The sequence below is a fragment of the Streptomyces sp. R33 genome, from assembly GCF_041200175.1.
In the GTDB taxonomy this organism is placed as follows: Bacteria; Actinomycetota; Actinomycetes; order Streptomycetales; family Streptomycetaceae; genus Streptomyces; species Streptomyces katrae_B.
Genome location: NZ_CP165727.1, coordinates 4,719,241 through 4,772,500, shown reverse-complemented (window position 1 = coordinate 4,772,500; position 53,260 = coordinate 4,719,241). Strand labels below are relative to the sequence as shown.

At 71.6% G+C, this 53,260-nt stretch carries 39 protein-coding genes, 1 tRNA gene, 3 rRNA genes and 1 pseudogene (2 of these 44 running past the window's edge); 23 read left to right on the top strand and 21 right to left on the bottom strand.

All coding sequences use genetic code 11. The features are described 5' to 3' along the window. Nucleotides 1–17, top strand: the 3' portion of a protein-coding gene (locus AB5J51_RS21870; RefSeq protein WP_136227703.1) for a TetR/AcrR family transcriptional regulator. The gene continues 577 nt to the left of window position 1, outside the view; the window shows 17 of its 594 coding nt (coding positions 578–594); the start codon falls outside the window, past its left edge; its stop codon occupies nt 15–17. Next, nucleotides 14–853, top strand: coding sequence for an alpha/beta fold hydrolase (locus AB5J51_RS21865; protein WP_369778425.1), 840 nt, complete (start codon nt 14–16; stop codon nt 851–853). The genes AB5J51_RS21870 and AB5J51_RS21865 overlap by 4 nt, the downstream gene beginning before the upstream one ends. A gap of 77 nt (nt 854–930) precedes the next feature. On the opposite strand, the gene AB5J51_RS21860 is transcribed toward AB5J51_RS21865, so the two are convergent. Beyond that, complete coding sequence (locus AB5J51_RS21860) at nt 931–1,200, bottom strand: hypothetical protein (RefSeq protein WP_136227701.1); 270 nt, start codon at nt 1,198–1,200, stop codon at nt 931–933. Between the two features lie 149 nt (nt 1,201–1,349). On the opposite strand from AB5J51_RS21860, the pseudogene AB5J51_RS21855 reads away from it, so the two are divergent. Next, a pseudogene (locus tag AB5J51_RS21855) lies at nt 1,350–2,098 on the top strand (transposase family protein). Nucleotides 2,099–2,164: 66 nt separating this feature from the next. Here the strand turns inward: AB5J51_RS21855 and AB5J51_RS21850 are convergent. The 6 genes from AB5J51_RS21850 to AB5J51_RS21825 form a co-directional block, all read right to left on the bottom strand. Then, a complete protein-coding gene (locus AB5J51_RS21850) occupies nt 2,165–2,734 on the bottom strand; it encodes an SMI1/KNR4 family protein (protein ID WP_369778424.1) in 570 nt (189 codons plus the stop codon). Between the two features lie 288 nt (nt 2,735–3,022). Next, nucleotides 3,023–3,379 carry a DUF6247 family protein gene (locus AB5J51_RS21845; protein WP_369778423.1) on the bottom strand — a complete coding sequence of 119 codons (357 nt, stop codon included), beginning with the start codon at nt 3,377–3,379 and terminating at the stop codon, nt 3,023–3,025. A gap of 107 nt (nt 3,380–3,486) precedes the next feature. Then, nucleotides 3,487–3,603: ribosomal RNA gene (gene rrf, locus AB5J51_RS21840) — 5S ribosomal RNA — on the bottom strand. Between the two features lie 76 nt (nt 3,604–3,679). Beyond that, nucleotides 3,680–6,803 (bottom strand): 23S ribosomal RNA (locus AB5J51_RS21835). A 284-nt stretch (nt 6,804–7,087) separates the two neighbouring features. After that, a 16S ribosomal RNA gene (locus AB5J51_RS21830) occupies nt 7,088–8,612 on the bottom strand. The 16S, 23S and 5S rRNA genes sit together here, the layout of an rRNA operon. A 566-nt stretch (nt 8,613–9,178) precedes the next feature. Then, on the bottom strand, nt 9,179–9,715 hold the full coding sequence (locus AB5J51_RS21825) for a MarR family winged helix-turn-helix transcriptional regulator (protein ID WP_030292304.1): 537 nt from the start codon (nt 9,713–9,715) through the stop codon (nt 9,179–9,181). A gap of 114 nt (nt 9,716–9,829) precedes the next feature. On the opposite strand from AB5J51_RS21825, the gene AB5J51_RS21820 reads away from it, so the two are divergent. Continuing rightward, a complete protein-coding gene (locus AB5J51_RS21820; protein ID WP_369778422.1) occupies nt 9,830–11,125 on the top strand; it encodes an MFS transporter in 1,296 nt (431 codons plus the stop codon). A 68-nt stretch (nt 11,126–11,193) separates the two neighbouring features. Here the strand turns inward: AB5J51_RS21820 and AB5J51_RS21815 are convergent, their stop codons facing one another. Both AB5J51_RS21815 and AB5J51_RS21810 read right to left on the bottom strand, forming a co-directional pair. Then, nucleotides 11,194–12,969 carry a SpoIIE family protein phosphatase gene (locus AB5J51_RS21815; RefSeq protein WP_369780290.1) on the bottom strand — a complete coding sequence of 592 codons (1,776 nt, stop codon included), beginning with the start codon at nt 12,967–12,969 and terminating at the stop codon, nt 11,194–11,196. Nucleotides 12,970–13,126: 157 nt separating this feature from the next. Continuing rightward, nucleotides 13,127–14,545, bottom strand: coding sequence for an NAD(P)/FAD-dependent oxidoreductase (locus tag AB5J51_RS21810; protein ID WP_133897597.1), 1,419 nt, complete (start codon nt 14,543–14,545; stop codon nt 13,127–13,129). A 342-nt stretch (nt 14,546–14,887) separates the two neighbouring features. Between AB5J51_RS21810 and AB5J51_RS21805 the strand changes: the two genes are divergently transcribed. Further along, the gene (locus AB5J51_RS21805; RefSeq protein WP_030292309.1) at nt 14,888–15,664 is read left to right on the top strand and encodes a TetR/AcrR family transcriptional regulator; all 777 of its coding nucleotides are present in this window, start codon (nt 14,888–14,890) and stop codon (nt 15,662–15,664) included. A gap of 261 nt (nt 15,665–15,925) precedes the next feature. Continuing rightward, nucleotides 15,926–17,947, top strand: a complete 2,022-nt coding sequence (locus tag AB5J51_RS21800) for a sigma-70 family RNA polymerase sigma factor (RefSeq protein ID WP_369778420.1) — start codon at nt 15,926–15,928, stop codon at nt 17,945–17,947. Here the strand turns inward: AB5J51_RS21800 and AB5J51_RS21795 are convergent. Both AB5J51_RS21795 and AB5J51_RS21790 read right to left on the bottom strand, forming a co-directional pair. After that, complete coding sequence (locus AB5J51_RS21795; protein ID WP_369778418.1) at nt 17,934–21,719, bottom strand: BTAD domain-containing putative transcriptional regulator; 3,786 nt, start codon at nt 21,717–21,719, stop codon at nt 17,934–17,936. The genes AB5J51_RS21800 and AB5J51_RS21795 overlap by 14 nt on opposite strands. A 959-nt stretch (nt 21,720–22,678) precedes the next feature. Continuing rightward, complete coding sequence (locus tag AB5J51_RS21790) at nt 22,679–24,877, bottom strand: asparagine synthase-related protein (protein WP_369778416.1); 2,199 nt, start codon at nt 24,875–24,877, stop codon at nt 22,679–22,681. A gap of 650 nt (nt 24,878–25,527) precedes the next feature. On the opposite strand from AB5J51_RS21790, the gene AB5J51_RS21785 reads away from it, so the two are divergent. From AB5J51_RS21785 to AB5J51_RS21770, 4 genes are all read left to right on the top strand, one after another. Further along, nucleotides 25,528–27,147, top strand: coding sequence for a sporulation protein (locus tag AB5J51_RS21785; protein WP_133897593.1), 1,620 nt, complete (start codon nt 25,528–25,530; stop codon nt 27,145–27,147). 49 nt (nt 27,148–27,196) lie between these two features. After that, the gene (lhgO, locus tag AB5J51_RS21780) at nt 27,197–28,417 is read left to right on the top strand and encodes an L-2-hydroxyglutarate oxidase (RefSeq protein ID WP_053788257.1); all 1,221 of its coding nucleotides are present in this window, start codon (nt 27,197–27,199) and stop codon (nt 28,415–28,417) included. Between the two features lie 122 nt (nt 28,418–28,539). Continuing rightward, complete coding sequence (gene trmB, locus AB5J51_RS21775; protein WP_234382432.1) at nt 28,540–29,301, top strand: tRNA (guanosine(46)-N7)-methyltransferase TrmB; 762 nt, start codon at nt 28,540–28,542, stop codon at nt 29,299–29,301. Between the two features lie 51 nt (nt 29,302–29,352). After that, nucleotides 29,353–30,663 (top strand): PrsW family intramembrane metalloprotease, encoded by a 1,311-nt coding sequence (locus AB5J51_RS21770; protein WP_053788259.1) that lies wholly within the window; start codon nt 29,353–29,355, stop codon nt 30,661–30,663. Here AB5J51_RS21770 and AB5J51_RS21765 read toward each other — a convergent pair. The 9 genes from AB5J51_RS21765 to AB5J51_RS21725 all read right to left on the bottom strand — a co-directional run bounded on the left by AB5J51_RS21765 (nt 30,572) and on the right by AB5J51_RS21725 (nt 37,871). Then, on the bottom strand, nt 30,572–31,579 hold the full coding sequence (locus AB5J51_RS21765) for a M23 family metallopeptidase (RefSeq protein WP_136227202.1): 1,008 nt from the start codon (nt 31,577–31,579) through the stop codon (nt 30,572–30,574). The two genes, AB5J51_RS21770 and AB5J51_RS21765, sit on opposite strands and share 92 nt — an antisense overlap. 294 nt (nt 31,580–31,873) lie before the next feature. After that, nucleotides 31,874–33,031 (bottom strand): PP2C family protein-serine/threonine phosphatase, encoded by a 1,158-nt coding sequence (locus AB5J51_RS21760; RefSeq protein ID WP_369780289.1) that lies wholly within the window; start codon nt 33,029–33,031, stop codon nt 31,874–31,876. Nucleotides 33,032–33,212: 181 nt separating this feature from the next. After that, nucleotides 33,213–33,286, bottom strand: a tRNA-Met gene (locus AB5J51_RS21755). Nucleotides 33,287–33,406: 120 nt separating this feature from the next. Continuing rightward, complete coding sequence (locus AB5J51_RS21750; protein ID WP_053788261.1) at nt 33,407–33,733, bottom strand: AzlD domain-containing protein; 327 nt, start codon at nt 33,731–33,733, stop codon at nt 33,407–33,409. Beyond that, on the bottom strand, nt 33,730–34,641 hold the full coding sequence (locus AB5J51_RS21745) for an AzlC family ABC transporter permease (RefSeq protein ID WP_369778414.1): 912 nt from the start codon (nt 34,639–34,641) through the stop codon (nt 33,730–33,732). Before AB5J51_RS21745 ends, AB5J51_RS21750 begins: the two co-directional genes overlap by 4 nt. Continuing rightward, the gene (locus tag AB5J51_RS21740) at nt 34,629–35,126 is read right to left on the bottom strand and encodes a GNAT family N-acetyltransferase (RefSeq protein ID WP_053788263.1); all 498 of its coding nucleotides are present in this window, start codon (nt 35,124–35,126) and stop codon (nt 34,629–34,631) included. The genes AB5J51_RS21745 and AB5J51_RS21740 overlap by 13 nt, the downstream gene beginning before the upstream one ends. Continuing rightward, nucleotides 35,126–35,902: a 2OG-Fe dioxygenase family protein gene (locus AB5J51_RS21735; RefSeq protein ID WP_053788264.1), complete on the bottom strand. Its 777-nt coding sequence runs from the start codon at nt 35,900–35,902 to the stop codon at nt 35,126–35,128. Before AB5J51_RS21735 ends, AB5J51_RS21740 begins: the two co-directional genes overlap by 1 nt. Before the next feature lie 51 nt (nt 35,903–35,953). After that, nucleotides 35,954–36,562: a DinB family protein gene (locus AB5J51_RS21730; protein ID WP_369778412.1), complete on the bottom strand. Its 609-nt coding sequence runs from the start codon at nt 36,560–36,562 to the stop codon at nt 35,954–35,956. A gap of 61 nt (nt 36,563–36,623) precedes the next feature. Further along, entirely contained in the window at nt 36,624–37,871 is a 1,248-nt protein-coding gene (locus tag AB5J51_RS21725; RefSeq protein ID WP_369778411.1) for an MDR family MFS transporter, read from the bottom strand. Between the two features lie 246 nt (nt 37,872–38,117). Between AB5J51_RS21725 and AB5J51_RS21720 the strand changes: the two genes are divergently transcribed. From AB5J51_RS21720 to AB5J51_RS21665, 12 genes are all read left to right on the top strand, one after another. Further along, nucleotides 38,118–39,392 carry an ATP-grasp domain-containing protein gene (locus AB5J51_RS21720; protein ID WP_053788267.1) on the top strand — a complete coding sequence of 425 codons (1,275 nt, stop codon included), beginning with the start codon at nt 38,118–38,120 and terminating at the stop codon, nt 39,390–39,392. Further along, nucleotides 39,389–40,666, top strand: coding sequence for an acetyl-CoA carboxylase biotin carboxylase subunit family protein (locus AB5J51_RS21715; RefSeq protein ID WP_369778409.1), 1,278 nt, complete (start codon nt 39,389–39,391; stop codon nt 40,664–40,666). The genes AB5J51_RS21720 and AB5J51_RS21715 overlap by 4 nt, the downstream gene beginning before the upstream one ends. 134 nt (nt 40,667–40,800) lie before the next feature. Further along, nucleotides 40,801–42,321 (top strand): ABC transporter substrate-binding protein, encoded by a 1,521-nt coding sequence (locus AB5J51_RS21710; protein WP_369778408.1) that lies wholly within the window; start codon nt 40,801–40,803, stop codon nt 42,319–42,321. Then, nucleotides 42,318–43,658, top strand: a complete 1,341-nt coding sequence (locus tag AB5J51_RS21705) for a lysine N(6)-hydroxylase/L-ornithine N(5)-oxygenase family protein (RefSeq protein WP_133897586.1) — start codon at nt 42,318–42,320, stop codon at nt 43,656–43,658. The genes AB5J51_RS21710 and AB5J51_RS21705 overlap by 4 nt, the downstream gene beginning before the upstream one ends. Before the next feature lie 22 nt (nt 43,659–43,680). Then, a complete protein-coding gene (locus tag AB5J51_RS21700) occupies nt 43,681–45,093 on the top strand; it encodes a diaminobutyrate--2-oxoglutarate transaminase family protein (RefSeq protein WP_369778406.1) in 1,413 nt (470 codons plus the stop codon). Then, nucleotides 45,090–46,418 carry a SidA/IucD/PvdA family monooxygenase gene (locus AB5J51_RS21695; RefSeq protein ID WP_053788272.1) on the top strand — a complete coding sequence of 443 codons (1,329 nt, stop codon included), beginning with the start codon at nt 45,090–45,092 and terminating at the stop codon, nt 46,416–46,418. The genes AB5J51_RS21700 and AB5J51_RS21695 overlap by 4 nt, the downstream gene beginning before the upstream one ends. Before the next feature lie 15 nt (nt 46,419–46,433). After that, nucleotides 46,434–46,892, top strand: a complete 459-nt coding sequence (locus AB5J51_RS21690; protein ID WP_133897584.1) for a cupin domain-containing protein — start codon at nt 46,434–46,436, stop codon at nt 46,890–46,892. After that, on the top strand, nt 46,889–48,097 hold the full coding sequence (locus AB5J51_RS21685) for an FAD-binding oxidoreductase (protein WP_053788274.1): 1,209 nt from the start codon (nt 46,889–46,891) through the stop codon (nt 48,095–48,097). The genes AB5J51_RS21690 and AB5J51_RS21685 overlap by 4 nt, the downstream gene beginning before the upstream one ends. Further along, on the top strand, nt 48,084–48,722 hold the full coding sequence (epsC, locus tag AB5J51_RS21680) for a serine O-acetyltransferase EpsC (RefSeq protein ID WP_133897582.1): 639 nt from the start codon (nt 48,084–48,086) through the stop codon (nt 48,720–48,722). The genes AB5J51_RS21685 and epsC overlap by 14 nt, the downstream gene beginning before the upstream one ends. Beyond that, nucleotides 48,719–50,362 (top strand): methionine--tRNA ligase, encoded by a 1,644-nt coding sequence (locus tag AB5J51_RS21675; RefSeq protein WP_136227193.1) that lies wholly within the window; start codon nt 48,719–48,721, stop codon nt 50,360–50,362. Before epsC ends, AB5J51_RS21675 begins: the two co-directional genes overlap by 4 nt. Further along, on the top strand, nt 50,359–51,405 hold the full coding sequence (locus tag AB5J51_RS21670) for a hypothetical protein (RefSeq protein ID WP_369778404.1): 1,047 nt from the start codon (nt 50,359–50,361) through the stop codon (nt 51,403–51,405). The genes AB5J51_RS21675 and AB5J51_RS21670 overlap by 4 nt, the downstream gene beginning before the upstream one ends. Then, a complete protein-coding gene (locus AB5J51_RS21665; RefSeq protein WP_053788278.1) occupies nt 51,350–51,835 on the top strand; it encodes a rhodanese-like domain-containing protein in 486 nt (161 codons plus the stop codon). The genes AB5J51_RS21670 and AB5J51_RS21665 overlap by 56 nt, the downstream gene beginning before the upstream one ends. Before the next feature lie 63 nt (nt 51,836–51,898). On the opposite strand, the gene AB5J51_RS21660 is transcribed toward AB5J51_RS21665, so the two are convergent. Next, entirely contained in the window at nt 51,899–52,882 is a 984-nt protein-coding gene (locus tag AB5J51_RS21660; RefSeq protein ID WP_136227192.1) for a DUF6879 family protein, read from the bottom strand. A gap of 336 nt (nt 52,883–53,218) precedes the next feature. On the opposite strand from AB5J51_RS21660, the gene AB5J51_RS21655 reads away from it, so the two are divergent. Next, nucleotides 53,219–53,260, top strand: partial view of a hypothetical protein gene (locus AB5J51_RS21655; protein WP_159047251.1) — the beginning only. 126 nt of this gene lie beyond the right edge of the window; only the first 42 of its 168 coding nucleotides appear in the window; the start codon lies at nt 53,219–53,221; the stop codon falls past the right edge of the window.

Here is a 53,260-nt window from a genome sequence, read left to right as displayed (position 1 = left end):
AAGGAGACTCCTCATGACCGCTCCGACCACCGGTAGCCTGCGCGTGAACGGCGCGACCCTGCACTACGAAGTACGCGGGCAGGGCCCGCTACTGCTGCTGATACCCGGCGGATCCGGCGGCGCGGCCTCCTTCGACGGGATCGCGGACGACCTGGCCGCCGAATACACCGTCGCGACCTACGACCCGCGCGGCATGTCCCGAAGCACACTGGACGACGCCGAGACCGTGCAGCGAGTGTCCGACCACGGCGAGGACGCGCTGCGGATACTGGACCTGCTGTCGCCGGGAGAACCCGCCCGCGTGTTCGGCACCAGCTCCGGCGCGATTGCCGCCGTACACCTGCTCACCACCTTTCCCGAACGCGTCGAGCGACTCGTGGCGCACGAACCGCCGCTGGTGGAGATCCTTCCGGACGCCCCCGAGCACCGTGCGCTCCTCGCACGCGTACAGGAGACACTGCGCACCCAGGGACTCATGCCGGCGATGGCCGTGTTCGCCGCCGGCCTGAAGAAGGACGGCGAGGCCGCAGAGCCGAAGGCCGCCGTCACCCTTCCGCCCCAGGCTGCAGCCCGGGCCGAACAGACCATGGCCAACCTGCCGTACTTCATCGGACGCATCGTCCCCGGCTTCATGTCCTACGTCCCGGACATCACCCGACTGGGGACGGTGACGGACCGGCTCGTGCTCGCCGGCGGCCAGGACTCACGCGACGAACTGCCGTACCGTCCGGCCGCGCTCCTGGCCGAGCATCTCGGCACGCCACTCGTGCACTTCCCCGGCGGACACACCGGCCTGACGACACATCCCGCCGAATTCGGCGAACGCCTTGGGAAGGTCCTCCGAAACGGGTAGGCGGCGCGAGGTACGCGGCTGCACCGCCCCTGGTCGTCGCCCTTGACCTCGATTCGGCACCGGATGGACCACGGCGGTCAGAGGTTGACGCGCTTCAGGTAGACGCGGCTGCGGTGGGGGATCGTCTGGTACCAGAGCATCACGTGCTCGTCCTCGTACGTACGAAGCCGCAGGGGGCTGGGGTCTTCGTAGAGGCTGCCGTCCTTGGGGTCGATCCCCCTCGAGGCCAGATCCACCAGGCCGTCCATCACGGCGCCGACCGTTCTCTGGTCCTCGGCGGCCATGCCACCGAGGACCCACTCGCGGCTGGGGTCGCATTCCCATGCCCAGCCGCCGTCGTTCGCCATCCCTTCGCCCCGCGGACTCACTGAGCTCTTTCAGAGTGGCCCCTGGTCGAGTGACCCTGGCCGAGTCAGGATGAGGACCGCAACGCACAGGGCTCCCGCGCCGTTGAGGGAGGTGTTCGAAGTCTCAACCCATCGGCACAGGAGCCCTGTTGGATCCCCATCGTGCCGCGCTCGACCTGCCTCAGGCTCTGGTCGAGTGGGTATCCATGCTCATCGTCACCCGTGAGGGGACCGACGCTGCAAGCTGCCGCCCCACCAGCGCGCCCTAGTCGGCCTGGTCTACCTTCGTCGGCACGACACGCTCTCACAGATCGCCGCCGGCTTCGGCATATCCGTCGGCACCGTCCACGCCTACGGCAAGGCCGTCGTCGAGCACCTGTCCGGTCGGGCACCCGGCCTGCTGCGTGTCCTGCGGGAAGCCGATCCTGATCACGTCCTGCTTGACGGGACGCTCGCCGAGTGCGACCGGGTCGGCGACAGCCGGGCCGACTTCTCCCAAAAGCACCGCCGTCACGGCGTGAACGTGCAGGTCGTGGCCGATCCCACCGGCAAGCTGCTGTGGATCTCACCCGCGCTGCCCGGCCGCACCCATGACCTGACCGCGGCCCGCACACACCGCATCATCCGGATCTGCGAACGCCAGGGCGTTCCCGTCCTAGCCGACCGCGCCTACATCGGCGCCGGCCCCTGGGTGACCACACCGATCAGACGGCTTCCGAACCGGGACCTCACCACAATCCAGCGGACGATTAACCGAGCCCTGTCAGCGGCACGAGCACCGGTCGAGCGAAGCATCGCGCGACTCAAGTCCTGGCAGATCCTCCGCCGGGCCCGCTGTAGCCCCAACCGCATGACCGTCATCGTTGCAGCCATCCTCACCCTGGAACGTCAACACTGATGAATCTCAGTGCCGTACCAGGGCGAGGACGGATTGGGAATGGCCGTCATCCAGTTGGAAACCGCCTCACGACCAGACAAGTCGACCTTCGGTGAACCGACAGACCGGGGAGCTTCCATCGGCGATCCTCGTCAGCGTCTCCGCTACGGAGTCGAAATACTGGGCCATCGATTCGTACTCGCCCGTGACCGTGGGTTCACCCACGAACCAGCTGCCGACGCGCCCGTCCCGCACATCGATGAACTTTCCCATCCAGCCGTCCTGGTCCGACAGGAACGGGATCCACTCGTTACGCCAGAACGGGTAGTCCGGCTGGTCCGGAGGGTCGAATCCGCAGGACGTGGAGCGGTTCGCGTAGAGCCTCTCCATCGCCCGGATGCCCAGAAAGAAGCTTCCCTCGTCTGGAAACCCGTCGAAGCCGCAGCACATCACGTCGTCGTCAAAATCTTCCTCCGGCAGATCCAGATTGTTCTGCAACAGCCACGTCCGCAGGTCCCCATGAAGGGAGATCCCCATCCGTTCCTCGGCTGCCGCGAGCATCTGCTCCGTAGCGGGCCCCGGCAGATCCGCGTGATCGGCCGGCGCGTGCTCCCGAAGAAGACTCATCACACGCGACCAACTCTCAGCCACACTCATCGCCCTCTGCCCTCTGCCCTCTCTACAGGGATGTCTCCGTCCGACTACACCACTGCGGAGGTTGGGAAGTACCGGCCGGAGAAGCTTGCAGGGATGGTACTTCGAGCATGCGTTCCATCCCTCCCCACGATCATCTTCCGCCCCGAATCGCAGGGCCGGCCCCTCAGCGAAGTGACCGCCCGCGACTTTTCACAGACAACCCACCGTGCCCGGCGGGCCCAGCCTCGGAGCTTCCAGGACTCAAGCGAGGGCCACGGCGTCACCCTGGAGTGGCGAAGCTGAAAACGCTCACTGACCGATCTCGCGCTGCGCCTCGGCGAGGATGCGACTGCTCGTCTCCATGGCCGCCCGGAACTCCGCTTCCGTGACGGCCGGGTCGCCGGCGATGCGTTCGGCCTCGAGCAGCGCTGCCGAGCGCGCGGGCCAGCGGTGGAGGGCCACGTGCGTCGCCCACTTGATCAGGAAGAAGCGGAGCGGGTTGATGGCGCCCGTCTCCGCTGCGCGGTCGAACGCCGCGTGGCACTCCCTGTCGAACTCGGCGAGGTACGGCATGTCGATCCGGCGCACAGCGTCCCGCAGGGCTTCGCGCGTCATGGCCGGCTGGGGGATGAGCGGACCGTCGTCTTCGAGGTGCTGGGCTGTCATCGTGCCTCCAGGGGAACGTTGGCCACGATACCGAGCAGCTCTGTCAGAAGCCCCCTGAACGCAGAAAAGCCCCGCACCATAAGGTGCGGGGCTTTCCCACAATGATTGTTCGGCGGCGTCCTACTCTCCCACAGGGTCCCCCCTGCAGTACCATCGGCGCTGAAAGGCTTAGCTTCCGGGTTCGGAATGTAACCGGGCGTTTCCCTAACGCTATGACCACCGAAACACTATGAAATTTGAACGCTGGCATGAACACAGCTGTTCGTTATTTCAGAACTAACACAGTGGACGCGAGCAACTGAGGACAAGCCCTCGGCCTATTAGTACCAGTCAGCTCCACCCGTTACCGGGCTTCCACATCTGGCCTATCAACCCAGTCGTCTACTGGGAGCCTTACCCTCTCAAGGAGGTGGGAATACTCATCTTGAAGCAGGCTTCCCGCTTAGATGCTTTCAGCGGTTATCCCTCCCGAACGTAGCCAACCAGCCATGCCCTTGGCAGGACAACTGGCACACCAGAGGTTCGTCCGTCCCGGTCCTCTCGTACTAGGGACAGCCCTTCTCAATATTCCTACGCGCACAGCGGATAGGGACCGAACTGTCTCACGACGTTCTAAACCCAGCTCGCGTACCGCTTTAATGGGCGAACAGCCCAACCCTTGGGACCGACTCCAGCCCCAGGATGCGACGAGCCGACATCGAGGTGCCAAACCATCCCGTCGATATGGACTCTTGGGGAAGATCAGCCTGTTATCCCCGGGGTACCTTTTATCCGTTGAGCGACGGCGCTTCCACAAGCCACCGCCGGATCACTAGTCCCGACTTTCGTCCCTGCTCGACCCGTCGGTCTCACAGTCAAGCTCCCTTGTGCACTTACACTCAACACCTGATTGCCAACCAGGCTGAGGGAACCTTTGGGCGCCTCCGTTACCCTTTGGGAGGCAACCGCCCCAGTTAAACTACCCATCAGACACTGTCCCTGATCCGGATCACGGACCGAGGTTAGACATCCAGCACGACCAGAGTGGTATTTCAACGGCGACTCCACCCCAACTGGCGTTGGGGTTTCAAAGTCTCCCACCTATCCTACACAAGCCGAACCGAACACCAATATCAAACTGTAGTAAAGGTCCCGGGGTCTTTCCGTCCTGCTGCGCGAAACGAGCATCTTTACTCGTAGTGCAATTTCACCGGGCCTATGGTTGAGACAGTCGAGAAGTCGTTACGCCATTCGTGCAGGTCGGAACTTACCCGACAAGGAATTTCGCTACCTTAGGATGGTTATAGTTACCACCGCCGTTTACTGGCGCTTAAGTTCTCAGCTTCGCACGCCCGAAAGCGCACTAACCGGTCCCCTTAACGTTCCAGCACCGGGCAGGCGTCAGTCCGTATACATCGCCTTACGGCTTCGCACGGACCTGTGTTTTTAGTAAACAGTCGCTTCTCGCTGGTCTCTGCGGCCACCCCCAGCTCACGGAGCAAGTCCGATCACCAGTGATGGCCCCCCTTCTCCCGAAGTTACGGGGGCATTTTGCCGAGTTCCTTAACCATAGTTCACCCGAACGCCTCGGTATTCTCTACCTGACCACCTGAGTCGGTTTAGGGTACGGGCCGCCATGAAACTCGCTAGAGGCTTTTCTCGACAGCATAGGATCATCCACTTCACCACAATCGGCTCGGCATCAGGTCTCAGCCTTATATGAGGGACGGATTTGCCTACCCCTCGGCCTACACCCTTACCCCGGGACAACCACCGCCCGGGCTGGACTACCTTCCTGCGTCACCCCATCGCTTACCTACTACAAGTCTGGTTCGTCGGCTCCACCACTTTCCTTTCCCCGAAGGGTCCGGAACGGCTTCACGGACTTAGCATCGCCTGATTCGATATTGGGCGTTTCAAAGCGGGTACCGGAATATCAACCGGTTGTCCATCGACTACGCCTGTCGGCCTCGCCTTAGGTCCCGACTTACCCTGGGCAGATCAGCTTGACCCAGGAACCCTTAGTCAATCGGCGCACACGTTTCTCACGTGTGTATCGCTACTCATGCCTGCATTCTCACTCGTGAACCGTCCACAACTAGCTTCCGCTGCTGCTTCACCCGGCACACGACGCTCCCCTACCCATCACAGCGGGCGTTGGCCCTATTGCTGCAATGACACGACTTCGGCGGTACGCTTGAGCCCCGCTACATTGTCGGCGCGGAATCACTTGACCAGTGAGCTATTACGCACTCTTTCAAGGGTGGCTGCTTCTAAGCCAACCTCCTGGTTGTCTCTGCGACTCCACATCCTTTCCCACTTAGCGTACGCTTAGGGGCCTTAGTCGATGCTCTGGGCTGTTTCCCTCTCGACCATGGAGCTTATCCCCCACAGTCTCACTGCCGTGCTCTCACTTACCGGCATTCGGAGTTTGGCTAAGGTCAGTAACCCGGTAGGGCCCATCGCCTATCCAGTGCTCTACCTCCGGCAAGAAACACACGACGCTGCACCTAAATGCATTTCGGGGAGAACCAGCTATCACGGAGTTTGATTGGCCTTTCACCCCTAACCACAGGTCATCCCCCAGGTTTTCAACCCTGGTGGGTTCGGTCCTCCACGAAGTCTTACCTCCGCTTCAACCTGCCCATGGCTAGATCACTCCGCTTCGGGTCTAGAGCGTGCAACTCAATCGCCCTATTCGGACTCGCTTTCGCTACGGCTTCCCCACACGGGTTAACCTCGCTACACACCGCTAACTCGCAGGCTCATTCTTCAAAAGGCACGCAGTCACGACTGTATGTGCAAGCACATACAGCGACGCTCCCACGGCTTGTAGGCACACGGTTTCAGGTACTATTTCACTCCGCTCCCGCGGTACTTTTCACCATTCCCTCACGGTACTATCCGCTATCGGTCACCAGGGAATATTTAGGCTTAGCGGGTGGTCCCGCCAGATTCACACGGGATTTCTCGGGCCCCGTGCTACTTGGGAGATGAGCAAGCAAGCCGCTGATGTTTCGTCTACGGGGGTCTTACCCTCTACGCCGGACCTTTCGCATGTCCTTCGACTACATCAACGGTTTCTGACTCGCCGACCGGCCGGCAGACCGATCAAGCTCATTCCCACAACCCCGCATGCGCAACCCCTGCCGGGTATCACACGCATACGGTTTGGCCTCATCCGGTTTCGCTCGCCACTACTCCCGGAATCACGGTTGTTTTCTCTTCCTGAGGGTACTGAGATGTTTCACTTCCCCTCGTTCCCTCCACACTGCCTATGTGTTCAGCAGCGGGTGACAGCCCATGACGACTGCCGGGTTTCCCCATTCGGACACCCCCGGATCAAAGCTCAGTTGGCAGCTCCCCGGGGCCTATCGCGGCCTCTCACGTCCTTCATCGGTTCCTGGTGCCAAGGCATCCACCGTGCGCCCTTAAAAACTTGGCCACAGATGCTCGCGTCCACTGTGTAGTTCTCAAACAACGACCAGCCACCCATCACCCCACCAGACAAGCTGGCGAGTTCACTGGGGCCGGCACTGAAGACAAGACCATACGGCCGTACCTTCAGGACCCAACAACGTGCCAAGCACCAGTCAGTCTTCCGTCTCCTCTTTCCACGCCGAAGCAGTACTCGAGAACCATCAGACCGTCTGGTGCCAACTAATCAACGTTCCACCCATGAGCTGACCGTGCAGAACGTTTGTCTGCAATCGGTACTGTGCTCCTTAGAAAGGAGGTGATCCAGCCGCACCTTCCGGTACGGCTACCTTGTTACGACTTCGTCCCAATCGCCAGTCCCACCTTCGACAGCTCCCTCCCTTACGGGTTGGGCCACCGGCTTCGGGTGTTACCGACTTTCGTGACGTGACGGGCGGTGTGTACAAGGCCCGGGAACGTATTCACCGCAGCAATGCTGATCTGCGATTACTAGCGACTCCGACTTCATGGGGTCGAGTTGCAGACCCCAATCCGAACTGAGACCGGCTTTTTGAGATTCGCTCCACCTCACGGTATCGCAGCTCATTGTACCGGCCATTGTAGCACGTGTGCAGCCCAAGACATAAGGGGCATGATGACTTGACGTCGTCCCCACCTTCCTCCGAGTTGACCCCGGCGGTCTCCTGTGAGTCCCCATCACCCCGAAGGGCATGCTGGCAACACAGGACAAGGGTTGCGCTCGTTGCGGGACTTAACCCAACATCTCACGACACGAGCTGACGACAGCCATGCACCACCTGTATACCGACCACAAGGGGGGCACTATCTCTAATGCTTTCCGGTATATGTCAAGCCTTGGTAAGGTTCTTCGCGTTGCGTCGAATTAAGCCACATGCTCCGCCGCTTGTGCGGGCCCCCGTCAATTCCTTTGAGTTTTAGCCTTGCGGCCGTACTCCCCAGGCGGGGAACTTAATGCGTTAGCTGCGGCACCGACGACGTGGAATGTCGCCAACACCTAGTTCCCAACGTTTACGGCGTGGACTACCAGGGTATCTAATCCTGTTCGCTCCCCACGCTTTCGCTCCTCAGCGTCAGTAATGGCCCAGAGATCCGCCTTCGCCACCGGTGTTCCTCCTGATATCTGCGCATTTCACCGCTACACCAGGAATTCCGATCTCCCCTACCACACTCTAGCTAGCCCGTATCGAATGCAGACCCGAGGTTAAGCCTCGGGCTTTCACATCCGACGTGACAAGCCGCCTACGAGCTCTTTACGCCCAATAATTCCGGACAACGCTTGCGCCCTACGTATTACCGCGGCTGCTGGCACGTAGTTAGCCGGCGCTTCTTCTGCAGGTACCGTCACTTTCGCTTCTTCCCTGCTGAAAGAGGTTTACAACCCGAAGGCCGTCATCCCTCACGCGGCGTCGCTGCATCAGGCTTTCGCCCATTGTGCAATATTCCCCACTGCTGCCTCCCGTAGGAGTCTGGGCCGTGTCTCAGTCCCAGTGTGGCCGGTCGCCCTCTCAGGCCGGCTACCCGTCGTCGCCTTGGTGGGCCATTACCCCACCAACAAGCTGATAGGCCGCGGGCTCATCCTTCACCGCCGGAGCTTTCAACCCCCGCCCATGCAGGCAGGAGTATTATCCGGTATTAGACCCCGTTTCCAGGGCTTGTCCCAGAGTGAAGGGCAGATTGCCCACGTGTTACTCACCCGTTCGCCACTAATCCACCCCGAAGGGCTTCATCGTTCGACTTGCATGTGTTAAGCACGCCGCCAGCGTTCGTCCTGAGCCAGGATCAAACTCTCCATGAATGTTTACCGGTAATCCGGTGCACACACACGTTGAGCGGGCCAGTCATGGTCGGAATATGACCGACTGACCACTGCGTCCTCGCTGTGTTGTTGCCTGCAAGCATCACGGCGAACCGCGACCTCACAGGTCTTTTTCAAAGGAACCTCATCCACCGAAGTGGACGGGGTATCAACTTCTGGCGTTGATTTTTGGCACGCTGTTGAGTTCTCAAGGAACGGACGCTTCCTTTGTACTCACCCTCTCGGGCTTTCCTCCGGGCTTCGTTCTTCGTTTCCGACTCTATCAGACTCTTTCGGGCCTGACCCCCAGTCAGCGGGGTTTGTCTTCCGGGCTGTTGGGCCCTTCCGACTCCCTGAACTCTAGTGGATTTCCCGGTCGATTCATAATCGACCTTCGGAAATTAATTCGGGCATGCCGAATTGGTTCCCGGTGGGAGATCGTGCTGAGTTGGGTGCCGCAACGAGGCGGCGGGATTTGTCGTCGCCAAAACCTTCCGGCTCAGGGACAACTCGAAGAACCTTACGGACCCGCGGGGTCCGTGTCAACTCCGCAGCTGAAGGGCCCGTCAGCTCGGCGACTGGAGGTCCTCCACGCGGTCCAGGAGCCGGGTGAGCATGTCGCCCAGCACGCCGCGTTCCGCCGTGGAGAGGTCCTGGAGGAGGTCCTCCTCGAAGACCGTGGCCGCGCGCATGGCGTCGAGCCACTTGCTGCGGCCCTCGTCCGTGAGCTCCACGATCACGCGGACGCGGTTGGACTCGTCCCGCTCGCGCGTGACCAGGCCTTCCGCCGTCATGCGGTCGATCCGGTGGGTCATCGCCGCCGGCGTGAGGCCCAGCTGCTTCGCGAGCTCGCTCGGGCCCATCCGGTACGGGGCTCCGGAGATGACGAGGGCCTTGAGGACCTCCCACTCCGCGTTGCTGATGCCCAGGGCGGCGGTCTGGCGCCCGTACGCGACGTTCATGCGGCGGTTCAGCCGGCTCAGTGCCGAGACCACCTTCTCGACCTGGGGATCGAGGTCCTGGAACTCGCGCTGGTAGACGGCGATCTGCTCGTCGAGGCTCGGCTCATGGACGGGCGCAGTGCCGTCGGGGGTGTCACCCATGGTTCGAAGTATCGCATGGGCCCGTTGGCGTCTAACTCCTTCGATGTGTAGAGTTAAGGATCGAACTTTAGCTATGAAGTCTTCGGACTTCAGTTCTGCAAGGGCAGGTGAGAAGTGACCAAGGTGATGGGCGCTGCGATGCGGCGGATCCAGGCCGGCAACGCGTTGACCGCGTTCGGCATCGGCTTCACGGTTCCGTTCCTCTACATCTACGTGGCGCAGGTGCGAGGTCTGGGCTCCATGGCGGCCACGAGTGCGTTCGTGGCCTTCGCCGTGAGTGCCCTGGTCGCGCTGCCCCTCACCGGTCGGGTCATCGATCGCCGAGGTCCCGTCCCCGTGGTCGTCGGTGCGGCCGTCGCCGCGTCGGCAGGCGCGCTGTCTCTCGGGCTCTCGACGGGCATCGTGCCGATCCTGCTGTCCGCCCTGGCGCTCGGCGCCGGGCAGGCCGTCATGCAGCCGGCGCTGGCCACGATGATCGTGTGGTGCTCGACGCCGGCCACCCGGACGCGTGCCTTCGCCCTCCAGTTCTTCATGCAGAACCTGGGCCTGGGCATCGGCGGCCTCATCGGCGGCCAGATCGTCGACGAGAGCCGGCCCGGCAGCTTCACCCTGCTGTTCGGCATCGAGGCCGTGATGTTCCTGGTCCTGGCCGGGGTCATCCTCACCGTGCGGATGCCGCACGCGCCGAGCATCAAGGACGCCGTGCCGCGGGACGAGTCCCGGGCGGGCGGTGCGTGGAAGCGGCTGCTCGAGCACAGGGCCATGGTCAAGCTGCTGGTCCTGGGCTTCGTGATCTTCTTCGCCTGCTACGGGCAGTTCGAGTCCGGGCTCGCCGCCTTCGGTACCGAGGCCGCCGGGATCTCCCCGTCCACCCTCGGCTTCGCGCTGGCCGCCAACACCGGTGCAATCGTCGTGGCGCAGTTCGTCGTGCTGAAGCTGGTCGAGAAGCGCCGTCGGTCGCGCGTGATCGCGCTGGTCGGCCTGATCTGGGCCGTCGCGTGGGTCATCGCCGGGTTCTCGGGGCTGGGGCACGGCAGCGCGCTGATGGCCGCCGCCGCGTTCATCACGACGTACGCGCTCTTCGGCATCGGCGAGGCGATGCTGTCGCCGACCCTGGCCCCGCTCGTGGCCGACCTGGCGCCGGAGGGTTCGGTGGGTCAGTACAACTCCGCCTTCGCGCTGGTCAAGCAGATGGCGCTGGCTCTCGGGCCGCTGGGCGTGCCGCTCGGTGCGGGGGTGCCGATGCTCTACATCGGGGTGTTCGTCCTGGTCTCGCTGGGGATCGCGTGGCTGGCACTGCGGCTGGGCAAGCAGCTGAGCCCGGTGCAGGACAGGCCGTCGCTGCTGAAGGGCGAGGCGGTGCCGGCGGTGGCCGTGAAGGTCGCCGAGCCGGAGCGCGTGCCCGCGTAGGAGATACGCGCCCGCGGAGGAGAGGGGAGAAAGGCCCGGTCCGGGTGGACCGGGCCTTTCGCGTACCCCTACTTGTCCGGCAGGGCGAACTCGCACCAGACGGCCTTGCCGCCGCCCGGGGTGCGGCGGGAGCCCCAGGACGAGGCGATCGTCGCGATGATCGAGATGCCGCGGCCGGTCTCGTCGGCCGGTTCGGCGCGGCGGCGGCGCGGGAGGTGGTCGTCCCCGTCGGTGACCTCGATGATCAGGCGGCGGTCGGTGCGGCGCAGCCGCAGCCGCATGGGCGGCGTGCCGTGCTGGAGGGAGTTCGCGACGAGCTCGCTCGCGGCGAGGACGCCGAGGTCGCACAGTTCGACCGGGAAGCGCCAGGAGGCGAGGACTCCGGAGGCGAAGGCGCGGGCGCGCGGGGCGGCCTCGATGCCGCCGAGGAGTTCCAGGGCGGCGTTGTGGAAGAGCTCGGCATCGGCTCCGGTGCGGGCGGGCTGCTGGAGGACCATGACGGCGACGTCGTCGTCGTGGTCGGCGTCGACGCCGAGGGCGCGCATGAGGCGGTCGCAGATGACGGCGGGGGTGCCCTGGGCTCCGGAGAGGGCGCGTTCCAGGGCGGCGACGCCCTCGTCGATGTCCTCGCCGCGCCGTTCGACCAGGCCGTCGGTGTAGAGGACGGCGGTGGAGCCTGGGCCGAGGGCGATGGTGCCGGAGGTGTGCAGCCAGCCGCCGGTGCCGAGCGGCGGGCCGGTGGGGTCTGCGGCGCGGCGTACCGTGCCGTCCTCGTCGCGGACGAGGATCGGGAGGTGGCCGGCGGAGGCGTACGCGAGGAGGCCCTCGTTGGGGTCGTGGACGGCGTAGACGCAGGTGGCGATCTGGCTGGCGTCGATCTCGGCGGCGAGGCCGTCGAGGAGCTGGAGCACCTCGTGCGGGGGCAGGTCGAGTCGGGCGTAGGCGCGGACGGCGGTGCGCAGCTGGCCCATGACGGCGGCGGCGCGGACCCCGCGGCCCATGACGTCGCCGATGACGAGGGCGGTGCGGCCGGCGCCGAGGGTGATGACGTCGTACCAGTCGCCGCCGACGGCCGCTTCGGTGCCACCGGGCTGGTAGGTGGCGGCGATGCGTAGGTCGTCGGGCTGTTCGAGTTCCTGCGGGAGGAGGGAGCGCTGGAGGGTGACGGCGGCTTCGCGCTGGCGGCGCTCGCTGGCGCGCAGCCGTTCGACGGCTTCGGCGTGGTCGGTGACGTCGGCGAGGTGGATCAGGACCCCGGTGTGGTGGGGGTCGGCCCCGCCTTCGGTGTCGGCCTTGGGGAACTCGACGGGGGTGCAGGTGACCGTGTACGAGCTGGCGCCGCCGGGGGCGGTGCGGTTCTTGGCGGTACGGGGCTTGCCGCTGCGCTGGACCTGGTCGAGGAGCGGGAGGAGGCCGAGTTCGCCGAGTTCGGGGAGGGCGTCGTGGGCGGGTGCGCCGGTGGGGCGGGGGCCGAAGCCCGCGGTGTAGGCGTCGTTGACGTAGGCGACGCGGTGCTCGGGCCCGTGGACGAGGGCGACGAGGGCCGGGAGCCGGCCGAGGACCTCCCGTACGGAGAGCTCGTCGAGGGAGGGCACGGCGGCGAGGGCGCCGCTGCCGGTGCCCGATCGGCTGCCGGTGCCGGTTCCTGTGCCCGTCCCGCAGACCGTGGGGTCCGCGGGGTCGGCTGGGCAGCCGTCCGGCGCCGTTGCCGGGCGGGCGGCGGCGCCGCGGGCTGCCGGAACGGCGCCCTCACCCCGCTTGGCCTGTGCGGCGGCGTGTTCGGACCGTGCGGCGGCGCGGCGCTGCGTTCCGGGAAAACGGGCGCTCCAGCGCGTGAAGTTCACTGCGTTCAAGCCTCGTGGTGTCGCAAGTGGTCGCTGTGCTTCTCGTGGTCGGTCGCTGGCCGGTGTCGCTCGGTGGATGTCACGGTGCATGTCACTGTGTGCAGGGGTGAGCCCACCTATGGTCACACGTCCAGTGTGGCCGACCGCACTGACAACGTCAGCCCTGGCTGTCCTTCGGGGGGTTGGGGGCGGGCGGGGGCAGGGGGTGTCTGTGGCCGAGTCCGGCGGCGAGTTCGAATTCTGCCCTGGGGTGTTCGAGGGAGCCGAGGGAGACGATCTCACGCTTGAAGAGCCCCGAGAGGGTCCATTCGGCAAGCACGCGCATTTTGCGGTTGAACGTGGGGATCCGGCTGAGGTGGTAGGTGCGGTGCATCAGCCAGGCGGGGTAGGCCTTGAGCTTGCGGCCGTAGATGTGGGCGACGCCCTTGTGCAGGCCGAGGGAGGCCACGGAGCCCGCGTACTTGTGGGCGTATTCCGTCAGGAGTTCGCCGCGCAGGGAGGCCAGCAGGTTGTCGGCGAGGACCTTGGCCTGGCGGACGGCGTGCTGCGCGTTGGGGGCGCATTCGCGGCCCTCGTCTTCCGCGGTGATGTCGGGGACGGCGGCGGCGTCGCCGGCGGCCCAGGCGTGTTCGACGCCGTCGACGGTGAGGAAGGCGGTGCAGGCGAGGCGGCCGCGTTCGTTGCGGGGGAGGTCGGAGGCGGCGAGGACCGGGTGCGGTTTGACGCCGGCGGTCCACACGACGGTGCGGGTGGGGAAGCGGGCGCCGTCACTGAGGACGGCGACGCGGTTCTCGCAGGATTCGAGCCGGGTCTCGAGGCGGACGTCGATGTTCCGGCGGCGCAGTTCGCGGATCGTGTAGACGCCCAGTTCGGGGCCGACCTCGGGGAGGATGTGGTCGCTGGCCTCGACCAGCACCCACTTCATGTCCTCGGGTTTGACGTTGTGGTAGTAGCGGGCCGCGTAGCGGGCCATGTCCTCGAGTTCGCCGAGGGCCTCGACGCCCGCGTAGCCGCCGCCGACGAAGACGAAGGTGAGGGCGGCGTCGCGGAGGGCGGGGTCGCGGGTGGAGGAGGCGATGTCCATCTGTTCGATGACGTGGTTGCGCAGGCCGATGGCCTCTTCCACTGTCTTGAAGCCGATGGCGTAGTCGGCGAGTCCGGGGATGGGAAGGGCGCGGGAGATGGATCCGGGGGCGACTACGATTTCGTCGTACTCGAGCTCCTGGGCGCCGGTGCCCTCGTCGGCGGTGGCGAGGGTGCTGACGGTCGCGGTCCGCTTGGCGTGGTCGATGCGCTGGACCTCGCCGATGACGATGCGGCACTTGCCCAGGACACGGCGGAGCGGGACGACGACGTGGCGTGGGGAGATCGAGCCGGCAGCCGCCTCGGGGAGGAAGGGCTGGTACGTCATGTAGGGCTCGGGACTGACCACCGTGACCTCGGCTTCGCCGGCTCTGAGCTTTCGCTGGAGCCGGAGCGCCGTGTACATGCCGACGTAGCCCCCGCCGACGACGAGGATGCGCGTGCGGGGCGGGGTACCGGGGGCCGTGCCCCGGGAGTTAGCAGCCTTCACCATCCCATGACGCAACGTGGCCGGGAGTTTGTCCACAGGCCTGACACATTGTGTGACCGGAGGGGACGCCGGTACGGGGCTGTCGGACGGTCGGAGAAGGGGTGGAGTTCCGCAGGTCAGGGGGTGCGGAGGGGGTGATTCCGGCGGCTTGGATCGGAAAAGTGGTAGTGAATGCTCCGATCGGGCGGTGGTCCGTCCGGGGCTGCCTCTTCTGAATTGACTCTGGCTCAACTATGTTCGTATCTCGTCGAGGAGTAAGACCGGGGCCCACATGACCGTGGCCCACCTCGACACGAAGGCGGGGAGTGTCTCCGGGGGGAGACAAATGATTACCGGGGGATACATATGAACATTTCCGATTTCCATGGTTCTGCGACCGCACTCTCGGGTGAGAGCAACGGTCGCCTGATGACGGGCGGCACCACGCACGGCGTGGGTCGCTCCACGCCGCTGCGCGTCGACGCCCAGCGCAACCTCGAGCACGTGCTGCGCGCGGCGCGCGAGGTGTTCGGCGAGCTGGGCTACGGGGCTCCGATGGAGGACGTGGCGCGGCGCGCACGCGTCGGCGTCGGCACCGTGTACCGGCGGTTCCCGAGCAAGGACGTCCTGGTCCGCCGGATAGCCGAGGAAGAGACCGCCCGGCTGACCGAGCAGGCCAGGACCGCGCTGGGCCAGGAGGAGGAGCCGTGGCAGGCGCTGTCGCGCTTCCTGCGCACTTCCGTGGCCTCGGGCGCCGGGCGGCTGCTGCCGCCGCAGGTGCTGCGGGTCGGGTCGGCGAGCGAGGACGGCGTCGAGGACGCGGAGCAGGCGCGGGTGCCGCACCAGCGACAGGCCGGCGTGACCGGTACCGGGGCCCCCGAGCTGCGGGTCGTGGGTGCGCGGACTTCCGTCGAGGACGAGCCCTCGGAGGACGCGGGCGCGGGTGCGCTGCTCGAGGTGGTCGGCCGGCTGGTCGACCGCGCCCGGGAGGCCGGTGAGCTGCGCGGCGACGTCACGGTGGCCGATGTGCTGCTGGTGATAGCGACGGCCGCCCCGGCCCTGCCCGACGCGGCGCAGCAGGCGGCGGCTTCGTCCCGGCTGCTCGACATCCTGCTCGAAGGGCTGCGTTCCCGGACGGTCTGAGCCGTACGGGAAGAAGTCCGCGCGGAGGCCCTTGCCGAGGCCCTTGCAAGGGGTGCATGCGGCTGCCCGCTCCACCCGCCGACCCGTTCGTCGAACGCTCCCCCGAACGGCCGCTCACTCGAAAGAGTGAGGGCCGGGTACGGGGATTCACCGGGTGCTGCCCGGACGGGTGGATGGCGTGGAGACGGGTTCGGCGCGCGCCCCCCGTGTGACACGCTTGAACGGTGTACCGGGTGAGTGTGTCGGGCGGGGGCTTCCGCGATGGGCGTTGACGGTCGGGAAGAGCCGCTCGGTGGTGCCGGCGGGTTCGGCGGTGCCGGCGGCGACGTCGAGGCGGAGGACCCGGCCGTAGGCCAGGTCCCGGCGCAGCGCGAACCGCGCGGGAGGCATGCGGCGTCGAGGCACACCGGAGCCGAGCTGCCGACGTCCGACGGCGAGTTGGTCGCCCGGATGCGCGGGGGCGACGACGGTGCGTACGAGGAGCTGTTCCTCCGGCACGCCGATTCGGTACGGCGCTACGCGCGGACCTGCTGCCGCGACGGGCACACGGCCGAGGACCTGACCGCCGAGGTGTTCGCCCGGACGCTGCAGGCGGTACGGGGCGGGGCCGGGCCGGACCAGTCGGTGCGCGCGTATCTGCTGACCACCGTACGGCGAGTCGCGGCGGCCTGGGCGAAGACGTCCCGGCGGGAGCATCTCGTCGAGGACTTCGCGGTGTTCGCGGAGCAGGCGGCCGCGGGTGCCGAGGTCGGCGGCGGGCTGTCCGGTCTGTCCGGGGACGACACCCTCGAACTGGGCGCGGAAGTCCGGGCGATGCGCGAGGCGGAGCAGTCGCTGGCCATGCAGGCCTTCCGGAGCCTGCCCGAGCGGTGGCAGGCCGTGCTGTGGCACACCACCGTCGAGGACGCCTCGCCGAGTGCGATCGCACCGCTGTTCGGGCTGAGCGCGAACGCGACGGCGGTGCTGGCCAGCCGGGCCCGGGAGGGGCTCAAGCAGGCCTATCTGCAGGCGCATGTGAGCTCGGCGCTCAGTGCGGGCGGGGACTGCGCGCGTTACGCGGACCGGCTGGGCGCGTATGCCCGCGGCGGGCTGCGGATGCGGGCGGAGCGGGGGCTGCGCGGGCACTTGGAGGAGTGCGCGAAGTGCCGGCTGGCCGCCGGGGAGCTCAAGGACGTCAACGCGGGCATTCCCGCGCTGCTGCCCGTCGCGGTCATCGGGTGGTTCGCCGCCGGGTACGCGGCGAAGGCGGCCGGGGTCGTGGCCGGCGGGGCCGTTGCCGCCGGGGGCGCGGGCGCTGCCGCCGCGGCCTCGGGCGGTTCGACCGCCGGGGCGGGTGCCGGGGCCGCGGGAGCCGGGGCAGCCGGCGGGACCTCGGGGGCGGCGGCCGGGTCTGCCGGGGCCGGGGGCGGCGCCGGGGGTGCCGGGTCCGGGGTCGGGGGTGCGGTGGTGTCCGAGGGGCTCGGGCTGCCGGCCAAGGCCGCCATCGCCGCCGGGATCGCGGTCGCCGCGGCTGCCGGGGTGGTGTTCGCGCTGGCCGGTGACGATCCCGAGCCGGGAGCCGCGGCGCCGCCCGCGCCGAGTGTGGCGGCGCCCGCGGTGCCGCTGGTCCCGGCTCCGCGCCCCTCCTCGGCCCCGGAGCCGCCGGCCGCGCAGGGCTCTGTACCCTCCGCGCCGAGTGTGGCTCCGGCGTCGCCGACTCCGCCCGTGCCGAAGCCGAAGACCCCGGCCCCGCCGGTGTCCCGGGCGCCCTCCCCGAAGCCCTCGCCGAAGCCCTCGGCGACGCCGAGCCCCGTACCGAGCCGGAGCCCGGCGAGGCCGTCCCCGTCGCCGACCGAGCCGAAGCCGCCGCAGGGGTTCCGGCTGGCGGGGCTCGAACACGCCGCGTTCGGCGACCACAGCGGCCCCGAGCTGCAGACCTGGCGCAGCAGCTGGGTGTGGCAGCGGTGGGGGCTGCGGATCGGGGACAGGCGGTTCGCGCAGGGGATCACCGTGAACTCCCGTTCCTCGGTGGAGATCACCCTCAACCGGCAGTGCACGGCGTTCTCTGCGCGGGCCGGGGTGGACGACCTGTCGCTGTTCACCGACGGCACGGTGCGGTTCTCCGTGTACGCCGACGGGCAGCGGCTGTGGCGGTCGGGCACGCTCGGGTACGGGGATCCGGCCGCCGCCGTGGACGTCCCCCTGGCCGGGCGCAAGACGCTGCGGCTGGTGGTCGAGCAGGCCGGGCAGGGCAGCCTGCCGACCCTGGCGAGCTGGGCCGACGCCGTGATCAGCTGCCGGTGAGGAGGGTGACGACCTCGGCCGGGGAGAGCTCGGCGCCCGCCGCCGCCTCCTGCTCGTAGCGGTCGGGGCCCAGGACGGCGCGGGTGCCGTCCGGGAGTCCGCCGACGGCGGCCTGTTCCGGGACGGAGCGCGGGTGGCCCGCGCGCCAGGCGGTGGCCGCCGCGAGCACCCGTACGGCCTCGGCACTGCGCCCGGCGGCGGCCAGCAGTACGGCCGCGGTGTCGCAGAGCGAGGCGAGCACGCGCTCTGCGCAGTGTGCGGCGACGGCGGCGGCCAGGGTCGGCCCGAGCTTCGCGAGGCCGGCCTCCGGGCCATGCGCGCGGGCGGTGAGGACTGCGTCGATGTTGTCGAGCCCGGCGGTGAGCTGCGGGGGCGCTGCGATCATTTCGGACGCGGCGCGAGCCAGCTCGCACTCGGCCCGGGCCCGCCCGAGGTCCCCGCGGACGAGGGCGAGCAGCGCCGCGAGCATGCCGCCGTAGGCCCGTACGTCGTACACGCCGCCGTAGGGCTCGACTTCGCGGGCGACCTCGGCCAGCAGCTGCTCGGCGCCGTCGAAGTCGCCTGAGCAGAAGGCCGACTCGGCGATCCGGGCGATGGCGAAGGGCACCTCGGTGTGGGCGCCGACCTCGCGGGCGAGGCGCAGGCACTCCTCGTACTCGGCGCGGGCCCAGTCGTACCGGCCGCGGGAGAGCGCGACCTCGCCGGCAGCGCTCGCCACCTGGGCACGGGTCCAGCGGTCGCCGACGCGGTCGGCGATCTCGTGCAGTTCGGCGAGGTCGGCGTCGACGGACGGCAGGCCGCCCGTGAGGTCGATGGTCACGTGGGTGCGGAGCATGAGGGTGATGCCCAGTTCCCAGTCGCCGGCGTGGCGGCGGCAGTTGTCGACCGTCTCGGCGAGCCCGTCGCGGACGTCTCGGGTGTCACCGGTGAGGAACGTGGTCATCGGCCAGAGCATGCCGGGGAAGCGGGCGGTTTCGGGGCCGGAGCCGCGGAAGACCTGCCGGATGCGGTCGGCGAGGGCGATGTTCTGCGGGGTGCGGAACTCCTCGGGCGCGTGGCCTTCGGCGAGGAGGAGGACGCGCAGCATCTGCGTGCGCATGAAGCGCCAGTACTCGGGGGTGCCCTCGGGCGGCTCGACGGGGTGGGACTCCAGGGCCCGGGCCGCCCATTCCGCGCCCTCGGTACGGTAGTTGCGCAGCCACCAGAACCAGCCGAGGGCGAGGACGAGGCGCAGGCCGGTCTCGGCGGCGTCCGTTTCGATGGTGTGCAGGAGCGCGGCGCGGAGGTTGTCGAGCTCGGTCTCGATGCGGCGGATCCAGGGGAGCTGGGCGGCGGAGCGCAGGAGGGGTTCGGCCTCCTCGGCGAGGTCCAGGAAGTGCGCGGCGTGGCGGTGGGCGGCGGCGCGGCGGTCGGGTGCGTGTGCGGCTGCGCGTTCGGTGGCGTACTCGTGGATGGTCTCGAGCAGGTGGTAGCGCATGCCGCTGCCGCCGACGCCCTGGCCGGGGGTGGCGATGACGAGGGACTTGTCGACGAGGGAGCCGAGGACGTCGGCGACGTCCAGGGCGGCGTCCGGGGTGCCGTACGGGGTGTCGTCCGCGCAGACGGCTTCCGCGGCGGGGAGGTCGCAGCCGCCGGCGAACACGGAAAGGCGGCGCAGGACGGTGCGCTCTTCGTCGTCCAGCAGGTCCCAGGACCAGTCGACGACGGCGCGCAGGGTCTGCTGGCGGGGCAGGACGGTACGGGCGCCGCTGGTCAGGAGCCGGAAGCGGTCGTCGAGGCGGTCGGCGATCTGGCGCGGGGTGAGCAGCCGAAGCCGGGCGGCGGCCAGCTCGATGGCGAGCGGCAGCCCGTCGAGGCGGGCGCAGATCTCGGCGACGGCGGCCGGGTCCTCGGCGGGGGTGAAGCCGGGGCGGACGGCGGCGGCGCGGTCGGCGAAGAGACGGTGTGCGGGGTCGGGCGGCAGGGGGTCGACGGGGCGGACCGTTTCGCCGGGCACGCCGAGGGGTTCGCGGCTGGTGGCCAGGATCCGGACGCCGGGGCAGTGGGTGAGGAGGCGCTCGGCGAGTTCGGCGGCGGCGCCGATGACGTGCTCGCAGTTGTCGAAGACGAGGAGCAGGCGGCGGTTCGCGCAGTGCTCGACGAGTTGGGCGGCGGGGTCGTCGGCGGCGGTCTTCTCACGGGCCACGAGCGTGTTCTCGCGCAGGCCGAGGGCGCTGAGGACCGCGCCGGGGACGGCGGCGGGGTGGTCGAGGCGGGCCAGTTCGACGAGCCAGCCGGGCTCGGGGTGGGCGGAGGCGGCGTGCTCGGCGAGCCGGGTCTTCCCGGAACCGCCGGGGCCGGTGAGGGTGACGAGACGGAGGCGGGCCAGGTCGGTGTGCAGGGCGGCCAGTTCGGGCTCGCGGCCGACGAAGGAGGTGAGCCGGGGGCGGAGGTTGCCGGTCGGCTCCGCGGGTGCCGCAGGGGGTGCGGGTGCCGCCGGGGGTGCGGGTGCCGCCGGGGGTGCGGGTGCCGCCGGGGGTGCGGGTGCCGCAGGGGGTGCGGGTGCCGCCGGGGGTGCGGGTGCCGCAGGGGGTGCCGGGGACACGGGTGCTGCGGGAGCCGTGGGGGTGGCTGCGGGCGCAGGGGATACCGGGTGCGCCGGGGGCGCGGGCGCTGCTGCGGGCCCGGGAGCTGCCGGGTGCGCCGGGGCCGCAGGTGGTGCTGCGGGGGCGGGGACGGGGGGTGCCGAATGCGCGGTTGCCGCCGCGGGTGCGGGATGCACGGAGGATGCGGGGTACGCCGGGAGCCCGGGAGCTGCCGGGGGCTCCGAGAGCCCGGGCGCGACTGCGGGCGCGGGGGGTACCGGGGGCGCCAGGGACGCAGGGGTGCTTGCGGGCGCGGGAGATACCGGATGCGCGGGAGACGCCGCGGGCGCGGGGGGTGCTGCATGCGCCTGGGGCTCGGGGGCGGGCGGCGCCAGGGGTGCGGGGGCGGCTGCGGGCGCAGGTGCCGGGGGCGCGGGGGTGTGTGGTGCCGGGGGCGGGGGCTGGAGTAGTTCCGCGTGCAGGGCGGTCAGTTCGGGGCCCGGGTCGGTGCCGAGGGTGTCGGCGAGGGTGCGGCGGGTGCGTTCGTACGCGGCGAGGGCGGCGGCGGGGCGGCCGGCCGCGCGCAGCGCGCGGAGCTGCTGGGCGCGCAGGGGCTCGTCGTACGGGTGCTCCTGGATCAGCGCCTCGATCTCCGGGAGGAGGGACGCCGGGTCGGTGGCGCCGCTGCGGAGCTCGGCGTCGATCCGGGCGCGGAGAGCGGCGGTCCGGTGCGCTTCGGGGGCGGCGGCGTGGGCGGTGCGGGCGGGCTCGGGAAGGTCGGCGAGGGCGGGGCCGCGCCAGAGGTCGAGGGCGGTGCGGAGGGTTCCGGCGGCGGTGGCGGGGTCGGCGGCCAGCTCCTGGGCGCCTTGGCGGGCGAGCCGGGTGAACCGGTGCAGGTCGATGTCGTCGCGGTCGGCGACGGCGAGGCCGTAGCCGCCGGCGGGGTGGGCGTGGACGGTGTGCCGGCCGCCGAGGGCCCGGCGGAGCCGGCCGACGAGGGCCTGCAGGGCGGCGGGGGCGTCCTGGGGCGGTTCGTCGCCCCAGACCTCGTCGACGAGGTCGGCGACGGAGGCGGTGCCGCTCCGCGCGCCGGCCGCGGCGCGGAGTGCGAGGGCGGTGAGGAGTGCGCGCAGGCGGGCGCCGCCGATGGGGAGGGGGGCGCCGGTCTCGTCACGGGCTTCGGTGACGCCGAGGATGAGATACCGCACCGGGCCCATTCTGCCCTGCGGTTGCCGCAGGTGCCGGGGAGTTTCGGCGCGGTCGACGGTGGGGGCGTCGGCGGGCCGGGGCCGGTTGCGCGGGGCGGGTTGCCCCGCGAGCAGGCCGGCGGCCGCCGTTGCCCGCGGGAGCCGCTGCGGGGCTGGGCGGTGGCGTCGGCGGGCCGGGGCCGGTTGCGCGACGCGGGGTGCCCCGCAGGGAGGGCCCGCAGCCGCCCCTGCCTGCCGGTCACGCTGCCGGATGCGGCCTGCGGGCCGTCCTCTCCACCGGTCAAGACGCCCTCGCCCTTGCCCTGTCCCGCCTGCCCGCAGTGACCGTCGCGGACAGCCACTGCACCAACCACCACGCCGACGACGGCCCGCTGCCCGCCCACCGGACGTCAGCGCATCGGACCCGTCGTAACCGGTGTCAACGACGGCAGCCAGGCCCGGTACCGACGGGCGGAAGGCGGGAAGGGCGGGCCGCCGGGCCTGCCTTGCCCGTGCCCCCGGGGCGGATCTTCTCGCTCCCGCTGGTACGTCACCCGCCCGCGGTGACCGACACCCACGACAACTCCCAGCCCACCCACCGGACGTCAGCGCATCGGACCCGTAGTAACCGGTGTCAATGACGGCGGCCAGGCCCGGTACCGACGGGCGGAAGGCGGGAAGGGCGGGCCGCCGGGCCTGCCTTGCCCGTGCCCCCGGGGCGGATCTTCTCGCTCCCGCTGGTACGTCACCCGCCCGCGGTGACCGACACCCACGACAACTCCCAGCCCACCCACCGGACGTCAACGCATCGGACCCGTAGTAACCGGTGTCAACGACGGCAGCCAGGCCCGGAACCGGCGGGCGGAAGGCGGGAAGGGCGGGCCGCCGGGCCTGCCTTGCCCGTGCCCCCGGGGCGGATCTTCTCGCTCCCGCGTCCGCCGATCCCGTCTCTTCGGCCGGGGGGTGAGGCTCAGGCGGACTTACGAGAGCGCCGGGCGGGGGATGGGGACGCCCTGCGGGACTGCTCGGCGGCGGGGGCTGGAGGTGCCCGTCCAGCACGTGCCCCGGCGGGCCAGGAGGCGGCCCAGCCACAGTTCCATCGAGACGAGCTCCGCGAGGCCGTCGAGGGGGACGGGGCGGCCCTCCGCCGCGTCCAGCAGAGCCTGTTGGACCACCCGGGCCTCGATCAGGCCGGCGTCCGCGAGGAGGGGGGACGCGAACAGGGCCAGGAGGGAGGTGAGGGCCGCGCGCAGGCCTACGCGGGTCGCCGTTTCGTTCGGGGTGTGGGCCGTGGCGCCCCAGCCCGGCGGGAGTTCGCGTACGCCCGCCGACGAGAGGACGCTGCGCAGGATCGCCGCCCGGGCGCCGGGCTGGACGCGCAGGGATTCGGGGAGCGCGCGGGCGGCCCGTACGACCTGGTTGTCCAGGAACGGGGCGTGCAGGCGCTGGCTGCGGACCTCCACGGCCTGTTCGAAGACCCGGTGGTCCGCCGCGTGGCGGGTCAGCGCCGCGCGGGCCCGGGCCTCGCCGGGGCGCAGGGAGAGGGGCGGGCGGCCGGCGGCGGTCGCGAGGCGGATCGATACTTCCGCCAGGGCTTCGCCGGTCAGCCAGCCCGCCGCCGGGCCCGGGCGGGACCAGGTCAGGGCGGCCAGCGAGGCGTCCACCGGGTTCGAGGCGCCCCCCTCGAGGGCGCCGTCGCGCAGCCGGGCCGCCGCCGCCTCCATGCCCGCCCGGTACGGCGTACGGGCGAGCCGGCGGGCCGCGGAGTAGACGGAGAACGGGACCAGGAGGGACAGGGCGGAGTCGCCCGGCGCCGAGCGGGCCAGGGCGGCGACCGGGCGCAGCAGGTGGCGGCGGCGACGGTCCATCAGGAGGTCGGCGAGCCGGGCCGGGTGGGCGTCGAAGACCTGGCGGGCGCCGTGTCCGACGAAGTGGTCGGCCGAGCCGGCCGCCAGCCGGCGCCGCTCGCGGGCGGCGGTGACGAGGGAGGGGCCGGGTTCGTCGGTGAGGGGGCCGTCGAGTTCCGCGTACGGGAGGGCTTCCTCGGCGGCGGCCACGACCACGTGGTGCAGCCGGGGGTTGGCGGCGATGGCGCGGGCGCGTTCGAGTTCGGGCTCGCGGCCCTGGGGGGTGGCCAGGTCGTTGAAGGTGACGGCGAGGAGGCGTTCGCCGGACTGCTTCATCACCGTGCCGGGCGCCCCGGGCAGGCCTGCCGCGAGCAGGGCGAGGGTCGCGGAGGCGCTGCCTCCGGAGAGGTCGGCGCCGACGCCGGGGACGGGCGCGGGTGCGCCCCGGGCGGCGCGCCGGTCGGCGGGTCCCATTCCGGGCACCGGGCCGGGGTCGTGGGGCGGCGTGTCGGGGGCATGCCGTGGTGCCGTGAGCCGGGCGCGCACCGCGTCCACCAATGCTTCCCGTACGCCCTCCACCGCGCGCTCGGGATCGGCCGCGGGCGCGGCCACCGCGAGGGAGGCCACCGGCTCGTATCCGGTGATCTCGCGCGAGCCCTCGCGCAGGATCAGCGCGTGCCCGGGCGGGATGCGCCGTACGCCGACGTACGGTGTGCCGTCGCCCAGTGCCTCCGGGCTGTCGGGGCAGGCCAGCAGGGCGGCGAGATGGCCGATGTCGAGCTGTGCCTCGATGAGGTCGGCGAGGGGCAGCGCGGCGGTGGCGTACGCGGTGCCGCCGGCCCAGGGCGTGTAGAACACGGGCCGCGCACCCGCGAGGTCGCCGACGACGGTGATCCGGCGGCCGGTCTGGACGACGGCGGTGTAGCTGCCGGACCACTGGGTGAGGTGGCGCAGGGCTCCGCCGCGGGCGGCGAGGAGCGCGCGCCGCAGCTCGGCGTCGGTGGCGCCGCAGCAGCCGAGGACGGCGAGGCGGGTGAAGGGGTCGGCGGGGTCGGCGGCGAGGGTGCGGATCTCGTCGGGGCGCCAGTCGCCGACGGCCCAGAGGGGGTCGGGGTCTCCCCAGAGGAGTTGGGCGCCCACGGGCACGACGGTGCGTTCGGCGTCCTGGGCGGCCGGGTCGTCCGGATGGTCTGCGTCCGCGATGCCGCCGCTGAGGGGTCCGTCGGGGCCGCCGCCCGCAGGTCCGCCGGAGCCGTGTCCGCCCTGGCCGGAGACCCGGCCGGCCGTGCCGAAGCTCGCGGCGATACTGCTCCACCCGACCAACCAGCGCACCGCCGCCTCCCCAGCCTGTGGGCAATTGACCGGGGCGTGAACGACATGGTCAGCGCAAAGGGCGCGGCCGACGGGACCCCGGGTGGCTCGGGGTCCATGCTGCCACGAGACAGGCGTGCAGGAGTGGCCGAGGAGGGCGCACGTGCAAACGAACACGCCCCGGCCACGCGGTATTTGGCGTTCCGTTCCCACCGCCCCATAGGTCGGTTTCGGCCATTCTTCGGCCGTACTGAGTGCCGTCGCACGCGCGGGGGCGCCCGACCGCAGCGGCGCGCGGGCGCGGTCCGGGAGACGGGATTCGCCCCCCGGACCGTTCCGCCACCCGCGGGGATTGAGGTAGCGGCATCCCCCGGCCCGCCGGATCCACGCAGCGGGCCGACCCACGCACGGCACATCGAATCGCCGGTCCCGGTGACCGGCCAGAGCGCACGGGCGGGCGCACGGCCACACGCACGGAGCACGGGAGAGCGCGTGCGCCCGCGGCGCTGGCCCCGGCCCGACTGTGCAGGCGGACAACAATCCCGCCATACGGAAGTCGGGGCCTTAACGCTTGGGAGGCGGGGAACTACGCTGGGTTTACGAAATGCCGGGCAACTATGCCTCGGCGGCGTATGCGTTGTGTGCGTTCCGCGTGTGACGAGGGGTGGCGCATGTCCAGGGAGCTCCGCGAGCCCAACGAGAAGCTCGGCGCCGTCCTCGCCCTCGCCGGCATCAGCAACGCCGGTCTGGCCCGGCGGGTCAACGACCTCGGCGCACAGCGCGGCCTGACGCTTCGCTACGACAAGACGTCGGTGGCCCGGTGGGTGTCGAAGGGGATGGTGCCGCAGGGCGCGGCCCCGCATCTGATCGCCGCCGCGATCGGCGCGAAGCTGGGGCGGCCGGTGCCGCTGCACGAGATCGGGCTGGCGGATGCGGACCCCGCGCCCGAGGTCGGCCTGGCCTTCCCGCGGGACGTGGGCGAGGCGGTGCGCTCGGCCACCGACCTCTACCGGCTCGACCTCGCCGGGCGCCGGGGCGGTGGCGGGATCTGGCAGTCGCTGGCCGGCTCGTTCTCCGTGTCCGCGTATGCGACGCCCGCCTCGCGCTGGCTGATATCTCCGGCGGACGGTTCGGTGGCGCGCGAGCCCGCCCCGCCCCGCGAGACCGTGGCGTCGCGCGAGCCGGTGGCGCACACGGCGCCCGCCGCCCCGGCCCCCGCACCGGCGCAGGGACCGACGGCCTCGCCGATGTCTTCGTCGCCGGTGTCGTCGTCTTCGTCAACGGGTCTGCCCGCGCAGTCTTCGGGTGAAACGCCGCACGCCCCGCCCGCAGCGGTGCCCGCCGCCGTCGTGGGGCTGTCGGACCCGGCGCCGCAGCGCGTGGGCCACAGCGATGTGACCAAGCTGCGCGAGGCGGCCGAGGACGCACGCCGCTGGGACTCCAAGTACGGCGGCGGGGACTGGCGTTCGTCGATGGTGCCCGAGTGCCTGCGCGTCGACGCGGCACCCCTGCTGCTCGGCTCGTACAGCGACGACGTGGGCCGCGCGCTGTTCGGCGCGACCGCCGAGCTGACCCGGCTGGCCGGGTGGATGGCCTTCGACACCGGCCAGCAGGAGGCGGCCCAGCGCTACTACATCCAGGCGCTGCGCCTGGCCCGCGCGGCAGCCGACGTTCCGCTGGGCGGGTACGTGCTGGCCTCGATGTCGTTGCAGGCGACGTACCGGGACTTCCCGGACGAGGGCGTGGACCTCGCGCAGGCGGCCGTGGAGCGCAACCGGGGGCTGGCCACGGCCCGCACCATGAGCTTCTTCCGGCTCGTCGAGGCGCGGGCGCACGCGAAGGCGGGCGATTCGGCGGCCGCCGGGGCGGCGCTGCGGGCGGCGGAGGGCTGGCTGGAGCGGGCGCGGGAGGGCGACCCGGATCCGACGTGGCTGGGTTTCTACTCGTACGACCGTTTCGCGGCGGATGCGGCGGAATGCTACCGGGACCTGAAACTGCCGCGTCAGGTGCGGCGCTTCACGGAGCAGGCGCTGTCGCGGCCGACGGAGGAGTACGTGCGCTCGCACGGGCTGCGGCTGGTGGTGAGCGCGGTCGCCGAGCTGGAGTCGGGCAACCTGGATGCGGCGTGCGCGGCCGGGACCCGGGCGGTGGAGGTCGCGGGCAGGATCTCCTCGGCGCGGACGACGGAGTACGTACGGGACCTGCTGCACCGGCTCGAGCCGTACGGGGACGAACCGCGCGTGGCGGAGCTGCGGGAGCGGGCACGGCCGCTGTTGGTGGCCCCCGCGTAGCCGCTTTGTCAGTGGTGGGGTGCAGTATGCAGGGGTGGGAGGTGGCAGCTTGGGCGGCGGCGTGGGCAGCGTGGGCAGGGTCGACTGCGATGTGCTGGTGATCGGCGGTGGCATCGTCGGCCTGTCGACGGCGCATGCCCTGGCGCAGCTGGCCCCGGGGACGCGGGTGGTGGTGCTGGAGAAGGAGTCCGGCCCGGCCCGCCATCAGACGGGCCGCAACAGCGGGGTGATCCACAGCGGGATCTACTACCGGCCGGGATCGCTCAAGGCCCGCTTCGCGGTGCGCGGGGCCGCCGAGATGGTGAAGTTCTGCGCCGAGCACGGGATCGACCACGAGGTCACCGGGAAGCTGATCGTCGCCACCGGGCGGGAGGAGCTGCCGCGGCTGCACGCGCTGGTGCAGCGGGGCCGGGAGAACGGCATCCCGGTGCGCGAGCTGGGCCCGGCGCAGATCTCGGAGTACGAGCCGGAGGTGCGCGGCCTGGCCGCGATCCATGTCGGCACCACCGGGATCGTGGACTACGGGCAGGTGGCGCAGCAGCTGGCGGAGTCCTCCGGGGCGCAGATCGTGTACGGCGGGGCGGTGGATCTGATCTCGCGGCGGGCGTCGGGGGTGGCGGTCCGCACCACGTCCGGGCTGGTGGTCCGCTCCCGTGTCCTGGTGAACTGCGCGGGCCTGCAGTGCGACCGGGTCGCACGGCTGGCCGGGGACGATCCCGGCATGCGGATCGTGCCGTTCCGTGGCGAGTACTACGACCTGGCGCGGCCCTCGCTGGTCCGCGGGCTGGTCTACCCGGTCCCGGATCCGGCGTTCCCCTTCCTCGGCGTGCACCTGACGCGGGGGATCGGCGGCGGGGTCCATGTCGGCCCGAACGCGGTGCCGGCGCTGGCGCGCGAAGGGTACGGGTGGGGCGTGGTCCGGCCGCGGGACGTCGCGGACGAGCTGGCCTGGCCGGGATCCTGGCGGATGGCCCGGCGGCACTGGCGGTACGGGGTGGGCGAGATCCACCGGTCGCTGTCGAAGCAGGCCTTCACCGAGGCGGTACGGCGGCTCCTGCCAGGGGTTTCGTCGGCGGACCTGACCCCGGCGGGGGCCGGGGTGCGGGCGCAGGCCGTCCTGCGGGACGGGACGCTGGTGGACGACTTCCTGATCCGGGACGCGCCGAGGACGGTGCACGTCCTGAACGCCCCGTCGCCGGCCGCGACGGCTTCGCTCCCGATCGGCCGCGAGATCGCCCGCCGCGCCCTGACCACCCTCCGGGCGTCCTGACCCCGGTCGGGGTCCGGGCAGCGGCGGTGGTGGGGGCGGGGTCGTAGAATCTGGGGATTGTGTCTGAGTCCCTCACCCCCCAGCCCAGCGCCCCGGAAACCACGCCGGAGGCGAACTCCTACGTGCCCCCGAAGTGGCGGACCGAGCCCCGTTTCCCCGACGGGCCCGCCCCCGACCCGGCCGGCTCGCACCACGAGCGGCGGATCCGGAGCTTCCAGCCGCGGCGCAGCCGGGTGACCACCGGGCAGGGCGAAGCCCTGAAGCGGCTGTGGGGGGTCTGGGGGCTCGACATCGACGGGAATTCCGTCATCGACCTCGAGAAGCTGTTCGGCGGGCTTCCCGTCGTGCTCGAGATCGGCTTCGGGATGGGTGAGGCCACCGCGCAGATGGCCGCAGCCGACCCCGCGACCGGGATCCTCGCCGCCGACGTGCACACCCCGGGCCAGGGGAACCTGCTGGCGCTCGCCGAGCGCGGCGGGATGACCAACGTGCGCGTCGCCAACGGCGACGCCATCATCCTGCTCCGCGAGATGCTGCCGCCCGACTCCCTCGCCGGGCTGCGCGTGTACTTCCCTGACCCGTGGCCCAAGGCCCGCCACCACAAGCGGCGGCTGATCCAGCCCGAGTTCCTCGACCTGGCCGCGACCCGCCTGGCCCCGGGCGCCGTACTGCACTGCGCGACCGACTGGGAGCCGTACGCCGAGCAGATGCTCGAAGTGCTCACCGCGCACCCGGAGTTCGAGAACACCCAGGCGGACGGCGGCTACGCGCCGCGGCCCGACTTCCGGCCGCTCACCCGCTTCGAGGGACAGGGCCTCGACAAGGGGCACGTCGTGCACGACCTGCTCTTCGCCCGCCGCCGCCCGGCGTCCCCGAACGAGTAGAGAACCGCCGTCGTCACTGCTCGTGTCAGAGCGGCTCGCTAGAGTCATCGTGTGTTCCGAGCGCTCCCTGGTGTCCGTACGTGCGTGCTCGCCGTGCTGTCGCTGTCGGGGCTGGCGATCCTCGAACTCGTGCGGGAACAGACCGGTACCGCGGGGTTCTTCGTCGGCCTCGGGCTGGCCGTGCTGCCGGTGCCGCTGCTCATGGCGGCCTTCCGGTGGCTCGGCCGCGCCGCGCCCTGCCCCTGGGCGCAGCTGCTGTTCTGCTTCGGCTGGGGCGCCTGCACCGCGGCCCTGATCGCGATACTGGCCAACAACTTCGCCACGGAGTGGATAACGGCTGCGACGGCCGATGCCTCCGCCGCGGACCGGCTCGGCTCGGTGGCGGTCGCCCCGGTGGTCGAGGAGAGCGCCAAGGCGGCGGCCCTGCTGCTGGTGTTCGCGTTCCGAAGACGGCAGTTCACCGGCCCCGCGGACGGATTCGTGGTGGCCGGGTTCACCGCCACCGGCTTCGCCTGCACCGAGAACGTCCTCTATCTCGGCAACGCCTTCGGTGAGGACCTGCAGAGCGGCGCCGCCCCGCTGGACTCGGTGACGGCCGCGACGTTCTTCGTGCGGATCGTGGTCTCGCCGTTCGCGCACCCGCTGTTCACGGTGCTCACCGGGCTCGGCTTCGGCGCGGCCGCGCTCGCCGCCGGCCGGCTGCGCCGGACCGGGCTGCCGCTGCTCGGGCTGCTGACCGCGATGGGCCTGCACGCGCTGTGGAACAGCTCCTCGCGGTTCGGGGAGTACGGCTTCTACGTGGTCTACGGCTGCGTGATGGTCCCGGTGTTCGGGCTGCTGCTGTGGCTGGCCGTACGGATAAGGCGGCGCCGGCTGCATGCCGTCGCCGGGGAGCTGGCGGTGTACGCGGCCGCGGGCTGGCTGCGCCCGGCGGAGGTGCCGGCCCTGGTGTCGATGCCGGCCCGGTCGCTGGCCCGTGCGCTGGCCCGGAGCACCGGGGGCCGGGCCGCGGGCAGGGCGGTCGCCCTGTACGAGGCGGACGCGGCCGCGCTGGCCCTGCTGCGGCACCGGGCCCGGCAGGGCGGACCTGCGCGGGAGCCCGATTTCGCCTGCCGGGAGCGGGAGTTGCTGCGCCGGCTGTGGCTGCGCAAGGCGACGGCGGGGCCCGCCCTGGCCCGGGCGGCGGTCCTGGAGGAGCTCCTTCCGCCGCGGCCGGCCCCCGTACCGGTAGCGGCGCCGGTACCGGCCGAGCGGGTCTGCGTACCGCCTGCTAGACGCTCAGACCCTTGGACTCCAGCCACGCCAGCGGGTCCATCGTCGAGCCGCCCTTGCGTACTTCCAGGTGGAGATGGGGTCCGGTGACGTTGCCGGTGGCGCCGACGCGGCCGATGGTCTCGCCCGCGCCGACGGAGCCGGAGGTCACCGACATCGAGGACAGGTGGCAGTACCAGATCTCCGTACCGTCTTCGAGCTCGAGGACGATCCGGTAGCCGTACGCCCCGGACCAGCCGGCCGAGGTGATCGTCCCGCCGGCGACGGCCTTGGCGGGGGTGCCGGTCGGGGCGGCGAAGTCGAGGCCGGTGTGGTGGCCGGAGGACCACATGGAACCGGCGTCGCCGTAGTGCGAGGTGAGGGTGTAGGCGGAGGTGGGGAGGGAGTAGCTGCCGGCGAGCTTGGCGATCCGCTCCTGCTCGGCCTTGGCCTCGGCGGCCTCCTTGGCCTCCTTCTCGGCGGCCGCGCGGGCGTCGTCGGCCTCCTTCTGGGCGGCCTCCCGCTGCGCCTTGGCCTGCGCGGCGGCGGCCTCCTGCGCGGCGCGTTCGGCCTGTGCCCGGGCCTGGGAGTCGGCGGCGCTCTCCTGGGACTCGGCCTGCTGGAGGATGCGGCCCACCAGGGTCGCCCCGGCGTCGGTGTGCCCCGCGGTCTGCTGCGCGATGATGCCGGTCGGCTTCGCGGCGGCTTCTGCGCCCGCCCCGGAGCCTTCGGCCTCCGCGTGCTGCCCGCCGGCGCCGCCCAGCCCGAAGTCGGGCAACGAGGGCATGGAGATGGCGACTTGGGGCCGGTCCTGTGCGGTGGCGATGCCGCTCGCGCCGACTGCCGCGATGACGCCGACACCGAGCACGGTGGAGCTGCGGGCAAGTCCGCCGCGCTGCTTGACGACCCGGTGCTTGCCGCGGGGCGGGCGGGCGGAGTCCTCGGTGGGGTTCCATTCGCCCCAGGCGCCCGCGGTGGGCGCTTCCTGGAGCTCGATGCCTTCGGGGGCAGGCGAGTTGGAGGCCACCGGGCCACACTCCTCATGGGGGACACGCACGCGCACGGCGCCGCCTCTTGCGACGGCTGGGACGACCGCGCTGCGTTATCGAACGGTAATAGACGGAGGGGAGTGATTCCAAGCTGTTGCGATTGATCGTTAACGGCAATCAGCCACTCAACGCGCAGCCTTGGCCACCACTAATAGCACTTAAGGGGATCAATTCGGGCAAAAATTAAGCAAGATCCACATCTCTTCGGCCACACCTGCACCTTGACGTGCCGTCATAAACCTTGCGGAGCGCACCTTTTCAATTACCCACCGTCACTGAGCCATCACGGGTACGGTACGCCGCCGGTCCGGCCGCCCCGCCTCCGGCCGGCCCACCGCGAGGAGCGCCATGTCGTCCGTCGCGCCGCCGCCCGTGTGCCGGCGCACGTCGCTGCTGAGCGCGCCGAGCAGTTCGCCGGGCCCGGGGAAGACCCGCCCGTTCAGCCGGGCCGCCGGATCGTAGAAGACCCCCGCGGCGTCCCGGGCCTCGGTCAGCCCGTCCGTGTACAGCAGCAGGGTGGCCCCGGTCGGGAAGGCCCACTCCTCGACCCGGTCCGGCCACGCCCCTGCCAGCTCCCCCATGCCGAGCGGCAGCGCGGGCTCCGCCGGGGCGAGGACCACCAGGCGCCCGTCCGCGTACAGCAGCAGCGGCTCGGGGTGGCCCCGGTTGACCAGGCGCAGCACTTGGGCGCCCGCCGGGATCTCCCCGAGCACGCAGGTCGTGAACCCCTCCACCGCGTCCAGGCTGTCGCGCCGGGTGCCCTCCCGGGCCAGGGCCCGCTCCAGCCGCTGCGCCAGTCCCCCGAGCGTGGGCTCCGTCTCGGCCGCTTCGCGGAAGGCCCCGAGGACCACCGCCACGGCCTCCACCGCCCCCAGCCCCTTGCCGCGTACGTCTCCCACCGCCAGGCGCACTCCGTACGGGGTGTCCTGGACGGCGTACAGGTCCCCGCCGATGAAGGCGTCGGCCTGCGCGGCCTCGTACCGGGCACAGACGTGCAGGCCCGCGATGCGTTCGGCGGGCTTCGGCAGCACCGCGCGCTGGGCGGCCTCGGCGATCCCGCGCGCCGAGGCGAGCCGCTCGCCGCTGCGCCGTACGACCCGGTTGATCAGGACCGCGAGCCCGGAGACGGTCACCACGGTCACCAGCTCGGTCAGCGCCTCGCCCTTCCAGGTGGTGCCGTTGAGGATGTGCAGCAGGACCACCGCGAGCGAGGCCAGCACACCGGTGAGGACGGTGCCCCGGAGCGAGGACAGCGGGGCGGCGATCAGCGGGGCCGCGGAGAAGAAGGGGGATCCCGTGTAACTGGGCGGGGTCATCACGTCGAAGGCCAGTCCGACGGCGATCAGCGCGGCCGGGAGCACCCGGACCACCCTGCGGGCCGTGCCGTTGCCGGTGCCGCCCGCGTACTCGTTGCCGCCCTGCTGTCCCAGGCCCACCACGCTGCTCTCCTGCCCGGTCCCTCATACGGGTGCGGGCCGCTGCCGCCTCGCCCCTCAAGGCTGGCCGCAGCAGGGGCCGTACGGCGACCCGGCCCGGGCCGATCGGGTGAGGGCGGACCGGGAACACGACGAAGGCCCGGCTCCCCAAGGGGAACCGGGCCTTCGTACTGAGTAGCGGGGACAGGATTTGAACCTGCGACCTCTGGGTTATGAGCCCAGCGAGCTACCGAGCTGCTCCACCCCGCGTCGGTAAACACAACTCTACGTCATCGCGGGGAGGGCTCACGCCAATTAACCTCCCGGCCACCCCCGGGACCTACATATCCGCAGGTCAGAGCCGTGCAGAACGGTGGAAGACGGCTTCCGTCAGCCGGTGACCAGGCGGAGCAGGGCCAGGGATCCGATACCGAAGGCGATCGTCAGGTAGAAGTTCCGGGTGCGCCAGGCGAGCAGCAGGGTCGGCACCGCCAGCCAGAGGGCGTAGTTGCCGGGGCCGAGGTCGAGCGTGCCGGCCGGGGCGAACAGGGACGGGGCGAGCAGGGCGGCGATCACCGCGGGCGGTACCTGCCGCAGCCAGACCACGACGGGCCGGGGCAGGGCGGCCGCCGCGAGGAAGAGGGTGGGCACCAGGCGGGGGCCGAAGGTGACGGCCGCCATGCCGGCGATGGTCAGGGCGAGCGTGAGGTCGCTCATCGGCCCGGCGCTCCTTCCGTGCCGCGGTCTTCTGCGCTGCGCTCTTGGGTGCTTCGGTCTTGGGTGCTGCGGTCGTCCGTGTCGCCGGCCTCGGTCTCCCCGTGACCCTCGCGGGGTGCGATGGCCAGGCCGAAGGTGGCCGCGACGGCCGCCGCCACCAGGACGGCCCAGTACTGCAGGCCGAGCAGGGTCAGGCCCACCGCCCCGCCGCCCGCGACGACGGCGACGGCGAGCCCGCGCCGGTCGGCGATGATCCCGGCCGCCAGCAGGGCCATGAACATGGCGGGCAGGGCGTAGTCGAGGCCCAGCGCCTCGACGTCGGTGACCAGGTCCCCGGCCAGCACGCCCGCGAGCGTGCCCGCCACCCAGGAGGCGTGCACGGCGGTGTTGAAGGTGAAGACCTCAGCCTTGGGGCGCTGCGCGCGTTCCGCGTACTGGGCGGAGTGCACCGCGAAGGCCTCGTCGGTGAGCTCGTACGCGAAGAGCGCCTGCTCGCGGCGGCGCCATCCGGCGAGCCGGGGGGCGATCGCGGCGGACAGCAGCAGATGGCGCAGGTTGACGACGAAGGTGGTCAGGACGATGGCGTAGGGGGCGGCGCCGACGGCCAGCAGCTGGAGGGCCGCGAACTGGGAGGAACCGCCGTACACGAAGGCCGACATGGCGACCATCGCCCACCACGGCAGCCCGGCGGTGTGGCCGAGCACGCCGAAGGCGAAGGCCACCGGCACGTAGCCGAGCATCACGGGGACGGCCTGCCCGAAGCCCGCCGCCCAGGCGGCGCGGGCCGGCCGGGTGGCCGGGGCCGTCCCGGCCGGGGCACGGTCCGCCGGTCGGGCGGCCCCCGCCCCGGGGGCCCCGGCCGCGGCGTGGTCCGCCGGGGCCGGGGCGTCGGGCGCTACAGATCGCACTCGAAGGTCCTCTCTCCCAGGGCCGGGCGGAAGCCCACGCCCGTCCAGAGGGCGGTCGCGGCCTCGTTCCCGTCGAGGACGGCGAGGAAGATCCGGTTGACCCCGCGGCGCCGGAAGGCCGCCAGCACGTCGACCGCCATCACACGGGCCAGCCCGAGCCTGCGGTGGCCGGGGTCGACCACCGCGTGGCTGATGCTCCCCCGTACGCCGAACGAGCCGGCGAGCAGCGCCGCGACGACCCGGCCCGAGGGGGTGCGGATCACCCGGCACAGGTCGGAGGAGTGGGCGAGGTGCCCGGACAGCAGCCCCTCGTCCTCCCATTCGCAGTACGCGGCCTGCGGCGCGGCCCGCAGCAGCTCGATCACCTGCGGGACGTCGGCCGTGGTCATGGCCTCGGACACCGCGGGAGCGGCGACGGGCGCCGGGGGCTCGTACGGCCCGACCAGTACGTGCGGCTCCTCGAGCGCCAGAGCTGCGGCGCTCATCAGACCAGCGTCTCGTACGGAGAGCCGGGCAGGGAGAACGAGATGGCGAGGACGTCGCGGTAGCCGCCCTTGTCCTCGGCTGCGCTCAGACCCGTGACGTGGTGCTTCATCGCGCGGTCCTCGAAGATCAGCGAGTCGAGCGGGGTGAGGAAGGTGCCCTTGGCGAGCGGCTCCTCGTCCCAGGTGAAGACGGTGCTGTGGCCGCCCTCGACGTCGACGCGGGAGATGAGGTGCAGGCCTGCCCACGGGTAGCCGTCCGAGTGGATGCCCTCCGGGACCAGCTCGTTGTACTTGCCGGGGTTGATCTCGATGCGGATCTGGTGGATCTGGCAGACCCAGGCGCGGTCGCGGTACTCGTCCTCGATCGGCAGGTTGTCGAAGTCGTAGCGGACCAGGGCCTGGAAGAGCGGGTTGCGGTACGTGGCCTCCTCGACATCGCCGAAGTGGCGCTCGATCCCGCCCACGAAGGCGTTCATGGCCTCGCTCTGGTAGTACGCGACGTGGTCGAGCGGGGCGAGCTCGCCGGTGGCGGGCACGTAGGTGAAGTCGCTGTAGCGGCGGGTGCGGACGGCGCGGTCGCCACCACCGAAGTGGGTGTCGGGGGTGAGCCGGCCCCAGGAGGCCTGGAGGCCGTCGAAGGCGGCGGCGAGCTCGGGGGACAGGGTCAGGTCGGCGGCCGACACGAGGGCGTAGCGCTGTTCGCGCAGGGTGTCGCGGAGGTCGGGGCCGACGGAGGTGATGGTGTCGGGGGCGGGCGTCTGGGCGACGGTGGTCACGGCGGTGTTCTCTCTCTCCGGAGCGTAGGGATGCGGCGGGCGGTGCAGGGCTCAGCGCAGGCCCAGGGATTCGTACGTGGCGTCGAGCTCGGCGACGTCGAGGCCGGCGGCCTGGCGGACGAGGCGGATGGCCCGGTAGATCTGGTTGATGTGGGCGATGTCGTGGCCGATGACCTTGCGGATCATGACCTCCATCGTTTCGCCGCCCTGCTCGCCGTGGCGGCCGGTGCGCTGCCGGTCCTCGGGCGTGAGTGAGGCGAGGAGGGCGACGTTGGAGGCGCGCAGGCCGGTCCAGGCGTCGAGCATCTGACGGAAGGGGAGCCGGGGCAGCGGGGCCCACAGCTGCTCGTCGTAGCCGGGGTAGACGGGGTTGTCCTCGGTGGCCACGAGGCGCCAGCGGAAGCCGTAGACGATGTCGACGTCGAAGAGGTGGCCGACGATGAAGGCGGCGGGCCACTCGCCCGGCTCGGGGACGGTCTCGGCGAGGTCGGTCGGCAGGTCGGCGAAGAGCCGGGCCGCCCAGACGGGGGTCTTGGCGAGCACGTCGAACGCGTCGCGGTCGCCGGCCACGTCGAGGAGTGCGGTGACGTACGCGGCGGGGTCCTCGGTGGCGGAGGGGATGTCGATCCGGTGGACGTCGGTGGTGGTGCTGATGGTCATGCCGGTGTGCCTTTCGGGTGGGTTCGGCTGGTACGGGACTGCTGATTCGGCGCTGGAAGGGTCAGGCCGTGTGGGCCGGTTCGGATGTCTTCTCGGTGTCGTGCGCGCCCGTCACCTCCCCCCGGTTGCCGGGGTTGGCGCCCAGGACCAGGAGGGCGCCGAGGGCGGCCACGGCGGCGCAGGCCGTCCAGTGCAGCGGCGGCGAGATGCTGTAGAGGAGGCCGCCGACGGCCGGGCCGAGGGCGCCGCCGAGGGTGTGGGCGATGCCCTCGGCGCCCTGGTAGCGGCCGCGCAGGTGGGCCGGTGAGAACTCGGCGGGGTAGGCGTTGGCGATCGGCGTGTACACCGTCTCGGCGACCGTCCACACCACCACCGTCAGCGCGAGCAGCCAGACGGCGTGCATCGCGCCCGTGAGGGCCATGCCGATGCCCAGCAGGGCGAGCCCTGCGGCGATCACGCGGCGCGGGTTGCGGCGCTCGGTGTGCTTGGTCAGCGGGAGTTCGATGACCACGCAGAGCAGGGCGTTGAGGCCGAGCAGCAGGCCGTACACCTTGTTGTCGAAGCCGGCGTCGGTGACGTGCAGCGGGAGGGTCGCGGTGGACTGCCCGTACACGAAGGTCGCGGCGACCATCGAGCCGAGGAAGAGCAGGTACGGGCGGTCGGAGAGCACCTCGCGGTAGCCCCCCTTGCCCCGTCCCGCGCTCTGCGGTGCGGGCGTTTCCACGGGCGGGCGCCCGCCGGGCAGCGTGCACAGCGCGAGCACGCCGAACGCGCAGGAGAACAGGGCGTCGCCCAGGAAGACGTACGTGTACGAGGCCCCGCTGAGCAGGCCGCCGACGAGCGGGCCGACCGCCATGCCCACGTTGATGGCGAGCCGCAGCACGGCGAAGGCCGTCACCCTCTGCCTCTCGGGGACCACGTCGACGAGCAGCGCGCCGGCCGCGGGCCGGTACAGCTGCGCGAAGACGCCGACGAGCCCGACCAGCGCGGTGGTCGCGAACAGCCCGTCGGTCAGCGGGACGAGGGCGGTGGCGGCGCTGCTGCCGAACATCGACACCGCGATGGCGGTGCGCCGGCCGAAGCGGTCGGCGACCGCACCGCCGACGGCGTTTCCGATGAAGGCGCCTACCCCGACCACACCGAGGGCCACGCCGGCCTGGAATGCGGAGAATCCCTGGGCGACCAGGAACAGCACCAGGAATACGTTCAGGAAATTGCCGAATTTGATGAGGAACATTCCGGAGAAGATCACCCAGGCGCTTCTGGGCAGGTCCTGCAATCGTCGGTGCAAGGGGTCCTCGCCGGCCATGGGGGCTCCTTCTCGATCGGGGGACGAATCACGGATGAGGTGGCGTCCACCATGAAACCCGCCGGTCAAGGCCCTGCCCAGGGCTGAGTGCTGGCACAAAGGAGGCTGGCACATTCTTGCCCGGGCGCCCGGAAGCAACCGTTTCAAGATCGCCGCCGAACCGGCCCCTGCATCATTCGTGCCGGGCATGCTTGTGCCAGCCGGAATCCATTTCCCGGCCCGGAATTCTGCTGCAGAGTTCTGGCCATGACCGAACACAAGCTTCTCGTCGTCGGCGGACGGATACAGACGCTGCGCAAGGCGGCGGCTCTCGGAATCCGCTTCGTGCTGATCCAGCACAAGGACCAGTTCGTGCCCGAGGCCGCCGCGCTCGCCGAGGCCGTCCTCATCGCGGACTACACCGACTGGGACGTCACCCGTCCGCTGGTCGAGGCCGCGCAGCAGGCGTACGGCTTCACCCGGGTCGCCTCGATCACCGAGCCGGGCCTCGTTCCGGCCGGCCGCATCAGCGACCACCTGGGGCTCGGCAACACCTCCGAGGAGGTCGCCGAACTGCTGCGCGACAAGCACGCGATGCGCCGCCACCTGGCCGCGTCCCCCTCCCCCGAGGTGCGGGCCCTGTCGGTGGCCGCCGCCGAGGTCGACGGCGCCGGGGCGCTGACCGCCTTCGGCGCCGAGCACGGTTACCCGTTCGTACTCAAGCCCGTCGACGCCACCGCCAGCCTGGGCGTCGTACGGATCGACGGGCCGGAGCAGGCCGCCGAGGCCTGGGCCGGAGTGGAGGCCCTGCGGGCCCGCACCGACCTCCAGTGGGGTTCGTTCTTCACCATCGGCCGCTTCATCGCCGAGCAGTACATCCCCGGCCCCGAATACAGCGTCGAGAGCTTCTCGTTCGCCGGCCGGCACATCGTCCTCGCGGTGACCGAGAAGCTCACCGGCGGCGGGTTCATCGAGCTCGGCCACGCCCTGCCGGCCCGCCTCGACCCGGTGGACGAACGGCGCATCGAGGAGGCCGTCGCCCGCTTCCTGGACGCGATGGGCCTCACCGACGGAGCCGCCCACACCGAGCTGCGGCTGTCACCGGCGGGCCCGCAGATCATCGAGAGCCACAACCGCATGGGCGGCGACCGGATCTTCGACCTGCTGGACTCCGCCTACGGCATCGACCTCGAAGAGTGGATCGTGGCCTGGCAGTTCGGGCTGATTCCGGCCCTCACCGAGCGCCCCGTCCCCCGCCACGCGGCGGCGACCCGCTTCCTGTCCGCCGAGCCGGGCACGGTCGTGGAGATCCAGGGCGCCGACGAGGCCAGGGCCCTGCCCGACGTCATCGACGTGGAGACCGGCGTGCGGCCCGGCGACACCGTCGGGGAGCTGCGCGGCAACTGGGACCGGGTCGGCCAGGTGCTGGTCACCGGGGCGGACACCGAGGCCGCCGTCGCCACCGCGGAGCGGCTCACCGAGAAGGTCACCGTCGTCACCACCCCCACCCCGCACGACTCCCACGGAAAGACCGCGTCATGAAGATCCTGCTGATCATGCGGAACACGTACGCGTGGCACCGCGAGCACATCGAGACCCTGGAGCGGATGGGTCTGGAGATCCACCTCGCGACCCGGGTCGCGCAGGCCGCGGACGACGGCCGGTTCGCGAACGTCGTGCCGATCCCGGAGGAGCTGGAGGGCACGGAGCTCGCCGAATTCTGCGCCGCCGCTGCCCGCCGGCTCGGCATCGCCTCGGCGATCACCTTCTACGACAGCGACATCGCCGTCACCTCCCAGGTCAACCAGCTGCTCGGACACACCTGGCCGCGCCCCGAGGCGGACCTGATCTCCCGCGACAAGCAGCTCCAGCGGTCCTTCCTGGAGCGGCACGGGCTGCCGGGCCCGCAGTTCGCGGGCGTCGACAGCGTCGAGGCGGGTCTCGCCGCCGCGGAGGCCTTCACGTACCCGTTCATCGTCAAGCCCAGCGCGCTGGCCGCCAGCATCGGCGTCAGCCTGGTCCGCGACCGCGCCGAGCTGGAGCGCGCGCTGACCGACGTGGCCCGTCTCGCCGAGGAGTGGGGCGGCTACTTCCCCAGCGACGGCCCCGAGATCGCGCTGCTGGAGGAGTTCCTCCCGGGCAAGGAGGTCACGCTCGACGGGGTGGTCCTGGACGGGACCTTCCACCTGGTGGGCGTCACCAACAAGATGCAGATGCCCGGCCCGTACTTCGAGGAGGACTTCTACACCCTGCCGTTTCGCACCCCGGAGGAGGAGCCGGAGCTGGTCGCGGTCGCCGAGGGCATCGCGGCGGGCCTGGGCGTACGGCACTGCCTGTTCAACGCCGAGTTCCGGCAGGACTCCGAGGGCCGCTACCGGGTCGTGGAGTTCGCCACGCGGATGAGCGGCGGCCAGAACTACCGCAACCTGCGGGAGGTCCACGGCATCGATGCGGTCCGCCTCTACGCCAAGGCCGTGCTCGCCGGTGAGGACGCGGGCGCCCTCGCCTCGCTCCTGGACGGCGAGGTGCTCCGGGCCGCGGCCCCGCGCGCCGCCACCTGCATCAAGTTCGCGTACCGGACCGGGACCCTCGTCCGCAACAACCCCGGCGACGCGACGCACTCCCCGTACTTCCGCTCGTACATCCCCGCCTCGAAGCCGGGCGACCGGCTGCGGCGCGCACCCGAGGGCTGGTACGAGATCGCCGGCTCGCTCGCGGTGGCCGCGCCCTACCGGTCCGCCGCCGACATCGACCGCGTGGAGCGGATCGCCGCGGACCTCGACGAGCGGCTCGACGTGGTCGTCGTACCGGCCTGACCCTTCGCGCCCCGCCCAGCGCGCTGTTTCACGTGAAACATCGCCCAACGGCCCTGCCCAGTGGGCTGTTTCACGTGAAACATCGCCCGGCGCCCCTTCACTCCCCATTCCACCGACCGCGGAAAGAGCCCCACGTGCACGCCAACGACCCCGTGTTCCGGATGGGAATCACGGAGCCCACCGCCATCGACCCGTACAAGGCCCAGGAAGGGGAGGGCATCCTCGTCTGCAAGGCCCTGTTCACCGGGCTCCTCGCCCTCGACGAGGACGGCGTCCTGATCCCGGCCACCGCCAGGTCCTGGGAGAGCGATCCGACTGCCACGACCTGGACCTTCACGCTGCGCCCCGGCACGGTGTTCAGCAACGGCGAGCCGGTCACCGCGCACAGCTTCGTGCGTGGCTGGGCACGGGCGCTGGACCCCGAGGCCAATACGGAGACCGCGTACCACCTGGCGGGCGTGCGCTCCTTCACCGCGGTCGACGACACCACGCTGGTGGTCGAGCTGTCCGAGCCCGACGTGCAGTTCGACCTGAAGACCCTCCAGCCGATCTTCAGCCCGGTCCCGGAGTGCGCCGGGCCGGCGCTGAACCCCGCGTACAACGACCTCCCGGTCGGCAACGGCCCGTTCAAGATGGCCGGACCCTGGGAGCACGGGGTGGCGATCCGGCTGGAGCGCAACGACCTGTGGGCGGGGCCCGCGCCCGAGGTGCGCGAGGTGCAGATCGACATCCTCGACGCGGTCACCGGCCTGGACGACGAGTACGAGCGCTTCCTGGCCGGCGTCTACGACTACGCCCGGATCCCCCCGGCGCGGACCGCCGAGGCCGCCGCGCTGGAGGGCTTCCTCGAGCAGGAGGGCGCCGGCCTCTTCTACCTGATCCCGTTCTGCCACCAGGCGCCGATGGACTCGCTGGACGCCCGCCGGGCCCTGTCCGCGGCCATCGACCGCCAGGGGCTGATCGACACGTACTTCCAGGGGCGGCGCAGCGCGGCCCACTCGCTGCTGTCCCCCTGGTTCGGCAAGGCCCACACCCCGCTCGCGGAGCTGCAGGACGACCCGGACAGCGGCTGGTCGGTGTACGACCCCGAGCGGGCCCGTGCGGCGGCCCTGCGGGCGGGCCTGGGGCCCGGCAGCCGCGTCGAGTTCGCGTACAACACCGGCGCCGGGCACGACGACTGGGTCAAGGCGCTGGCCCGCGGCCTGGAGGAGGTCCTGAGCTGGCGGGTCGAGCTGCTGCGCACCGACGCCCGCGGGCTGGTCGACCACCGCACCTCGATCGCGGCGGCCGGTTTCTGCCGGGCCGGCTGGGCCTGCGACTACCCGACCCCCGACAACATGCTCTTCCCGCTGCTGCACTCCTCGTGCACGGCGCCCGACGCCGAGGGCACGGCCCACGGCGACAACGAAGGCCGCTATGTGAACCCGGCGTTCGACGCCCTCGTGGCGCGCGCCCGGGCCTCGACGGACCCGGCCGAGCGCGCCGACGCCTGGCGCCGCGCGGACCGCACCGCGATGGCGGACCTGGCGCTGATCCCGCTCTGGTACCGGACCGACCAGCGGGTCCACGCCGCCGGACGGATCACCGGCCTGCGCATCGACTTCGACGGAAACCCCACCCTCACCACTGTCAAGGCAAGGAAGACCACCCGATGAGTGCGAGCACGACTCCCGTCTACGACATCCTCGGCATCGGCTTCGGCCCGGCCAACCTGGCCCTTGCCATCGCCCTGGAGGAGCGCGAGTCGCCCCTGACGGCCCGCTTCCTGGAGGCCCGCCCGAGCCCCGAATGGCAGCCGGGGATGCTGCTGGACGGCTCCGACATCCAGAACCATCCGAGCCGTGACCTGGTGACCCTGCGCAACCCGCGCAGCCGCTACACCTTCCTGAACTACTTGCACGAGCAGGGCCGGCTGCTGCGCCACCTCAACCTCCCCTCGGAGTTCCCGCTCCGCAAGGAGTACGCGGGCTACATCCGCTGGGCCGCGGGCTTCTTCTCGCACCTGGTCGACTGCAACCAGCGGGCCGCACGCGTCGAGATCGTCGAGGCGTCCGGCGAGCGCCTCTACGAGGTCACCACCATGTCGGGCGGCCGCTACCTGGGCCGCACGCTGGTGATGGGCCCCGGCCGCACCCCGTACGTCCCGGCCCCCTACGACTCGCTGCGCACCCCGCGGATCTTCCACCTGACCCAGTACCTGCCGAAGCTGGCGGAGCTGACCGGCGAGGGACGCGCCCCGGAGTCGGTGGCCGTCATCGGCGGCAGCCAGAGCGCCGTCGAGCTCGCCCTCGACCTGCACCGCCGCTTCCCGCGCACCAAGGTCACCACGTACACGCGCTCGCACTCGCTGCGGCTGAAGGACACCAGCCCGTTCAGCGAGGAGGGCTACTTCCCCGAGTTCACCGACTACTACTTCCGGGCCTCCCGGGAGGGCAAGAAGGCCCTCGACGCCTACATGCACGGCACGAACTACTCCTCCGCCGACGGCGACGTGCTGCGCGAGCTCTACATGACCATCTACGAGCAGGAGCTCGACGGCGACCAGAAGGTGTTCGTCCGCGGCAACCACGAGGCCGTGGGCGTGGCCCCGGAGAGCGGGGACCGGATCGCCCTGGACTTCCTGGAGCGCACCACCGGCGAGCGGATCAGCGAGACCGTGGACTTCGCGGTCCTCGCCACCGGCTTCCGCAACATGGGCCCCGGCCCGCACGAGGAGCTGTGCCCGCCGCTGATGGCCCCGCTCGCGAAGCTCTTCGCCACCGAGCCGGACGGGCGCCTGCAGGTGTCCGCCGACTACGCGCTCGAACCGGTCGCCGACGGGACCCCGCCGCTCTTCCTGAACGGCCTGTGCGAGTCCAGCCACGGCATCGGCGACGCGGGCTCCTTCAGCCTCCTGTCACTGCGCGCCGCGACCCTCACCGACGCCCTGACCGCCCGCCTGACCGCAGCCTCCACCGCCACCGACCGCAGCGCCGTACTCGCCGCCGCCTGACCGGAAAGGGTCCACGTTTCCCATGACCGCCACGATCGACACCCCGGTCTCGGCCCCGCGCGTCTACAGCGCCCCCGTGATCACCGGCCCGCTGCCCGGGCCGCGCAGCGCCGAGCTCCTGGACCGCCAGGCCGGCCGGGAGTCCAACTCCCGCTCCTACCCGCGCAAACTGCCGATGGCGATCCGCCGCGGCAAGGGCTCCTACGTCGAGGACCTCGACGGGAACGTCTTCCTCGACTTCCTCAGCGGCGCCGGAGTGCTGTCCCTGGGCCACAACCACCCCGAGCCGCTCGCCGCCGCGCACCGCCAGCTCGACGAGTTCGTGCACGGCCTTGACTTCCCCACCCCGGTCAAGGACGAGTTCACCGACCTGACCATCGGGATGCTGCCGGAGCCGATGCGCGAGCGCACCCGGATCCACTTCTGCGGGCCGACCGGCGCCAACGCCGTCGACGCCGCCCTCAAATTGTGCAAGACCGCCACCGGCCGCGAGGAGATCATCACCTTCCAGGGCGGCTTCCACGGAGCGACCCTGGCCGCGCTGAGCGTCACCGGCCTCGTCGAGCAGAAGGAGCCGGTCCGGGGGCGGATGCCGGGCGTGCACTTCTTCCCGTACTCCAACTGCCACAACTGCCCGCTCGGCCTCAAGCGGGACAACTGCCAGGTCAACTGCGCCGCGTTCCTGGAGAAGGCGCTGACCGACGTCAACGGCGGGGTCACCCTGCCCGCCGCCGTGATCATGGAGCTGGTGCAGGGCGAGGGCGGGGTCATCCCGGCCGAGGTCGAGTTCGTCCAGCGGATCCGCGAGGTCACCCGGCGCCTGGGCATCCCGCTCATCGTCGACGAGGTGCAGAGCGGCTGCGGCCGAACCGGCACCTGGTTCGCCTTCGAGCAGTACGGCATCGAGCCCGACGTCGTCTGCGCCTCCAAGGCCCTGTCCGGCATGGGCCTGCCGGCCTCCGTGATCCTCTACGACGAGAAGCTGGACGTCTGGAAGCCCGGCGCCCATTCCGGCACCTTCCGCGGCAACCAGCCCGCGTTCGCCGCCGGTGTCGCCACCATGAAGGTCGTCAAGCGCGAGCGCGTCCTGGAGAACGTCCGGGCCCGCGCCGACCAGCTGATGGTCCACCTCCAGGGGCTCCGCGAGCTCACCCCCTACGTGGCCGACGTACGCGGCCTCGGCCTGATGACCGGCGTCGAGCTGACCGACCCGCAGACCGGGCTGCCCGCCGACGGGCTCGCCAAGCGGGTGCAGTGGGAGGCCGTCAGCCGCGGCCTGATCATCGAGCTCGGCGGCCGCGACGACTGCGTCGTGCGCATGCTGCCGCCGCTGAACTGCTCGGCCCGGGAGATCGACCAGGCCGGCCGGATCATCCGCGAGTCCCTGACCGCCGCCCTGGCCGCGCTCGGCCTGCCGACGGGCGGTGCCCGATGACGACGCACGACACCGCCGTCCAGGACCTGGTGGTGGCGGGCTTCGGCCCCTCGGGGATCGCCCTCGCCGCCGCCGTCGAGGACCACGACGACGCCACCGGGGCGGCCACCGGCGCCGCACCGCTGGCCGCGCGCTACCTGGAGAAGGCCGCCGACTCCGCGTGGCAGCCCAACCTGGTGCTGCCCGGCACCGACATCCAGCACCACTTCCTGCGCGACTTCGCCACCCCCCGCGACGCCCGCTCCCGCTTCACCTTCCCGCACTACCTCCAGCAGAGCGGCCGCTTCTACCCATTCACGCTGATGGGCGGCTACGTCAGCCGCCTCGAGTGGTCGGACTACGTACAGTGGGCCGCCGGCCAGGTCCGCGGCCCCGTCGATTACCACCGCGAAGTGCTGAGCGTCGAGCCCGTCACCGGCGCCGACGGTCGCGTCCGCACCGCCCGGGTGCTGTCCCGCGACACCCGCGACGGCTCCCTGCACACCGTCGAGGGCCGCAACATCGCACTGGCCACCGGCCACGAGGCCTACGTACCGGAGCTGTTCCGCCCGCACCTGGGCGAGCGCGTCTTCCACGCCTCGAAGCTGCTGCCGGCCCTGGCCGCCCTCGGCGACCGGCCGCTGCGCAGCATCGCCGTCATCGGAGCCGGGCAGACCGCGGGCGAGATCGTCCTGCACCTGGCAGCACAGCACCCGGACGCCCAGATCCACTCGGTGGTGCGCCACGCGGGTTTCCGGATGTACGAGCTCGGCCACTTCAGCAACGAGGTGTACTTCCCCGACGAGACCGACTACTTCTACGGGCTCGAAGGGGAGCAGCGCGAACGCGCCCTGGACCAGGCCCGGGCCACCAACTACGCGGCCGTGGACCCCGACGTCTCCACCGCCCTCTACCAGGCGGTCTACCAGGACCGGTTCACCGGCCGGCAGCGCCTGCACATGCACAAGCGCACCGAGGTGACCGCCGTCGACGAGGCCCCGGACGGACGGGTGCAGCTGCGCACCGCGGAGGTGTTCACCGGCGAGAGCGGCCTGATCGAGGCCGACGCGGTGATCGTCTGCACCGGCTACCGCGAGGCCGCGCTGCCCCGCCAGCTCGCCGCGTTCGTCCCCCACCTGCGCCTCGACGCGCAGGGCCGGCCCGAGGTGACCCGCGCCTACCGCGCCCTGACCACCGACGACTGCGAGGTCGGGATCTACCTCGACGGGCTCACCGAGTGGCGGCACGGCATCGGCAGCGCCACCTCCTTCAGCCAGATGGCCGCCAAGGCCGACACCATCCACCGCGACCTGCGCGCCCGCCTGCGCCAGCCCGTCGCCGCCTGATTGGACCCGTACGCGATGCACATCTTCACCGCCCATGAGGACGACATGGTCTTCGAGGAGCCGTACAACGTCAGCGGCCGGCGGATCTTCCCCTGGCCCGAGGCCGTCGAGGAGCCCAACTGGGGCGGCGCCTGGGTCGACGTGGCGCCGGGCGCCACGTCCACCCCGCACGACCACGACGAGAACGAGATGTTCTTCATCGTCGAGGGCAGCGGAGTGATGCGGATCGGCGCGGAGAGCCGCCGAGTCCGCGCCGGCGAGACCGTGTACATCACCCCGTTCCAGGACCACGACCTGACCAACGACGGCGACGTCCGGCTGCGCTTCGTCACCATCTGGTGGGGCGGCTCGGACGCCGTGGCCCGGGACCGCGCCAAGTGGGCCGCCGAGTTCGGCATCACGGACCCGGGCGCTGCCGAACCCGGCGCTGCCGAACCCGGCGCCGCTGCCGAGGACCGGAGCGTGGACGCATGAGTCCCATCGTCCACGCGCACGCCGACGCGATCGTCGTCGGCGGCGGGGTGATCGGCGCGGCCATCGCGCACCAGCTCGCCCTCGCCGGCATCGGCCGGATCGTCCTGTGCGACCAGGGCCGGGTCAACGCCCAGGGCGCCACCTCCCGCTCCGGCGGACTGCTGCGGCTGCACCACACCGCCGTCGCCGACACCCGGCTCGCCGCCCGCAGCCTGCCCGTCTTCGAGCAGTGGTCGGACGTCATCGGCGGCGACTGCGGCTACCGCCGCACCGGATTCGTCATGATCGTCGGCGAGAACCACGCCGACGACCTGCGCTACAACGCCGCCGCCTCCGCGGACGCCGCCGGATACCGCCGCGTCGAGGTCATCGACGCCGCCGAGCTGAAGGAGATCTACCCCGGTCTGCGGACCGACGACGTCGCCCTCGCCGCGTACGAGCCCGAAGGCGGCTACGCCGACCCGATGGCCGCCTCCGCGGCGCTGCTCACCGCCGCCTACCGGCTCGGGGTCTCCCCGTCCGAGGGCATCCGGGCCAGGAAGGTGCTGGAGACCGCGGGCACCGTCACCGGCGTGCTCACCTCCATCGGCCGCATCGACGCCCCGCTCGTCGTCCTCGCCGGCGGCGCCTGGGGCTCCGCCCCCGCCGAGCACCTCGGCATCCACATCCCCGTCACCGCGCGCCGGATCGGGCTGGCCCAGGCCGAGCTGCCGGGTGCCGGCCGGCGCGGGTCGGCCTCCTCCGTACCGACCTGCATCGACGACACCACCGGCAGCTACTTCCGGCCCGACGGCCTCGACCGCTTCTACTTCGGCGTCCCCAGCAAGCCCGACACCGAACTGGGCCGCGACGTGGAGCCGCTGACCGAGGCAGAGCTGGAGGCCGCGATCGCCGCCATCGCGAACCGGGTCCCGGCCGCCGCCACCGCCCCGCTCGCCGGCACCCGCTCCGGCCTCGACGGCTACACCCCCGACAAGCGCCCGGTCGTGGGCGCGGCCGGCCCCGACGGCCTGTACCTGGCCCTCGGCTTCAGCGGCGGCGGCTTCAAGCTGGCGCCCGCCGTCGCCGAACTCGCCGCCAAGGAGATCGTCGAAGGCGGGGCCGTCCCCGGCAAGGCCGTGCAGGAGCTGCTGGAGCCGTACCGGCCGCAGCGCTTCCTCGCGGGCCGCCCGATCCGTCCGGAGGCCCCCTATGACCACATGTGAGACCGGCCTGGAAGAGGAGGTGCGGCGCCCGCTGAGGGAGGTGCTGCGCGAGGACGTGCAGACCGTCCTCGCCAAGGACCCGGCCGCCACGTCCCGCGCCGAGGTGCTGCTCTACCCGCACATCCACGCCCTGTGGACCTACCGCGTCGCGCACTGGCTGTGGGGCCGCGGCCACCGCGTGGCCGCCCGCGCCCTGTCCCTGCTGGCCCGCGCCGTCTCCGGAATCGAGATCCACCCCGGGGCGCGGATCGGCCGCCGCTTCTTCGTCGACCACGGCACGGCCGTCGTCATCGGCGAGACCGTCCGGATCGGCGACGACGTGATGCTCTACCACCAGGTCACGCTCGGCTCGGTGGGCTGGTGGAAGGACCTGCGCCGCCCCTCCGGATCCCGCCGCCACCCCGTCGTCGGCGACCGCGTCGTCATCGGCACCGGGGCCAGCGTCCTCGGCCCGGTCACCATCGGCGCCGATTCCCGCATCGGCGCGCACTCGGTCGTCCTCGACGACCTGCCGCCGCGCAGCCGGGTCGTCGCGGCCGCCTCCGCCGCCCTGCCGCCGCTCGACACCGCGGCCCCCCTCGACTCCTCCGCCCTGATCGTCCCCGAAGGAACCCACGCATCATGACCTCCTACGTCGTCACCAGCGCCCCGCCGAACCCGAACGGCGACCTCCACCTCGGCCACCTCTCCGGTCCCTTCCTCGGCGCCGACGTCCTGACCCGCCACCTGCGCCAGCGCGGCCACGACGTGCGCTACGTGGGCTACTCCGACGAGCACTCCTGCTACGTACCGCGCCGGGCCGCCGAGATCGGCTCCACCGCGTACCCCACCGCGAAGCTCTTCGGCGACCGCATGGAGGAGACCCTCTCGCTGGGCGCCATGCACCACGACTGGTTCACCCGCCCGCTCACCGACTCCACCCACACCGAGTTCGTCCAGCGCTTCTTCCTCGAACTGTGGGAGTCCGGCGCCCTCGAGGTGCAGGAGCTGCCGGTCTTCCACTGCGCGCCGTGCGAGCGCTACCTGTACGAGGCGGAGGTGCGCGGCGAGTGCCAGTTCTGCGCCGAGCCCTCCGACGGCGTGTACTGCGAGGCCTGCGGCCTGCCGCAGGACCCGGCCGGGCTCGCCGCCCCCCGCTGCACCGCCTGCTGGAACGCCCCCGAGACGAAGACCATGCGCCGCATCGTCTTCCCGCTGGAGCGCTGGCGCGAGCGCCTCCGGGCGTACTACGCCGACGCGCAGGCCAAGGCCGAGTGGCGGCCCCGGCTGATCTCGTACCTGGACGGCCTGTTCGAGCGGGCCCTGCCCGACACCGCGATCAGCCGCGAGGCGGACTACGGCATCCCGGTCCCGCTGCCCGGATGGGAGGGCCACATCCTCGACACCTGGTTCAGCGGCATCTGGGGCTACGCGGCGGGGACCGCGCGGGTCGCCGAGGCGAACGGCGACCGCTCCGAGTGGGAGCGGCTGTGGACCGACCCGGAGACCCGGATCGTCAACTTCATCGGCTTCGACTGCTCGTTCTCGCACGCCGTGCTGTGGCCGGCGCTGCTGCTCGCCCAGGGTGAGCTGACCCTGCCCGCACAGGTCGTCATCAACGAGTTCTACCGGCTGGAGGGCGACAAGTTCTCCACCAGCCGCGGCCACGCCATCTGGGGCGGCGAGTTCCTGCGCCGGGTCAACGCGGACGCCCTGCGCTTCCACCTGTGCCTGACCGGCCCGGAGCGGGCGCAGAACAACTTCTCCATGAAGGAGTTCGCCGACACCCTCAGCACCGTCCTCGCCGGCGGCCTGGAGCGGTGGACCGACACCGTACTGGACCTGCTCGCCCAGGACTTCGACTCCGTCGTGCCGGCCCCCGGGCCCGCGGACGGCCCGCTGGCCGCCGAACGGGCGGCCCTGCCCGGGCAGATCGCCGCCGCCCTCGGCGCCGAGGCCTTCTCCCCGCAGCGCGCCGCCGATGCCCTGGCCACCGTGATCGAGCGGGCCGACGCCGACCTGCGGGAGCTCGCCCTGCTGCGGGTCTCCGGGCCCCGCGAGGAGTACGCGGGCCGGCTCGCCGCGCACGTGGAGCTGCTGGCCGCGGTCGCGGTCACCGCGGCGCCGCTGATGCCGGGCTGGTCCGCCTTCCTCGCCGGGCACCTGGGCCTGCCGGTGGACCTCGGCACGCGGATGCCCGTCTGGGCCGCCGTGGAGGGACGGCTCCTGGCGGAGGGCACGACGCTGCCGACCGCCACCCCGCTGTTCTTCCACGAGTTGTCGTGACACCGCCGCACTCCTGGTCCGGTGGCGCGGCGCAGGTCCTGGGTGCGGTCCTCGGGGCCGGGGCCCTGCTGCTCCCGGCGGCCCTCGCGCCGCAGCCCGGCCCCTGGACCGGGGCCGCGGTGGCGGGGGTGCTGGCCGGCTGGTGCCTGCTGGTCGCCGCCGCCGGCGGTACGGCGGACTCCGGGCCCGTGGCCTTCGTACGCGACCGGCTCGGTCCGCGACCGGCCCGGGCGGCCACCGCGCTCTACTTCGGCGGCTTCGCCACCGGCCAGGCGGGAGTGGCGCTGGGCGCCGCCGAGTTCGCGCTCGGCGACTCCGGGTGGCGGGCGTACGCGGTCGCCGCCGGGGTGTTGTGCAGCGCGGCCGCGTACGCGTGGTTCGCCCCGCGGGGGCTGTCCCCGGCGGGGCGGCGGCTGCGGCTGGCCGCGGTGCTCGCACTGGCCGTCGCCTGGCGGGCGCTCGGCGGGCCGCTGCCGGGAGCAGGGCCGGGGGGCGGGGACCGGGCGGGCTGGGCCGCGCTCCTGGTGGCCGTGCCCCTGCTGTTCGGCTGGGTCGGCCTCGAAGGGGCGGTCCCCGCCGCGGCGCGGCGGCGGGCCCTGGGCGGAACCCTGCTCGGCATCGCACTGGCGTCCGCGCTGTACGCCGTACTCCTGGGTCCGCCGCGGGCCGCTGCGGCGCCGCCCCCGGACGCGGCGGCCGTCGGGGCGGCACTCGGGTTCGGCTCCGCCGCGCTCTGCTGGACGTACTGCCGTACCAACCTCCAGGCCACCGCCACCCGTTGGACCGAGCTCACCGGCCGGACCCGGCGCGGCGGCGTGGCGGCCGCGGCCCTGATCGCCCTCGGGGTCCTCGTCCTCGGCGGGGCCGCCCACTGGGACCTGCCCCACCTGCTCATCGGCCCCGGTGCAGCCACCGCGGCCCTCTACGCCCTCATCGCCGTGGCGGCCGTACGCCGCCCCCGTCCTCGTCCTCAGGAGCCCACCGATCATGACCACTCAGACCGCTCCCGCGTCCTCGAAGGTGCTGCGCGTCCCGCCGGCTGACCCGGCGACCGCCGCGGCCCACTTCCACCGCCGCTTCACCTTCGAGGCCGACGTCGCCGACGTGCACGCGGACGTCGAATCCGCCGCCGGCGGCTTCGTCCTCGTCGACAGCCGCAGCGCCGAGGCCTGGGCGCAGGGCCACATCCCCGGCGCCGTGCACCTGCCCACCGACGAGATCCCGGCCCGCGCCGCCGGGCTGGTGCCGCCGGGCAGCGTGGTGGTCACGTACTGCTGGGGCCCCGGCTGCAACGGCGCGACCCGGGCGGCGTACGCCTTCGCGAGCGCCGGGTACCGGGTCAAGGAGATGCTGGGCGGCTTCGAGTACTGGTCCCGGGAGGGCTTCCCGGTCGAGGACTCCGCCGGCATCCGCCAGTCGCCGCCGGACCCGCTGACGGCCCCCGTCTCGGCGGGCGCGGCCTGCGGCTGCTGAAGGCGGAAGGCGGAAGGCGGAAGGCGGAAAGCGGAGGGCGGAGGGCGGAAGGCGGAGGGCTGACTACAGCAGGCCCTCCTCCACGGCCCGCTGCCCGAGCTGGAAACGGCTCTGCGCGTCCAGCTTCTCCATCAGTTCCGAGATGAGCCGCCGCTCGCTGCGCAGGGAGATGCCCAGCCGGCGCGCGGCGGCCTCGTCGGTGTAGCCCTGGGCCAGCAGGCGCAGCAGCTCGCGCGGCTGCGAGCCGGGGTCGTCGAGGCTGCGCCGGGGCGGCTCGCCGAACGGGGTGGCCGTCTCCCACACCGAGTCGAACAGCGCGCAGAAGGCGGCGACCGCGCCCGGCTCCCGCAGCAGCACCGCGCCCAGCGCGCTGTCCGCCGGATCGATCGGCATCAGCGCGAACTCGCGGTCGGTGATGACCATCCGCATCGGCAGCGAGGGTGCGGTCCGCACCTCGCCGCCCCGCTCGGTCAGCCAGCGCGCGTGCTCGAGGCTGCCGGCGTCGTTGCGGATGGCGTCCTGATAGATGGTCCGGATCTTCACGCCGCGGGCGATGAGGTCCTCGGTCAGCGGCTCGCTGGCCTTGAACTGCTCGGCGGGCACCGGCCCGCCGGGATGGAAGCTGATCGACTCGCGGCGGGTCCGGGCCGACATCTCGCTCAGCTTGGCCCGCACCGCTTCGACGCCGAGGAACCGCTCGGCCTCGTGCGCGGGCTGGGCCGGGTGCAGTTCGGCGTACTGCGACAGCAGCGCGCTGGCCGCGGCCTGGCTCTCGGCGAGTGCGCGGTGGCGCTGGGCGATCTCCGCCTGCTGGTGCGCGAGCAGCGAATCGAGCGCGGCCTTCGGGTTCACCGCCCGCAGCCGCCCGTCGGTCCGCCAGGACGGCGCGAGGAGGGAGAGGCGGGTCAGCTCCTCCAGGTCCGCGCGTACGTCGTCCTCGGACCGCGAGAGTTCCGCGGCGACATCGGCGACGGCGAGATCCGGCCGTCTGAGGATGAGGCGGTAGAGCGCATCCGAACGCTCTGTCAGCCCAAGAGAAACCAACAAAAGGAGCCCCCCAGCTCGCGGTTCGGAGCGGCATCACAGCTTGGACCGACAGCGCTGGCGGTACGCGGCCCTCCGAGGGCCGATCTTGCACCCTGGATTGTCCTCACCAGCCAGCGACCGCACAAACACCGTCCATCACGCGGACACGGCGGCCCGGTGTCCGGAAGTCTCCCGGACCGGAAAACCGGCCGGCTGGCACGGATATGTCAGAGCGCTTTGTGCCAGCGCAAACGCGCGACACGGCCCTGTCCGGCTCGGCACGATGGCGGCACGCCGGAACGAGAGATCCGGCCAACCGCCCCTGGTCCCACCGGCTCGATAAGAGGCTTCCCCACCATGCGTCGCAAGCTCGCCACCCTCATCACCGTCACCGCCGCC

What these genes read in the sequence shown, in the direction of transcription:
- AB5J51_RS21685 (WP_053788274.1), top strand. Translation starts at nt 46,889, where the DNA reads ATGAGTCCCATCGTCCACGCGCACGCCGACGCGATCGTCGTCGGCGGC.
- AB5J51_RS21715 (WP_369778409.1), top strand. Translation starts at nt 39,389, where the DNA reads ATGAAGATCCTGCTGATCATGCGGAACACGTACGCGTGGCACCGCGAG.
- AB5J51_RS21725 (WP_369778411.1), bottom strand. Translation starts at nt 37,871, where the DNA reads ATGGCCGGCGAGGACCCCTTGCACCGACGATTGCAGGACCTGCCCAGA.
- AB5J51_RS21850 (WP_369778424.1), bottom strand. Translation starts at nt 2,734, where the DNA reads ATGAGTGTGGCTGAGAGTTGGTCGCGTGTGATGAGTCTTCTTCGGGAG.
- AB5J51_RS21845 (WP_369778423.1), bottom strand. Translation starts at nt 3,379, where the DNA reads ATGACAGCCCAGCACCTCGAAGACGACGGTCCGCTCATCCCCCAGCCG.
- epsC (WP_133897582.1), top strand. Translation starts at nt 48,084, where the DNA reads ATGACCACATGTGAGACCGGCCTGGAAGAGGAGGTGCGGCGCCCGCTG.
- AB5J51_RS21665 (WP_053788278.1), top strand. Translation starts at nt 51,350, where the DNA reads ATGACCACTCAGACCGCTCCCGCGTCCTCGAAGGTGCTGCGCGTCCCG.
- AB5J51_RS21690 (WP_133897584.1), top strand. Translation starts at nt 46,434, where the DNA reads ATGCACATCTTCACCGCCCATGAGGACGACATGGTCTTCGAGGAGCCG.
- AB5J51_RS21705 (WP_133897586.1), top strand. Translation starts at nt 42,318, where the DNA reads ATGAGTGCGAGCACGACTCCCGTCTACGACATCCTCGGCATCGGCTTC.
- AB5J51_RS21785 (WP_133897593.1), top strand. Translation starts at nt 25,528, where the DNA reads ATGTCCAGGGAGCTCCGCGAGCCCAACGAGAAGCTCGGCGCCGTCCTC.
- AB5J51_RS21805 (WP_030292309.1), top strand. Translation starts at nt 14,888, where the DNA reads ATGAACATTTCCGATTTCCATGGTTCTGCGACCGCACTCTCGGGTGAG.
- AB5J51_RS21720 (WP_053788267.1), top strand. Translation starts at nt 38,118, where the DNA reads ATGACCGAACACAAGCTTCTCGTCGTCGGCGGACGGATACAGACGCTG.
- AB5J51_RS21750 (WP_053788261.1), bottom strand. Translation starts at nt 33,733, where the DNA reads ATGAGCGACCTCACGCTCGCCCTGACCATCGCCGGCATGGCGGCCGTC.
- AB5J51_RS21800 (WP_369778420.1), top strand. Translation starts at nt 15,926, where the DNA reads ATGGGCGTTGACGGTCGGGAAGAGCCGCTCGGTGGTGCCGGCGGGTTC.
- AB5J51_RS21695 (WP_053788272.1), top strand. Translation starts at nt 45,090, where the DNA reads ATGACGACGCACGACACCGCCGTCCAGGACCTGGTGGTGGCGGGCTTC.
- AB5J51_RS21730 (WP_369778412.1), bottom strand. Translation starts at nt 36,562, where the DNA reads ATGACCATCAGCACCACCACCGACGTCCACCGGATCGACATCCCCTCC.
- AB5J51_RS21810 (WP_133897597.1), bottom strand. Translation starts at nt 14,545, where the DNA reads ATGGTGAAGGCTGCTAACTCCCGGGGCACGGCCCCCGGTACCCCGCCC.
- AB5J51_RS21740 (WP_053788263.1), bottom strand. Translation starts at nt 35,126, where the DNA reads ATGAGCGCCGCAGCTCTGGCGCTCGAGGAGCCGCACGTACTGGTCGGG.
- AB5J51_RS21700 (WP_369778406.1), top strand. Translation starts at nt 43,681, where the DNA reads ATGACCGCCACGATCGACACCCCGGTCTCGGCCCCGCGCGTCTACAGC.
- AB5J51_RS21865 (WP_369778425.1), top strand. Translation starts at nt 14, where the DNA reads ATGACCGCTCCGACCACCGGTAGCCTGCGCGTGAACGGCGCGACCCTG.
- AB5J51_RS21825 (WP_030292304.1), bottom strand. Translation starts at nt 9,715, where the DNA reads ATGGGTGACACCCCCGACGGCACTGCGCCCGTCCATGAGCCGAGCCTC.
- AB5J51_RS21675 (WP_136227193.1), top strand. Translation starts at nt 48,719, where the DNA reads ATGACCTCCTACGTCGTCACCAGCGCCCCGCCGAACCCGAACGGCGAC.
- AB5J51_RS21860 (WP_136227701.1), bottom strand. Translation starts at nt 1,200, where the DNA reads ATGGCGAACGACGGCGGCTGGGCATGGGAATGCGACCCCAGCCGCGAG.